The 57458-nt window shown below is 69.7% G+C and carries 47 protein-coding genes and 3 pseudogenes (1 of these 50 only partly in view); 22 read left to right on the forward strand and 28 right to left on the reverse strand.

The annotated features are described in order from the left end of the window. Positions 1-15 precede the first annotated feature (15 nt). Positions 16-144 (reverse strand): hypothetical protein, encoded by a 129-nt coding sequence (locus ACO1BR_RS20470; RefSeq protein WP_426796513.1) that lies wholly within the window; start codon positions 142-144, stop codon positions 16-18. Between the two features lie 316 nt (positions 145-460). Next, positions 461-1006 carry a MarR family winged helix-turn-helix transcriptional regulator gene (locus ACO1BR_RS20475; protein WP_426796514.1) on the reverse strand — a complete coding sequence of 182 codons (546 nt, stop codon included), beginning with the start codon at positions 1004-1006 and terminating at the stop codon, positions 461-463. A gap of 67 nt (positions 1007-1073) precedes the next feature. On the opposite strand from ACO1BR_RS20475, the gene ACO1BR_RS20480 reads away from it, so the two are divergent. From ACO1BR_RS20480 to ACO1BR_RS20495, 4 genes and pseudogenes are all read left to right on the forward strand, one after another. Then, positions 1074-1790 (forward strand): SDR family NAD(P)-dependent oxidoreductase, encoded by a 717-nt coding sequence (locus ACO1BR_RS20480; protein WP_426796515.1) that lies wholly within the window; start codon positions 1074-1076, stop codon positions 1788-1790. 131 nt (positions 1791-1921) lie between these two features. After that, positions 1922-2184: pseudogene (locus tag ACO1BR_RS20485) on the forward strand (transposase); the annotation flags it as partial. Positions 2185-2408: 224 nt separating this feature from the next. Further along, positions 2409-2714, forward strand: coding sequence for a hypothetical protein (locus ACO1BR_RS20490; protein WP_426796516.1), 306 nt, complete (start codon positions 2409-2411; stop codon positions 2712-2714). Between the two features lie 350 nt (positions 2715-3064). After that, positions 3065-3622, forward strand: coding sequence for a hypothetical protein (locus ACO1BR_RS20495; RefSeq protein ID WP_426796517.1), 558 nt, complete (start codon positions 3065-3067; stop codon positions 3620-3622). Between the two features lie 367 nt (positions 3623-3989). On the opposite strand, the gene ACO1BR_RS20500 is transcribed toward ACO1BR_RS20495, so the two are convergent. Then, positions 3990-4781, reverse strand: coding sequence for a Pr6Pr family membrane protein (locus ACO1BR_RS20500; protein WP_426796518.1), 792 nt, complete (start codon positions 4779-4781; stop codon positions 3990-3992). A 692-nt stretch (positions 4782-5473) separates the two neighbouring features. On the opposite strand from ACO1BR_RS20500, the gene ACO1BR_RS20505 reads away from it, so the two are divergent. Beyond that, positions 5474-5908 (forward strand): hypothetical protein, encoded by a 435-nt coding sequence (locus ACO1BR_RS20505; protein ID WP_426796519.1) that lies wholly within the window; start codon positions 5474-5476, stop codon positions 5906-5908. On the opposite strand, the gene ACO1BR_RS20510 is transcribed toward ACO1BR_RS20505, so the two are convergent. The 8 genes and pseudogenes from ACO1BR_RS20510 to ACO1BR_RS20545 all read right to left on the reverse strand — a co-directional run bounded on the left by ACO1BR_RS20510 (position 5896) and on the right by ACO1BR_RS20545 (position 21587). After that, on the reverse strand, positions 5896-6789 hold the full coding sequence (locus tag ACO1BR_RS20510) for an SDR family oxidoreductase (RefSeq protein ID WP_426796520.1): 894 nt from the start codon (positions 6787-6789) through the stop codon (positions 5896-5898). The two genes, ACO1BR_RS20505 and ACO1BR_RS20510, sit on opposite strands and share 13 nt — an antisense overlap. A 43-nt stretch (positions 6790-6832) precedes the next feature. Further along, on the reverse strand, positions 6833-9394 hold the full coding sequence (locus ACO1BR_RS20515; RefSeq protein WP_426796521.1) for an FAD-dependent monooxygenase: 2562 nt from the start codon (positions 9392-9394) through the stop codon (positions 6833-6835). A 4-nt stretch (positions 9395-9398) separates the two neighbouring features. After that, positions 9399-16646, reverse strand: coding sequence for an amino acid adenylation domain-containing protein (locus ACO1BR_RS20520; protein ID WP_426796522.1), 7248 nt, complete (start codon positions 16644-16646; stop codon positions 9399-9401). A gap of 455 nt (positions 16647-17101) precedes the next feature. Then, a complete protein-coding gene (locus tag ACO1BR_RS20525) occupies positions 17102-17998 on the reverse strand; it encodes a hypothetical protein (RefSeq protein ID WP_426796523.1) in 897 nt (298 codons plus the stop codon). 340 nt (positions 17999-18338) lie between these two features. Then, a complete protein-coding gene (locus tag ACO1BR_RS20530) occupies positions 18339-19460 on the reverse strand; it encodes a lipid II:glycine glycyltransferase FemX (RefSeq protein WP_426796524.1) in 1122 nt (373 codons plus the stop codon). A gap of 75 nt (positions 19461-19535) precedes the next feature. Continuing rightward, positions 19536-19851: pseudogene (locus ACO1BR_RS20535) on the reverse strand (hypothetical protein); the annotation flags it as partial. 89 nt (positions 19852-19940) lie between these two features. After that, positions 19941-20720 (reverse strand): phosphotransferase, encoded by a 780-nt coding sequence (locus tag ACO1BR_RS20540; protein ID WP_426796525.1) that lies wholly within the window; start codon positions 20718-20720, stop codon positions 19941-19943. A gap of 285 nt (positions 20721-21005) precedes the next feature. Next, positions 21006-21587, reverse strand: a complete 582-nt coding sequence (locus ACO1BR_RS20545) for a TetR/AcrR family transcriptional regulator (protein WP_426796526.1) — start codon at positions 21585-21587, stop codon at positions 21006-21008. 85 nt (positions 21588-21672) lie between these two features. Here ACO1BR_RS20545 and ACO1BR_RS20550 point away from each other — a divergent pair, with 85 nt between their 5' ends. Further along, positions 21673-22428 carry a class I SAM-dependent methyltransferase gene (locus tag ACO1BR_RS20550; protein WP_426796527.1) on the forward strand — a complete coding sequence of 252 codons (756 nt, stop codon included), beginning with the start codon at positions 21673-21675 and terminating at the stop codon, positions 22426-22428. A 177-nt stretch (positions 22429-22605) separates the two neighbouring features. Here the strand turns inward: ACO1BR_RS20550 and ACO1BR_RS20555 are convergent, their stop codons facing one another. From ACO1BR_RS20555 to ACO1BR_RS20570, 4 genes are all read right to left on the reverse strand, one after another. After that, on the reverse strand, positions 22606-24387 hold the full coding sequence (locus tag ACO1BR_RS20555; protein WP_426796528.1) for an ABC transporter ATP-binding protein: 1782 nt from the start codon (positions 24385-24387) through the stop codon (positions 22606-22608). 34 nt (positions 24388-24421) lie between these two features. Beyond that, positions 24422-24682, reverse strand: coding sequence for a lasso peptide biosynthesis PqqD family chaperone (locus ACO1BR_RS20560; protein WP_426796529.1), 261 nt, complete (start codon positions 24680-24682; stop codon positions 24422-24424). A 61-nt stretch (positions 24683-24743) separates the two neighbouring features. Continuing rightward, entirely contained in the window at positions 24744-25181 is a 438-nt protein-coding gene (locus ACO1BR_RS20565; RefSeq protein WP_426796530.1) for a lasso peptide biosynthesis B2 protein, read from the reverse strand. Then, positions 25178-27145 (reverse strand): asparagine synthase-related protein, encoded by a 1968-nt coding sequence (locus ACO1BR_RS20570; RefSeq protein WP_426796531.1) that lies wholly within the window; start codon positions 27143-27145, stop codon positions 25178-25180. The genes ACO1BR_RS20565 and ACO1BR_RS20570 overlap by 4 nt, the downstream gene beginning before the upstream one ends. 329 nt (positions 27146-27474) lie before the next feature. On the opposite strand from ACO1BR_RS20570, the gene ACO1BR_RS20575 reads away from it, so the two are divergent. Together ACO1BR_RS20575 and ACO1BR_RS20580 are read left to right on the forward strand one after the other, a co-directional pair. Beyond that, on the forward strand, positions 27475-27612 hold the full coding sequence (locus ACO1BR_RS20575; RefSeq protein ID WP_426796532.1) for a hypothetical protein: 138 nt from the start codon (positions 27475-27477) through the stop codon (positions 27610-27612). Positions 27613-29412: 1800 nt separating this feature from the next. Next, a complete protein-coding gene (locus ACO1BR_RS20580; RefSeq protein WP_426796533.1) occupies positions 29413-29688 on the forward strand; it encodes a hypothetical protein in 276 nt (91 codons plus the stop codon). Between the two features lie 605 nt (positions 29689-30293). On the opposite strand, the gene ACO1BR_RS20585 is transcribed toward ACO1BR_RS20580, so the two are convergent. Beyond that, positions 30294-31193 (reverse strand): TauD/TfdA family dioxygenase, encoded by a 900-nt coding sequence (locus ACO1BR_RS20585; RefSeq protein ID WP_426796534.1) that lies wholly within the window; start codon positions 31191-31193, stop codon positions 30294-30296. Between the two features lie 89 nt (positions 31194-31282). On the opposite strand from ACO1BR_RS20585, the gene ACO1BR_RS20590 reads away from it, so the two are divergent. Further along, positions 31283-32257: an aldo/keto reductase gene (locus ACO1BR_RS20590; RefSeq protein WP_426796535.1), complete on the forward strand. Its 975-nt coding sequence runs from the start codon at positions 31283-31285 to the stop codon at positions 32255-32257. A 150-nt stretch (positions 32258-32407) separates the two neighbouring features. On the opposite strand, the gene ACO1BR_RS20595 is transcribed toward ACO1BR_RS20590, so the two are convergent. Next, on the reverse strand, positions 32408-33580 hold the full coding sequence (locus ACO1BR_RS20595; protein ID WP_426796637.1) for an oxygenase MpaB family protein: 1173 nt from the start codon (positions 33578-33580) through the stop codon (positions 32408-32410). A gap of 368 nt (positions 33581-33948) precedes the next feature. On the opposite strand from ACO1BR_RS20595, the gene ACO1BR_RS20600 reads away from it, so the two are divergent. Further along, positions 33949-34551, forward strand: a complete 603-nt coding sequence (locus tag ACO1BR_RS20600; protein ID WP_426796536.1) for a hypothetical protein — start codon at positions 33949-33951, stop codon at positions 34549-34551. A 368-nt stretch (positions 34552-34919) separates the two neighbouring features. On the opposite strand, the gene ACO1BR_RS20605 is transcribed toward ACO1BR_RS20600, so the two are convergent. Then, positions 34920-35336: a GNAT family N-acetyltransferase gene (locus ACO1BR_RS20605; RefSeq protein ID WP_426796537.1), complete on the reverse strand. Its 417-nt coding sequence runs from the start codon at positions 35334-35336 to the stop codon at positions 34920-34922. Positions 35337-35720: 384 nt separating this feature from the next. Between ACO1BR_RS20605 and ACO1BR_RS20610 the strand changes: the two genes are divergently transcribed. Then, entirely contained in the window at positions 35721-36257 is a 537-nt protein-coding gene (locus ACO1BR_RS20610) for a hypothetical protein (protein ID WP_426796538.1), read from the forward strand. A 165-nt stretch (positions 36258-36422) separates the two neighbouring features. On the opposite strand, the gene ACO1BR_RS20615 is transcribed toward ACO1BR_RS20610, so the two are convergent. Beyond that, positions 36423-36848 carry a hypothetical protein gene (locus tag ACO1BR_RS20615; protein WP_426796539.1) on the reverse strand — a complete coding sequence of 142 codons (426 nt, stop codon included), beginning with the start codon at positions 36846-36848 and terminating at the stop codon, positions 36423-36425. A 58-nt stretch (positions 36849-36906) separates the two neighbouring features. Here ACO1BR_RS20615 and ACO1BR_RS20620 point away from each other — a divergent pair, with 58 nt between their 5' ends. Further along, positions 36907-37566: a GOLPH3/VPS74 family protein gene (locus ACO1BR_RS20620; protein WP_426796540.1), complete on the forward strand. Its 660-nt coding sequence runs from the start codon at positions 36907-36909 to the stop codon at positions 37564-37566. A gap of 365 nt (positions 37567-37931) precedes the next feature. Here the strand turns inward: ACO1BR_RS20620 and ACO1BR_RS20625 are convergent, their stop codons facing one another. Beyond that, positions 37932-38870, reverse strand: a complete 939-nt coding sequence (locus ACO1BR_RS20625) for an ATP-grasp domain-containing protein (protein ID WP_426796541.1) — start codon at positions 38868-38870, stop codon at positions 37932-37934. Between the two features lie 632 nt (positions 38871-39502). Between ACO1BR_RS20625 and ACO1BR_RS20630 the strand changes: the two genes are divergently transcribed. Further along, positions 39503-40015: a DUF4142 domain-containing protein gene (locus tag ACO1BR_RS20630; protein WP_426796542.1), complete on the forward strand. Its 513-nt coding sequence runs from the start codon at positions 39503-39505 to the stop codon at positions 40013-40015. Positions 40016-40381: 366 nt separating this feature from the next. Here the strand turns inward: ACO1BR_RS20630 and ACO1BR_RS20635 are convergent, their stop codons facing one another. From ACO1BR_RS20635 to ACO1BR_RS20645, 3 genes are all read right to left on the reverse strand, one after another. Next, entirely contained in the window at positions 40382-40561 is a 180-nt protein-coding gene (locus tag ACO1BR_RS20635; RefSeq protein ID WP_426796543.1) for a hypothetical protein, read from the reverse strand. Positions 40562-40568: 7 nt separating this feature from the next. Further along, positions 40569-41837 (reverse strand): PP2C family protein-serine/threonine phosphatase, encoded by a 1269-nt coding sequence (locus ACO1BR_RS20640; RefSeq protein WP_426796638.1) that lies wholly within the window; start codon positions 41835-41837, stop codon positions 40569-40571. 92 nt (positions 41838-41929) lie between these two features. Continuing rightward, complete coding sequence (locus tag ACO1BR_RS20645) at positions 41930-42166, reverse strand: hypothetical protein (RefSeq protein ID WP_426796544.1); 237 nt, start codon at positions 42164-42166, stop codon at positions 41930-41932. 567 nt (positions 42167-42733) lie between these two features. On the opposite strand from ACO1BR_RS20645, the gene ACO1BR_RS20650 reads away from it, so the two are divergent. Continuing rightward, entirely contained in the window at positions 42734-44020 is a 1287-nt protein-coding gene (locus ACO1BR_RS20650) for an MFS transporter (RefSeq protein WP_426796545.1), read from the forward strand. A 333-nt stretch (positions 44021-44353) separates the two neighbouring features. Next, entirely contained in the window at positions 44354-44905 is a 552-nt protein-coding gene (locus ACO1BR_RS20655) for a GNAT family N-acetyltransferase (protein ID WP_426796546.1), read from the forward strand. 371 nt (positions 44906-45276) lie between these two features. Here ACO1BR_RS20655 and ACO1BR_RS20660 read toward each other — a convergent pair whose 3' ends face one another. The 3 genes from ACO1BR_RS20660 to ACO1BR_RS20670 all read right to left on the reverse strand — a co-directional run bounded on the left by ACO1BR_RS20660 (position 45277) and on the right by ACO1BR_RS20670 (position 49560). Further along, on the reverse strand, positions 45277-46512 hold the full coding sequence (locus ACO1BR_RS20660; protein ID WP_426796547.1) for an epoxide hydrolase family protein: 1236 nt from the start codon (positions 46510-46512) through the stop codon (positions 45277-45279). 191 nt (positions 46513-46703) lie between these two features. Then, positions 46704-48131 (reverse strand): amino acid permease, encoded by a 1428-nt coding sequence (locus tag ACO1BR_RS20665; RefSeq protein ID WP_426796548.1) that lies wholly within the window; start codon positions 48129-48131, stop codon positions 46704-46706. A 154-nt stretch (positions 48132-48285) separates the two neighbouring features. Next, on the reverse strand, positions 48286-49560 hold the full coding sequence (locus ACO1BR_RS20670; protein ID WP_426796549.1) for an ArgE/DapE family deacylase: 1275 nt from the start codon (positions 49558-49560) through the stop codon (positions 48286-48288). 172 nt (positions 49561-49732) lie between these two features. Between ACO1BR_RS20670 and ACO1BR_RS20675 the strand changes: the two genes are divergently transcribed. The 6 genes and pseudogenes from ACO1BR_RS20675 (at position 49733) to ACO1BR_RS20700 (ending at position 55436) form a co-directional block, all read left to right on the forward strand. Then, entirely contained in the window at positions 49733-50170 is a 438-nt protein-coding gene (locus ACO1BR_RS20675; protein WP_159506229.1) for an Lrp/AsnC family transcriptional regulator, read from the forward strand. Between the two features lie 64 nt (positions 50171-50234). Then, positions 50235-50549, forward strand: a pseudogene (locus ACO1BR_RS20680) (hypothetical protein); the annotation flags it as partial. A gap of 196 nt (positions 50550-50745) precedes the next feature. Next, entirely contained in the window at positions 50746-50910 is a 165-nt protein-coding gene (locus ACO1BR_RS20685; RefSeq protein WP_426796550.1) for a hypothetical protein, read from the forward strand. Further along, positions 50910-52241 (forward strand): PP2C family protein-serine/threonine phosphatase, encoded by a 1332-nt coding sequence (locus tag ACO1BR_RS20690; RefSeq protein ID WP_426796551.1) that lies wholly within the window; start codon positions 50910-50912, stop codon positions 52239-52241. Before ACO1BR_RS20685 ends, ACO1BR_RS20690 begins: the two co-directional genes overlap by 1 nt. 901 nt (positions 52242-53142) lie before the next feature. Beyond that, on the forward strand, positions 53143-54903 hold the full coding sequence (locus tag ACO1BR_RS20695; protein WP_426796552.1) for a thiamine pyrophosphate-binding protein: 1761 nt from the start codon (positions 53143-53145) through the stop codon (positions 54901-54903). Further along, positions 54900-55436: a hypothetical protein gene (locus ACO1BR_RS20700; RefSeq protein ID WP_426796553.1), complete on the forward strand. Its 537-nt coding sequence runs from the start codon at positions 54900-54902 to the stop codon at positions 55434-55436. Before ACO1BR_RS20695 ends, ACO1BR_RS20700 begins: the two co-directional genes overlap by 4 nt. Positions 55437-55461: 25 nt before the next feature. Here ACO1BR_RS20700 and ACO1BR_RS20705 read toward each other — a convergent pair whose 3' ends face one another. Continuing rightward, positions 55462-55986: a VOC family protein gene (locus ACO1BR_RS20705; RefSeq protein ID WP_426796554.1), complete on the reverse strand. Its 525-nt coding sequence runs from the start codon at positions 55984-55986 to the stop codon at positions 55462-55464. Positions 55987-56104: 118 nt separating this feature from the next. Here ACO1BR_RS20705 and ACO1BR_RS20710 point away from each other — a divergent pair, with 118 nt between their 5' ends. Further along, positions 56105-57112 (forward strand): helix-turn-helix transcriptional regulator, encoded by a 1008-nt coding sequence (locus ACO1BR_RS20710; protein WP_426796555.1) that lies wholly within the window; start codon positions 56105-56107, stop codon positions 57110-57112. Positions 57113-57150: 38 nt separating this feature from the next. On the opposite strand, the gene ACO1BR_RS20715 is transcribed toward ACO1BR_RS20710, so the two are convergent. After that, positions 57151-57458 carry the 3' portion of a Gfo/Idh/MocA family protein gene (locus ACO1BR_RS20715; RefSeq protein WP_426796556.1) on the reverse strand. 40 nt of this gene lie beyond the right edge of the window, so 308 of the gene's 348 nt are visible here — the last part of the coding sequence; the start codon falls outside the window, past its right edge; the stop codon is at positions 57151-57153.

The following is a 57458-nucleotide window of genomic DNA, read 5'->3' on the forward strand; positions in this document are numbered from 1 at the left end:
GGCGGGGGCTCAACCTCAGCGGCGCAGGATCAGCCACCCCACCCCGCTGCCGCCTACACTCGCGACGAGAGTGCCGAGCCAGATGGTGGCCCTGCGGGAGAGGCGCAAGGCCACCGTCAAGGTGAGGTCGATGTGGTTGGACACCTGAACCTCGATCCGGATGAGCTTCCTGCCCTTGTCGGGCAGAGGGACCTCAGGCCCAGTCTCTGCGGCCCATGACTCCTCCTCGGCTCGGTCGTATGCGAGAACAGCACCACCGTGCCACCCATCCGCAGCACCTGGCGAGGCACGTTAGGCCGGACGGGTGACACGTAGGAGTCTCCATCCGGTCACCGGAGCGGTTCTGGCAGCCCTGCCGAGCGCACTGCGAGCGCAGGCGGGCAGCGGATGAGAAGCCGGGCTCCGAAACAGCTTCTGATCTTGTTCTTTATGGTCTGCCCTGTAGAGAGAGCCGGGATGATCAGCTCTCTTCACGGGCGGTGCGTTGTCGGACGTCGGCCATCAGTTTGTCCAGGAGCGCGGTCAGCACCCGGCGTTCGTGCTCGGAGAGGCCATTGACGAGTGCGGCCTCGCGGCCAAGGACGGTGTCAACGGATCGCTCGATGAGTGCGTGGCCTCCGGCTGTCAGCTCCACCAGGACGGTGCGGCTGCCCATGGGCCCGGGGGTTCGTCGGACGAGGCCGTCTCGTTCCGCACGGGCAACGCGCTGCGAGATCGCGCCGGCAGTCACCAGCGTCCGCCGGGCGATCTCGCGGGTACTGAGGGTGTAGGGCGGGCCGGAGCGGCGGATGACGGACAGCAGATCGAGGGTGGCCGCATCGATCCCGGCCTCTCGAAGGGCGCGATTTCGGTCGTCAGCGAAGAGCTTTCCCAGCCACCAGATAGGCGTGACGATCTCGATTGATTCTGTTGGGGTTCCCGGTCGTTCCCGCTGCCAGGCGGTGGCGATGTCGGTGGCGGAAGGGCGGGACTCGGGGTCCTCCGACCCTGTCTCGATGTTGGCCATGGTGTGGGTCCCTGTCCTCATCATCAGCTACGTTTAGATCTAAACATAGTAGTGAGCAGGAGGACTCTTGACCCGCACCGTGCTCGTCACCGGTGGCACCAGCGGCATCGGCCGCGCGATTGCCCAACGGTTCGCCGCCGACCAGGCAGAGGTCTTCATCACCGGACGAAACCCCAACACCGTCGAACAGACCGCCAAAGAGATAAAGGCTCACGGCGTCGTCTGTGATGCCACCTCAACCGAGCAGGTTGGGGCGCTCGCCGCCCGGCTGGACGCAGTGGACGTCCTGGTCAACGCCGCGGGCGGGCTGCCTGAGCCCGCATCGGGTGACCTGTCGACACTGGAAGGGCAACTGGCCCAGTGGCAGAGCAGTTTGGCCCAGAATCTTCTCACCGCGGTGCTGACCACCGTCGCGGTCCAGGACAAGCTCACCAGCAGCAGCTGCGTCATCAGCATCGGCTCGATCGGTGCCGAACGCCGTGGCGGCTCGTACGGTGCAGCAAAAGCCGCACTGGCTGCCTGGAACGCGTCCCTGTCTGCCGAACTTGCACCCAAGGGCGTCACCTGCAACGTGATCTCAGCGGGCTTCGTCGCCGACACCAATTTCTTCGGGGGCCAGCTGCCCGAAGAACGCCACCGGGCGCTCGTGGAAGAGACCCACAACAAGCGTCCGGGAGCAGTCGACGACATCGCCCGGACGGCCTGTTTCCTCGCCTCTCCTGGAGCCCGGCACATCACAGGCCAGACCATCCATGTCAACGGAGGCGCCTTCACCACGCGGTGAACCTTGCCGCACCTCGAACGGCGCCCGGAACGGGTTCACTCACCAGGTAGTTCGAGGTACGCCGACGGCGGTCTTGGCGTGGTCCTGATGTGCAGACCAGAGCGCGAGTTTCACCAACCCAAGACCGCCCGCTCGGTCCCGAGCACGACGTCGCCGAGGTCACTGCCCGCCACGTCCGCCGCGTCGTCGAGGACCTCGCAATGGGCGGGCAATGGAAGGACGGCGACGCCGACACCTTCGTCTGCTTCGACGCCGGCTACAACGCCCCGCGCCTGCCCATCTGTTGGCCGACCTGCCCGTCGAGATCCGGTGCCGGACGCGGTCGGACCGGGTGATGCGACGGCCGACTCCGCCACGGGTCCACGACCCCAAGGGCGGCAGGCCGCGCAAAAACCCCTGGGAGAGGCCAGCCCCGTCCGAGCGGCTCGCCCCAGCCCGGGCCCGTCCGTCCACCGGGCTCGAACCACCGACGGCCGGCCAGCCGCCACGACGTTTGCGGAGCCCTCGTCGTGGCGGCTGGCCCTACCAGCGTCCCGCCCACCACAAGGTGGGCACCAAGCCACGACGCCTCGACCGAGATCCCCTGGGGTGTCAAGGGTTGTCGTGAGAGGGTGCACCGTGCCCTATCACCTGCGGTTTTTCTTCGAAGCCGGCGTCGCGGACACCCCACTGTGGCCTCACGACGTGGACAGTCCGTACGGCTACCCCTGCGAGCTGGAACGACTGCCGATCAGCCCAACCACCCGGACCGAACTGACAAGGCTGTGCGAGCGGTACCAGTCGTCCATCGACTGGGAGTACCCACCCGGCCCGTCTCCGTGGACCAAGGAGCAGGAGAGGCTGTTCCACCAGCAGGCAGACGCAGCGCTGGAATCGCTGCGGCGGGAACTCGGCAACGGCTGGACAGTCGACGACCGACGCTGACCGTCATGCCGCCCCACGCAGGCGCTACCACTCCGACTGCCTGTCGCGTCCCCCGGCGTACGAGGCCCACGGCGAGGCACTGCTCGCACTCGACGGCACATGGGAACTGACCGTCGGCTGTGTCGAGGTCACGGTGGGTCCGGGCGAGATGTACGAGGTGTCGGCAGGCGCCTGCCTCGCCCTGGGCACGGGCAGCCACGCGGGACCCCGGTGCTCGTCGAAGTACCGACGGAACAGGGCCGGCAGGCGGGTGCCGCCGCTGCGATTGGCTCGCGCACGGTCCCCTGGTGTAGAACTCTGCCGATCCATCATGATCACGTCATTCTTCACTTCACGGGGGACCTTTCGACATGAAGCCAACTCAGCGGTTCATCGGCACACTTGCTCTCGTCGCCGCCCTCGGCGGCAGCCTCACCGCCTGCGGCCCGGAGGGCGACCCCTACGGCAACAGCTCCGGCGGCTCCAGCGCCTCGGCCCGGCCCTCGAACAAGCCGGCCCCCTCGGCCCCAAGTGGAAAGGCCACGAACCAAGCCGAAGGCCCCGGTGACTGCGGGACGCCGCCCAAGCTGCCGGCCGGGCACAAGATGGTCGAGCCCGCCGTGCCCCCGACGAAGGGCTCCTTGTCGGCGAAGGACGCCAAGCCGGCCTGCACGCCCAACGACTGGATCTACCACGGACAGGGCAAGGCCAAGTACTACCTCTTCGCCCGGGACGTCAAGGCGGCACTGGCCACCGGGTCCGGCAACACGAAGTCGGTTCCGGTCGGCGAGCTGTGGGTGCATGCCGGTGACTGCATGACGAACTCCAGCGCCGTGAAGGCGCCCTACAGCTGCTCCGGGAACATCTACGACATCACCCTGGACTCCGAGGGCAAAATCAACGGCATCAAGGAGATCTGGCACCCCTGAGCCGGGCGAGTCAGACCGTACGGACGCCGGCGGATCCCGACCCACGGGGCGGGTCCGTCGGCGACGTCGGACGTCCTCGGCACATGCCTGGACACTCACGCCAACGTTGCGCCAACCTCTTGGCGACCGCGCCTCGCCACCATCCCGGCGGAACCGTCATGCCGAGCGGTGGCCGTCCGTACCCGCCCGAGCGTCCCCTCCAGACGCCGGCCTTCGCACTCCGCTCCGGCCGCCCGGGGTGCGCGCACCCTGAAGTCCCAAGTCGACCGAGGGGCAGCCGACTCGGGATCGCGCCTCAAGGGAACTGCTGACGTCTCACTCCTCGTGCTCCCCCGCTCATGACATGTGTGATGCCACCTCCTTGGCGTCAGGTATCCAGCGGACCTGAGCCCGTGGACGAATTTTGGTTCCGGGGGCCGCGAAGGCGGGTGCGTATGCGGTCGAGGAGTACGAGGGCGAGGGCCAGGACGTAGAAGGCCAGGCCGAAGACGAGGGCGTTGGTGGCGATGCCGGCATAGCCGTGGAGGTCGACGTCGAGGAAGGGGTACGGGTAACGGCCGTTGGTGCCGGGGACAAGGAGGGCGCCGCGGATGAGGGCGAAGGGAAGATAGAGGACGGGGTAGGCGAGCCACTGCCAGGCGTAGCGGAGCAGGAAGGCGCCGGGAGCAGTGAGGACGAGCCAGTCGAGCACGGCGGCGAGGGGTGTCGCGGTGTGGAGGAGTTGGCTGGCGGCCGTTTCGAGGGGGGTTCGGTGGCTGGTCATGGAGAAGCCACTGGAGTCGTTCGACAGTACGAAGTGGAAAACGAGCCCTGTGATGCAGATGTAGAGCAGCGCTGCGCCGGTGATCCGCGGGGAGAGGGCGGGACGCCCGGTCCAGGCGCGGTGGGTGGACCAGGCGAAGACGACGGCCAGCAGGATGTTGGACTGGATGGTGAAGTAACTGAAGAGCCGGCCCGGGTCGTGGGAGGCGATCGTGTCCAGGACGATGCCGGTGACCGCGGTCAGGGCGGCGAGCGCGCGGAAGGCCGCCGCGACGGGGCGGCGCCCTCCGGAGGAAGGTGCGAGAGTGGCCGCTGCGGCAGGCGGGCCGCACGGTGTCGTGGACTCCGTGGAAGCCGCGAAGGCCGTGGAGTTGGTGGGGGGTGTCGGATCAAGCATTCGTCCACCGTACGGCCCGGCTCTGAGGCAAGCTCCCCGGAATGCCTGATCTGTCGCAGGGCACGAGGGTGCGGAGCATGGCCTGGGGTGGGCACTCCGTCATCCGGCATGGTCGTCACCGCGGCCATCCGCACGCACACCGCCACCGGCCACACGGTAGGTCCAGCACCTCGGCGGCAACGTCCACACCGCCGCGTTCGGCGGCTGTGCGCGCGATGCCGCCCACGGCGAGACCGGAGTCGCTGTACACGTGCGCATTCACGGCTACCGTCAACATCCGGACCGACACTTCTCCGTTGACCGTGCCGAAGCAGGTCGCCGCATAGACCATGCCGGACGCCTCGCGGAGCGACGATGCCGGCGCTCAGGCGGAAGCCAGCTCCTCGAAGACCTTCCCGTCGATGTCCCCGAGCTTCCCGCCAGCCGCTCTGCCACGGTTGCCCGGACCTCCTCCGCGCTTTCCACGGTCAAGCTCCGCACCAAGGTCGCCCCCCGCGCCGACAGCCCCGCGGCGGCGCCGGCAAGACCACGCTGGCCGACGAACTCGCCATCGTCCTGCGTGCGCACGGCCGCGAAGTCATCCGCGCGACGATCGAGGACTTCCTCACCCCCGGTCACAACGCTATCGGCGCGGCAGGCACTCCGCCGAAGGCCGCTGTCACGACAGCTTCGACTTCGACGCGCTGCACCGGGTGCTGCTCGATCCGCTGGGCCCGGGCGGAGAGGGAGGGTTCCAACAGGCGGTCTACGACAAAGGCACGGGTACCGCACTGTCCCAGCCGGTCACGACCGCACCCGCCGACGCCGTGCTGCTCTTCGACGGCGTGTTCCTCCTGCGCCCGGAGCTGATCGACCGGTGGGACCTGCGCATCTTCGTGTCCGCCGCGTTCGAGAAGACGCTGCACCGCGCCCGGACCCGGGACCTGGCGGTGTACGGCTCCGTCACCGAAGTCGAGCGACGCTTCCACAACCGCTACCGCGCCTCCCAACGGTTATCCTTCGCTACGGTCCGCCCGACCGATCAGGCCGACATCGTCGTGCACAACGACGAGCCCCAGCGGCCGACATGGGAAGCCACGGGCCGCTCCGGCCCGTCCCCGCATCCGTGTCAGACCTACCTCCGCTGATCGCCGGTGGCCGCGCCGAGGCCGCGGTCCAGGACGGTGTCCGGGAGCAGCCTCGACAGCACGGCGGCCGCCCTCGCGTCCGGCCCGACGCAGTAGCGGGTCTGCGGGCGGTGGGCGGTCAGCGCCCGGAAGACGGCGCGTGCGAAGTCCTCCGGGCGCGTGGTGCTGGACCGCGCCCGTTCCTCGTTCCGCCGCAGGAACCGTTCGAAGGACGCCCGGTACCGGCCGGCGATATCCGCGGCGGCCCCGTCGAGGACCTCCTCACCGGCCTCCCGCACCTTGTCCCAGATCGGCGTCGCGATCGCGCCCGGCTTCACGACGGAGACGGAGACGCCGAAGGGCCGCAGCTCGCGGCGGAGCGCGTCGCTGATCCCCTCCTTCGCGAACTGCCCTGCCGCATAGGCGCCGAGGTAGGGGACCGCCAGGCTGCCGAGGCCCGAGGAGACGGTGACAATCCGCCCCCGGCTTCGGCGTAACTGCGGCAGGAATGCCTGGGTGGTGGCTACCGCTCCGACGACGTTGGTGTCCAGCTGCTGCCGGAGCCGCTCCGGCGGCACGCACTCCAGCGGCGCCGCGAGACAGGTACCGGCGTTGTTGAGCAGCCCCCATACGCCCTGCTCGCCCATGATGCCGGCGACCTCGTTGGCCGCGGCCCGGAGGGAGTCTTCGTCGGTCACGTCCATCAGGACCGGCCGCAGCCGCGCGGAGGGAGCCACGGCGCGCAGCCGCTCACCGTCCGCCGCCGTGCGCACTCCGGCGAAGACGCGGAAGCCGCGCCGGGCCAGTTGGAGCGCGCATTCCTCTCCGAGTCCGGTGGAGGCGCCGGTGATGACGACGGCACGTCCGGCAGGTGGCAGGGGTGCGGGTCGGCGGTTGAACAAGGAGGAGCTCCTTTGGGTGGTGGGTATGGGGGGCGGCGGCTGGTCAGCCGGTGGCCGGGGAGGTGTCGGAAGCGGCCGAGACGGCGGCCAGCAGGGTGCGTACGGACGCGTCGGCGAGGTGGCGGGCGCGTGGGGTCGGCACGATGCCCTCGACGTAGCTGAAGTTCCAGGCGAGGTGGCCGTGGCTGGTGAGGGCGGTGGCCACGACCGCGCCGGTTACCGAGATGCCCGCGACGAGCTGGGTACCGGAAAGGCGCCAGGGGCCTATCCGGTCGGGGACGTCGGAACGGCCGAGGTTGGAGAGGCACAGGTTGAGCGGCCCCTGTTCGTCCAGGTGGCGCATGAACGTGCCGGCGTCGGCGGGCGTGGTGGGCCCTGCTCGGTCCAGCAGGTTGACCAGGGACAGGTGTTCCCCGCGCGCCCGGCGGTGTCCCAGGTCCTGGCTGATGGCACGGGCCATGGGCCACAGCGGTGCGCCGGGCTGGTATAGGACGCGGGAGGGGAGGGTGGCCGCGTAGGTGCCGGCCTCGTCGGAGGAGACGGCGGGGTCCAGTTCGGCGCGGAAGTCGAGCGGGGAGCCGATCGCGAAGTGGGCGGGTTCCGACGTCCCCGCCTCCTGGGCGACGGCGGTCACCATGGCGGCGGCGAGGGCTCCGTGCACCGTGGCCCCGTGCCGGGTGCAGGCACCGACGAGCAGCTCCACCTCCCCGGCGGTCAGGGACCTGTGCACCATCCGGGTACGCCGCTGGTGGAAGGGGACCGGACTGCTCGGGAGGAGACGGCGCGGCCGCAGCCGGGCGGCTTCCTCCTCGTCACGCGCCAGCAGGGCGGTCAGACCGGCAGCACCCGCCTCGCCCCGGTGCTCGTGCGGGAGCAGGTCCTCCGCCGCGGGCAGCGCCCTGCGCGAGGTACGTGACGGCTGCTCACCGCGGCTGAGTTCGGCGGCGATGTCGATCCACTGCCGGAGCAGGGTCAGTCCCGTCCTGCCGTCGGCTATGCAGTGCGTCGCGGTGAGCAGCAGGTCGTGGACGTCCTGTTCGCGATCGGCGCCCTCCCGTGTGATCACCACGGCTCGTAGCAGCGGCCCGGTGCGCCCGTCGATGCCCTCGGCGAGTTCGTGCTCGTCGACCTCGCGCTCCCATCGCGTGTCGGCCTCGGGGTCGGTGGCCGGCACCCGGACGTGCCGCAGCGGGATCGGCCGCCCGCCCACCGGGCGGAACCTGGGGGCGGCTCCGTCCTCGTCGCTGCTGATCGCGGTGCGCAGCAAGGGGTGCCGGGACTGGAGGACGTCCAGGGCTTGGCGCAGCAGCGGCATGTCCAGGCGGCCGTGGAGACGGGTGCGGATGACGCCGTTGAGCGGTGTGGTGCGGTCCGCGATCCAGTACCAGCGTTCCAGGGGGCTGAGGTTGCGCCGGATCCGGGGCTGGGGTTCGGGGACGCCCGGGAAGGTGAGGGCTTGTGCGTTCTGGCGGGCGAGTTCCTGTCGGGGCGTCAGCCGGAAGTGGTCGTCGCGGGCCTGTATTCGTTCGGGGGTGTCGGCCTGTTCGAGGTCGCTCATGGACCGGGATGCGGCGACCATGGTCCGGGTCCGGTCACGGCGCCGGTCCTCGTATGTCCGCAGGGCGAGTGGCAGGTCGTCGCGCGCCCCTGGCTCGGCCAGGGTGTGCGCCAGGACCACGGCGTCCTCGATGGCCATGGCCGAGCCCTGGCCCAGGGTGGTCAGCATGGGGTGCGCGGCGTCGCCGAGCAGGGTGACCGGTCCTTCTCCCCACCGTTCCAGGAAGGCGCGGTCGCGGGAGGGCACGGCGAGGATGTCCGCGGGCGGGGTGGCGTCGATCACTGCCCGCACCTCGTCGGCCCAGCCTGCGTAGGCCCGGGCGATCTCGTCCTTGGTGCCGTCCCAGGCGTGCGAGCGGGCGGCCGGCATGTTCTTGGTGCCCCACCAGTAGAAGCGGCCGTGGCCGATGTCGACGAGGCCGAAACGCTGCCCGCTGCCCCAGTAGTGGCGCACGCTCCCGGGGGCGATGCCGGGGAGGCGGATCGGGACGATGCCGAGCCAGCAGATGTATCCGCTGTCGGCGGAGTCCTCCGGCCCGACGAGTCGGCTGCGCACGGCCGAGTGGAACCCGTCGGCACCGATCAGCAGGTCGCCGTGTGCCGAACGTCCGTCCTCGAAGCGGACGTGGACACCGGTGGCGTCGGTGGCGAAGTCGGTCGCGGTGGCGCCCAGGTGGATCGGGCAGTCCGCGACGGCGTCCAGCAGGGCCTCTTGGAGGTCGGCGCGGCTCAGGCAGACGCTTGGCGCGCCGAGTTGCCGGCAGACTTCCTTGAAGGGCAGGTCCCTGATCTGTCGGCCGCGGTGGTCCTTGATCGTGAAGGACTCCACGACCTGGCCGCGCTTTCCCAGGCCGAGGTCGATGTCCAGGGTGGCGAGTGCGGTGATGGCGTTGGTCATGACCGACAGGCCGGAGCCTGCGGCCCGCAGCTCGGTGGCGCGCTCGTACACCGTCACGTCGATGCCGACCTTGCGGAGGGCGAGGGCGCAGGTCAGTCCGCCGATTCCGGCTCCGACGACGATGGCTTTCAGGGGTCGATTGTTTGACATGTCGTCAGTTCTCCTCGGGGGTTCCGGCCGGGCCGGCGCCGATGAGGTCGGCGACGGTCTGGGCGACGTGCTCCACGTACGGTTCTTCCATGATCGAGAGGTGGTCGCCGGGCACCGGGACGACCTGGAGCGGGCCGTCGGTCATGTCGCTCCAGCCGTTGGTCCGGTCCGCGTGGCGGCTTCCGGCCGCGCCGTGCATCGCGGCGAGGACGTCCGGCAGTGGTTCCTCGGCGCGGATCAGGGTGAGGCCCAGGTCCCCGGCTTCGGGCCGGTAGTCCAGTGCGGCCTGCCAGTTCGCCCGGTAGACGCGGAAGAGCCGGCGTATCAGGGCCCCTGAGCTGCCGGCGGGCAGCACGCCCGCTTCGGTGGCGAGTCGGGCGATGTAGTCGAACTTCTCCTCCAGTGAGGTCAGTTCGTCCGGCATGCACTCCGTCGGCGCGTCGCCGCCGCGTTCCAGCCAGAGCAGTTCCCAGAAGAACCATCCCAACAGCGCGTCGTCGTCGTGGCGGTGGCGCTGCCCCTGGCTGAGCGCGGTGGTGTCCAGGAGCAGCGGATGGGCCACTTCCTCGCCCGACGCCCGCAGCCGGCGGGCCATCTCGAAGGCGACGAAGCCGCCGAAGGACCACCCGCCGAGGGTGTACGGACCGTGCGGTTGCACTGTCCGCAGCGCGGCGAGGTAGCTGTCCGCGAGCTCCTCGACGGTGCGCAGCGGCGTGGTGCCCGGGTCCGCCCCGGCCGCCTGGAGCGCGTACAGCGGCTGGCCGTCGGGGAGGTGCCGGGCGAAGCGCACGTAGCACAGCACGTTGCCGCCCATGGGATGGACCATGAACAGCGGCGGACGGGTGCCTTCCGGGCGGATCGGCACCAGCGGGTCGTACGCGGCGACCGCGCCGCCCGCGCGCAGTCGCGCCGCGAGCCCTGCCGCCGTGGGGGCCGCGATGAACGCGGACAGCGGGATGTGCACCCCGTAGCGCTGCTCTATCCGGACCACCAGCCGCATGGCGGTGAGCGAGGTACCGCCCAGGTCGAAGAGGCCGTCGTGCACGCCGACTTCGGGGAGGTGCAGGAGGTCCGCCAGCATCTCGGACAGTGCGCGTTCGTAGCCGTCGCGCGGTGCGGCACCGGTGGCTGCGGCGGTGGCGACGAGCGGTGCCCGGCGCAGGGCGGCGTCGTCGCGCTTCCCGCTGGGCGTCAGCGGCAGCTGCGTCACCCACTGCAGGTGGGACGGCACCATGTGGTCGGGCAGCGCGGTGCGCAACCGCTCGCGGATGCCGGCCAGGTCGGCGCCGGTGCCCTCGCCCAGGAGGAAGGCCGCGAGGAAGCGGTCGCCGTGCTCGTCGTCCCGGGCCACCACCGCGGCGTCGCGCAGGCCGAGGTAGTGCCCGGAGAGGGTGGTGACGGCCAGCTCCACCTCAGCGAGTTCGATGCGGAAACCGCGCACCTTGACCTGGGTGTCGGCCCGGCCGGCGTACGCGATGGTCCCGTCGGGCAGCACCAGGCCTAGGTCCCCGGTGTCGTAGAGCGTGCGCTCCCCGCCCGCGAAGGGGTGCGGGACGAACCGCTCCTTGGTGAGGTCGGGGCGGCCCTCGTAACCGTCGGCCAGGCAGCCGCCGCCGAGGTGGATGGTGCCGCGCACGCCTACGGGTACCGGGCGCATCCGGTCGTCCAGCACATGGGCCTCGGCGCCGTCGATGGGCCGTCCGATCGGTGGCAGCGTGGGGAACGTGGCCGGGTCCCCGGTCATGGTGAAGGCGGTGGCGACGTGGGTCTCGGTCGGCCCGTACTGGTTCTCCAGGACGGCCCCCGGCAGCGCGGCGCACAGCCCGCGGATCTCCTGGGTGACGCGCAGCTGTTCGCCGGAGGAGACCAGCACCCGCAGGGCGCGGGGGACGATGCCCAACGACCCGGCAGCCTCCGCCAGTTGCTGGAGCGCCACGTACGGGAGGAAGACCCTTTCGATGCCCTCACGGTCGATCATCCGCAGCAGCTCCGGGATGTCGCACCGCTCCGAGTCGCCCACCAGGTGCAGCGTGCCGCCGGAGCACAGCGTGGAGAAGATCTCCTGGAAGGAGACGTCGAAGCTCAGTGGCGCGTACTGCAGGGTGGCACCGCCCGGTGCGCCGCTGGTGGCGCGCGTCTGCCAGGCGACCAGGCCGGCCAGCGAACGGTGCGGCATGGCCACGCCCTTGGGGCGGCCGGTGGAGCCGGAGGTGAACAGCACGTAGGCGGTGCTGTCGGCGGGGATCTCCGCCGGCGGCACCGCTCCGGGCCCGGTGGTCGGTTCGGTCACCGACGCGGCGGGCAGCACGAGAGCGGGGTCGCCGACGAGGTGGGCGTGGGCGGCGTGGGCGATGACCCGGAAGGGACGGGCCTGCTCCAGCATCGTGGCGAGCCGCTGGGCGGGGTAGCCGACGTCCAGCGGCAGCACCGCACACCCGGCCTGCAGGACGCCGAGGAGCACGGCGATGGTCTGCGGTGAGCGGTCCATGGCGATCCCGACCCGGGCCCCCGGCGGGGCGCCGAGGGCACACAGCCTCCGGGCCACCCGGTCGGCGGTGGCGGCCAGCCGCGCGTAGCTCCACCGCTCCTCCCCCTGCACCAGGGCCGTCGCCTCCGGGGTATGGGCGGCCTGGCACGCGAAGCGCTCGACGACGGTGGGACCGGGCGTGACGTCGGCGAGGGTCGGCCGGTCGGCGAGGAAGGCGAAGTCGGGCTCCGCGTACGGGTCCTGCACCATCCTTCGCAGGATCTCCTGGTACGCGTGGGCGAAGAGGCGGGCCTGGTCGGCACCGAATCCGTCGCCGTCGTGGTCGATCCGCAGCCAGACGCGTCCGCCGTCCGGTTCGGTGACCGCGTTCACCAGGAGCCGGAAGTCCGTCTCCTCCCAGGTGCGGAAGTCCCGCAGCCGTATGCCCGGCAGGTGCAGGACCTCGTTGAGCTGGTGGAAGTGCACGTAGTTGAAGGCGGTGTCCAGGACCGGGCCGCCGTGGTCCTCCTGGATGGCGCTCAGCGGGTAGCGGCGGTGGGGGTGGCAGTCCTGCTCCCGCCGGAAGGCCGCGCGCACCACGTCCACCCAGGCGGCCTGCGCCGTGGCCAGGCGCAGCGGCACGGTGTTCAGGAAGAGCCCGGCGGTGTGTTCGGCGCCGCCGAGCTCGGGCCGGCCGTGGGTGACCAGTCCGGTGGTCACGTCATCGGTGCCGGCGAACATCCCCAGCGTGAGGCAGTGCGCCGCGAAGAGCACGGACTTGACGGGCAGGCGGTGCTCGGAGGCGAACCGCCGTACCTGGGCGACCAGATCGTCCGGCAGGTCGGCGCGGTGCGTGGCCGGCTCGTGACCGGTGCCGAGCAGGTGCGACCGGAAGCCCGGGATCTGCAGGGGTGCGCAGTCGGCCAGCTGCTCCTTCCAGTACTGCCGCGCCTCCGCGGAATCCAGGGCGGCCCGCTCCTCGCGCACGCCGGACGCCGCCGAGGGCCGCTGCACGCCGCCGACCGGACTGGTGCCCAGCCCCAGGCGGTGCGCGTAGTCCTGGAGGAGGTCCCGCAGGAGGTTCGCCACGCTGCCGCCGTCGAGCAGCGCGTGGTGGAAGCTGAGGACCAGGTCGAGGGTGCCGGGCCGGATGTGTGCCCGGAAGAGGTGGAGCGGCGCCCGTGCGACGTCGTAGGCGTGCCAACGGCGTTCCTCGACGTGCGCGCGGACCTCGGCGTCGGCCGCGGCGTCGTCGAGCCCGCGCAGATCGACGACCTCCAGTCCGCCGGGCGCCTGCGGGCGGACGATCTGCAGCGGCTCGGAGAAGCCGGCCAGGTCGAAGGCGGAGCGCAGCACCGGGTGGCGCGCCACGAGCCCGTCGAACGACCGGCGGAACGCCTCCTCGTCCCAGGGCAGTTCGAGGGTGTACTGGAAGACGTCCTTGTAGGTGGCGGAGTCCTCGTGCCGGCGGCTGTGGTAGAGCAGGCCGAGCTGGAGCCGGGTGAGCGGCCAGGCGTCCTCGGCGCCTGCCAGCCCGGCCCGGTCCACAGCGGACACCAGGGCGAACGGGGTGGGGGCACCGTCGCTCGCGGGCGCCGTCAGGGGTTCGACGCAGGTGGCCAGCCCGGCGACCGTCGGGTTGCGGAGCAGGTCGGTGAGGGAGAACCGCAGACCTCGGGCCTCGGCTTCGGCGCGCACCGTGAGCATGAGGATCGAGTCGCCGCCGAGCGTGAAGTAGTCATCGTGGACGCCGACGGTCTCCCGGCCCAGCACCCTGGCCCAGATCTCGGCCAGGACGGACTCGGTGCGGCTGCGCGGCCGTTGGCCGGGGGCCCGGTCCGCGGTGTCCTGGAGCGGGGGCAGTGCGCGGCGGTCGGCCTTCCCGTTGGGGGTCAGCGGAACGGCGTCGATCCGTTGGAAGTGGGCCGGGACCATGAAGGCCGGCAGCGTCCGGGCGAGCAGTTCGCGCAGTCGCGCGGGGTCGACGGCCGCATCGGCGACGTAGTAGCCGACGAGCTGGGTGCCGCGGGCGCCGGTGGTGTGGTCGATGACCAGGGCGTCCCGGACGCCGGGGACCGCGCGCAGGGCGCCGGCCACCTCGCCGAGCTCCACGCGGTTGCCGCGGATCTTGACCTGGCCGTCGATCCGCCCGAGGTACTCCAGGGTGCCGTCCGCCAGCCACCGGGCGAGGTCACCGGTGCGGTAGAGCCGGCCGCCCGGTACGAAGGGGTCGGGGACGAACTTCTCGGCGGTCAGTTCCGGGCGGTCCAGATAGCCGCGGGCGACACCGACACCGCCGATGCACAACTCACCGGCGACGCCCACCGGTTGCGGAAGGTCATGGGGGCCGAGAACGTACAGCCGGGTGTTGTCGATCGGCCGGCCGATCGGGACCCGTGCGACGCTCCGGGTGGGGTCGCCCGGGCAGTCGTGGTACGAGACGTCGACGGTGGCCTCGGTCGGCCCGTAGAGGTTCACCAGTCGCACGGGGGGCGTGGCACCGGATGCGCCGAAGACCTGGTTGAACTGCTCGACCCGCGCCGGCGGCAGGGCCTCGCCGCTGCAGAAGAGGTACCGCAGGGAGCGTAAGTCCTCCCGGCCCTCGGGGGACGCCTGGAGCAGGTCGAGGAAGGGGCCGAGCATCGAGGGCACGAAGTGCACGACGCTGACCCGCCGTTCCCGGACAATCCGCAGGATCTCCCGCGGATCCTGCTGGCCGCCGGGCGGCAGCAGGGCCACCGCGGCGCCCTCGACGGCCCACCAGAACAGCTCCCACACCGAGACGTCGAAGGAGACCGGCGTCTTCTGCAGCAGGATGTCGCTGTCGCCGAGCGGATAGCGGCGCTGCATCCAGGCGAGGCGGTTGACCACGCTGTGGTGCTCCACCATTACGCCCTTGGGCCGGCCGGTGGAGCCGGAGGTGTAGATGACGTAGGCCAGATCGCGGGAGCCGGCACTTGGAGGGAGCGGTGCGCCGCTGTGGTGCAGCAGCTCCTCAACGTGCCGCACCGTCGTCCCTTCGGCCACCCCGGGCGGTGGGCCGTCGCCGTCGACGATCACCACCCTGGCACGGCTGTCCGCCAGCAGGAACCGCACGCGTTCGGCGGGGTAGCCACGGTCCACCGGCACATAGGCGCCACCGGACTTCAGGGTGCCGAGGAGCGCCACCAACAGCTGCGGGCTTCGCTCCATCATCACCGCGACCCGGTCGTCCGGGCCGACGCCGTGCGCGCGCAGCGCCCGGGCGACCCGGTTGGCCCGCTCGTCCAGTTCGGCGTAGCTCAGGGTCTCGCCGGTGGCGCCGACGACGGCGGTTCGGCCGGGATGGCGAGCCGCCTGTTCCTCGAACAGGCCGTGGAGTGTGGCCCGGTCCGCGTAGGGCACCCGCGGACCGTGGCCGCGCACGGCGGTGAGGTCCTCGTGCTCGGCGGGCGGCAGCATCGGGACGGTCGACGCGGGCCGGTCCAGCGCGTCCACGCCGTGTGAGATCAGCGTCCTCAGGTGGCCGGCGACCGCGGTGATGGGCAGGTCCTCGTCGAAGACGTCGAGGGCGTAGTCCAGGTCGACGCGGAGGTCGGCGGTGTCGTCGAAGGCGGACACCACCACGCCCAGGGCGTCCTGTTCGTGTGAGGGGGCCGCCATGGCCGTCCGCAGTTCGACTCCCGGTATCGGTATCGGCCGCGACCAGTGCAGGTAGGACAGTGTCACGTCGAAGAGTTGGCGGGGACCCTCGGCCGGTGCGGGCAGTTCGCGCAGGACGTCGCCCAGCGACAGCCGCTCGTGGCGCTGCAGCGCACGGGTCGCCGCCTGGGTCTCGGCGACCAACTCCCGCACGGTCCGCCCGCCCGGTGCGGCGACCCGCAGAGGCAGGGTGTTGGCGAACTGGCCGAGGACGTCGCGGTGGTGTTCCTCGGGCCGGTTGAGGAACGGGACGCCGAGCACCACCTCCTCACTGCGGTGCAGCCGCGTCAGCCAGGTGCCGAACATGGCGGCGAGGTAGGCGAACGGCGAGAGGCCGGCGGCGCGCACGCGGTCGGCGACCCGGCGGTCGACGGCGAACGAGTGCCGGCCACGCCCGCTGCCGCCCACTGTGCGCGTGAAGAGCGCGGGTGCCACGCCGGCGAGGGCCTCCCGGTGGAAAGCCCGGTCGGCCTCGCCCGCGGCACCGGCTCGGTAGGCGGCCTCCTCGTCGACGAACGCCAGGTAGGACGGCGGCTCGTGACGGCCGCCGGGCTGCGGGTCGGCGGCCACGGCCCGCGCGTAGTCCTCAAGGATCTCGTGGCTCAACCGGTTGATGGTCCAGCCGTCGGCGACGATGTGGTGTGCCTTGATGTGCAGGTGCGCGGTGTCCGGCCCCTCCCGCAGCAGCGTCGCTTCGACCAGGGCGCCACCGTCCGTCAGCGACAGCGCGGTCTCCATCGAGCGCCGCATCCACGCGGCACAGGCTCCGTTCGGTACGGGCTGCCCGGCCAGGTCGACCCTGCCGACCCGGATGCCCTCACCCGCCACCCACTGGAAAGGTGTCCCCGCGTCGTCCTCGCCGAAGCGCAGCCGGAAGGTCTCGTGGCGGTGCAGTGCGCCCGCGACGCGGTCGGCGAGCGCATCGAGGTCGACATCGCCCCTCAGCCGTTCGTGGAGGACGCAGTTGAACTGCGGTGACTCCGGAGCTTGAGCCGCGGCCGCCCAGATGTCCTGTTGATAGGCCGTCAGCGGGCGCGGTGCGCCGTCGTCCACCTGTACCTGGGTTTCACGGGTGGCTGCTCCGGCAGCCGCGGTCCTCGTCATGATCAACATCATGCATACCCGCGAGTAGGCCCCTACGGCGGCAGGCGAAGTCAGACGAAATCGCGCCAAGACCGCACCCATCCATCCCTCGCACATACCAGAGCCGGGAATGCGGCGGTCCGCAGGAGTGATCCCTTCCACCCGCCGGTTGAGAACGGCCCACTCGGCCCGCTGGCAGCATCGGCCGGAAGTTGTCCGAATCCGAGGGGGAAGCACACAGACCGGTGACATGGTGGAAAAGGCACCCTGCCACCGACACTGCCGCACCTCCCCACACGAGCCCCACCTCGGGCGACGATGCGTGGCCAGCCGGCTACCGCGCCTCGTCTGCCACGGACCGGTCCCCAGCGGATCCGAACCAGCTCACCACCGGCTCCCGATCCCCGCGCTTCGGCACCTGAGCAGCCATCGAACGGCCAGTGGCGTGATGGAGCCGTCCGGGCTCGGGCATGCCCTCATTGGGTGAAGTACAGAGCCCGGTGCCGCGGGTCGGCGGAGCAGACGTGGATCCCGGCGTCCGCGACATCGTCGACACGGAAACCGGTTGCCTCCCGGGCGAGCGTGCACTCCTCCGTCCCCCACACCAGATGCCGTCCTGTCACGGTGCACAGGTACGTATGCGGGTTCTCCGACACGAGCGGCAGGTCCTCGTAGGAGTCCACCTGGAGCAGGAGGACGAGAGGCGCGCTGCACTCGGGGCAGTCCAGGCTCTCGGGCATGTCGCTGGAGGCCCAGGACTTGCTGCCGCCGACCTTCCAGCCGCCCGTGAGGCTCTCCTGCCAGTAGAGGTCGTTGAGCTCCTCCGAGTTCTCCAGCTGCTTCCGGAGCCCGGCCGGCAGTTCCTCCCGCCAGGGGTACTCGACGACCCGCTCGGGATGCACGGTGCACGGCCGGGGGACCTCGTCCCACTCCGCGTCCCAGTCCTCCCAGGGGTCAGGCTGCACCCCCGGCCCGTGCACGACCTCGCCGGAGCGCCGCCAGAAGACCCGGCAGTGCTTGCCCGTGAACTGCGGTGCTGGCAGGGCGTGCGTGTCGGGACACCACACGATCTGCACCAGGTCGGCGTCCTCGGGGAAGGCGATCTCAGGGACGTCGGTGGCGTACAACTGGGCCACGGACACCATCGGCGCCGATCCTCCGCTCCCGTGGTCCGCGTCCGCGCAGTGCGGCCAGGGCTCGTCCAACGGCCAGAGCATCGGCCCGCCGACATGGCTGTCCCGGATGCCCGGCTCGCCGCGGCGCGGGCGGAGCCCGACGACCGTGCGGGCGAGCGCGGCCAGTCCAGGAATGGCGGCCAGAAGACGGGCCAGGTCGTCCTCGCCCTCGTCGGAAGTCTGCATGGTGCCGGTCACGCCTGCATTCTTGCAGGCACCTCTGACATCGATACGGCTCAGGCCCATATGAGCCCGCAGCCCAGGAGTCGATACTCACGACCGTGTGACACGGACACGGCGCCGAATGGGATCGGGCGCCACCTCCCGCCTCCCCCGGCGGCGTTGAGCCGGACATGGAACTGCCTGCCCAGGCCGCCCTCGCCGTCGAGGCGCTCGCCCGTGGTGCAGCCCGTGCCCCACGGCGCGAAAACGGTCCCGCATGACGGACCCGTCAACTCTCCGGCCTGCCTGCAATGGGCAATGGGCGTTCCACACGCACCACATCGGCGTCGACGATCAGTACGAGGCGACCGCGGCCTCAGCGCCGTGACATGCAGAGGCCGAGGGCCTTGTGGAGGATCTTGTTGAGCGGGTAGTCCCACTCGCCGAGGTATTCGGCGGCCTGACCGCCGGTGCCGGCCTTGAACCGGAGCAGTCCCAGCAGGTGATTGTTCTCCTCCAAGGTGTCGGTGATGCCGCGCAAATCGTAGACGCGCGCCCCGAGTTGGTGGGCGTCGGTCATCATCCGCCACTGGATGGCGTTGTTCGGCTGGACCTCGCGCTTGCGGCTGGTCGAGGCGCCGTAGGAGTACCAGACGTGGTCGCCGACGGTCAGCATCGTGGCTGCCGCGAGCACCTCGCCCTCGTGGTGGGCGAGATAGAGGCGCATGCGATCCGGGTCCTCGGCCCTCAGCGCGGTCCACATCCGCTGGAAGTAGGCCAGCGGGCGCGCAATGAACCGGTCCCGCTCAGCGGTCTCGACATAGATCTCGTAGAAGTCGGGCAAGTCCTGGTAGCCGCCCTGGACGACCCTGACGCCGGCCTTTTCGGCCTTCTTGATGTTGCGCCGCCACTGCTGGTTGAAACCCCGCTGGACCTCTTCCAACGACCTCCCGGCGAAGGGAACCTGGAACACATGGCGTGGCTGCCCCGCAGCGAAACCCTCCTCGGCGCCCGGCCCGGTCTGCTGCCAGCCCATCCGGCACAGCCGGTCGGCGATGTCGAAGGCCCCCGGCTCGTGCGCGGTGGCCTCCACATCCCGCAGTCGCCTGGCCTGTGGGTCGGCGATCGCGGCCTTGACCGCCTCGGCACTCCAGCGGCGGGCGACGACGGGCGGTCCCATCTTCACCGAGAACGCGCCCCGCTCCTTGAGGTACGCGAGCATGGGCTTCAACCAGCGGTCCAGATCCGGGGCGTCCCAGTCGATGAGGGGTCCCTCAGGCAGATAGGCGAGATACCGCTTCAGCTTCGGTAATGGCCGCAGCAACACCAGGCCGGCCCCGACGAGGCGGCCGTCCTCATCGAACCAGCCCAAGCTCTCCGCCCGCCAGTCCGGCTTCACATCCCCCCACGACGGAACCTGCATGTGACTCACCGAGGGCCGGGTGCTGACGAAGGCCAGATGTTCCTCGCGGGTGATCGCCTTCAGGCGATAACTCATATGCGGAGCTCCTTTGTTCGACGCGCAAGCCTACTCATGCGTACCGAGGTCCAGGCTCTTGGTGCACACGCTGTCGCGCGGTTGGAGCGCGAGCAGGGGCGCGAGGTGGTCGGTGAAGCCATGCGCTGCCGATTTCGACGCTCCTAACAGCGGGGCGTGCTGGCATATCGTCAAGTTGGTGCACCTGTACGCCGCGACCAGCAAGGCCCGGTCCGCCAAAGGATGCTCCATGGCCGGCCTTGCGGGGCGCCTCCGCGCTCGCGTCGCGGCAGGGTCACCAACTTCCTGGAACAGCGCGGGCCCAACCCGGTGAACGGGCTGTCCAGGACGACTCCGACGCCTTGATCTCCCCAGCCCCATCGAAATCATCTCGCCGGTGAACAGCGGGCACGAGATTCCCCTTCAACACGGCCCGGACGCCGAGACGACGACAACCACTGCCGGATCGTTCCAGCAGGGGGCAGCCGGGACGGGCCGTGCTCAGCCGCCCGAACCTCCGAGGAGAACCGTGCGTTCCGATCGGAGCCAGGATCGCTCGGCCACCATCTCGGCCACATCGCCGCGGGCGAGAAACGTTGCCCAGGGCTCGTGGCCTCGCCGACCGAGCCGTTCGATGCGTTCAGCCTCGCGGGACTGGACGGCATCCAGCGCATCGAGAACTGCTACCGGGCGTGCCCCGTAGGCGGCGCAGAGGGCGTTGAGGCGGCTCCGCAGGGTGTGCTGCCCGGCGATCGGTGCTCTTCGCTGCTGCTCGATGGGACGCAGCGGCACGGCGTACCAGGCGAGTTGCGCGAGGTCGTCGAGGGCATGGCCGGGCGCTGCGAAGTCCCAGTCGATGAAGCCGGCCAGTCGGTCGCCGTTCCAGATGGCGTTCCACGGGCCGAGGTCGCCGTGCCGAATGACCATGCCGGGTCTCCACTCGCTCTCCTGGCCCTGCCATCGGGCGTCGGCCGGCGGCTGGAAGTCGCGGACAGCGTCGTGGTAGTCGCGGAGCCAGGTCCCCAGTTCGCTGATTCCGACGGTCGACCGCAGAGTCGACGGCCAGGGTGTGAACGCCGGTTCGCCGTGCAGCAGCGACAGCACCTCATCGGTGCCGTCGGAGCCAAGGACTCGCGGTGCCCGAGTGAAGCCCACCGATTCCAGGTGGGTCAACAAGGCGTGCACCGCAGGTGTCCACTCGCCGACCGGCCGGCGGATCGTCTCGCCGATCCGCCGCACCGTGGTAACGCTGCCTTTGTCAGTGGCGCCGTCCTCGATCACCGGGTCAGCGTAGCCCTGCCCCGACGTCAGTGTCCCCGATAACAGCTCCAGAACGGTCGGCGCAACGCGCCCAACGTAATCACCAACCAGACCTTCTGGGCTGTGATCTCACCGTGGATGCTGCCAGTCACGGAGCAGCCTTCGGCAGGGATTCCTTCAACCCGGGCGAGTTCATGGCGCCGGGTTGTCCGAGCTGTGACGAGTCCGGCCAAAGGAACGCACGTGCATCCATGACCGTCCCCCGGCACCGAAATCACACGGGAGGGAGCAGGTACCGCCTTCCCGTCACATGGCCGTCCGGCGGAGCACGGTGTCGATGATGAGGTCGATCTCCCGGGGGCTCGGCGGCTCGCCGGTGAGCAGAAAGGTCTGCAGTATCAGAGCGGGACCGGTGCGGGCGGCCAGTGGGTGCACCGCCTCGGGGCCGAACTCGCCGCTGTGCACGCCCGCGCGCAGGATGGCTTCGATGCGCTCCAGGCGTGGCGTGACGATCCTTTCGGCGAACATGGCACGCAGTTCCGGCTCGTGCAGCATGTCGACGATGAACTCGATGCCTGGCACGAGAGTTCGGCCCGACAACACGTCGTTGAAGGCGCCCAGCGCGCCGGCGAGGTTGTCCCGGGCGGTGCGATCCGGGTTCGGCTCGGGCAGCGGGGGCAGGGCGTAGTGCAGGGCGTCCAGAACCAGGGGTTGCTTGCCGGGCCAGCGCCGGTAGAGCGCGGCCTTGCCCGTACCGGCGCGGGTGGCGATGCCGTCCATGGTGAGTCGGCCGTAGCCGTTCGCGGCCAGCTCGTCGAGCGTCGCGACGTATATCGCGTGCTCCAGTTCCGTACCCCGGCGGCGGCCGGGTGTCGCACTCTCTGCCATGGGTTCGACAGTAGACGCTGGCGTTCCCTTCTGCCTACACTCGCTTTAGTGAACAACCTCGTCTACTAGAAGAGGTGAGGGTTGGATGACCGATCCGCGCACCGCGCATGACCACCAAGGCGGCCATGAGCCGGCATTGGACTTCGAGGCGATGTACCAGGGGCGTGAGGTCGCCTTCGGAACGGACGATCGCCGCACGGACCTGATCCCGTGGCAACTGGACGCCCCCCAGCCGCTGGTCGTCGAGCTGGAGGCGGCGGGCGAGATCACCGGGCCGGTTCTGGAATGCGGCTGCGGTCTTGGGGACAACGCCTTGTACTTGGCCGGCCGCGGCCATGAGGTGACCGCCTTCGACGCCGCCCCCTCCGCGATCGAGCGCAGCCGGGCCAAGGCGGTCGCCGCCGGCAGTCCGGTGACCTTCATGGTCGCCGACGCGACGGAACTGCACGCCAGTGGTGTCCCTGGTGGCTTCCGCACGGTTGTCGACAGTGCCATGCTGCACTGCCTGGATGCCGATCAGCGGCGGGCGTACCTGGCTGGACTGCGTCAGGTGTGTGCACCCGGCGCAAGGCTTCATGTCCTCTGCTTCCGCGGTGAGTTGGCCGCTCGCCTGCAGATGCCGGCCGCCACGGACGAGCGCAGCCTGCGCGAGGCCCTCCGCGACGACTGGACGATCCTGCGCATGGAGCCCCGCCACTACATCACCGGTTTGACCCACCAGGAATGGCAGAAGTTGGCGCCCGCCGTCTCGGGCGCCGCGGCGCAGGACGACCTCGTGGCCGTCGACGAGAACGGCAGGGTTCTCCTGCCGTTCTGGCAGATCACCGCAGAACTGACGTGAGCGACCACAGCCAGGCTCAGGGGGCTTTCTCGGTATGCCCGAGGAAGCCCCCGGGGGCGGGGCTCCGCGGCGCCGGCGGTATCCGGGTCGGTTGCCGGTGGACGACCGGGCCACCCCGCGTGGGATCGTTCACGTGCTGTGCAAGGGCGTGAGGGCAGCCGTCGCGGAGGGCGCCTCTCAGGCGGAAGGGTCGGTGACAACTACCGCTTCCTGGCTTGGGGTTGGGGATGCGTACGACCGTGCGGCGACGTGCCGTTGGAACCCCGAGTCGGTGCGGAGGAGTTCGGCGTACGTTCCGGTGGCGTGAGCCGTTCCGTTGTCGAGCATGACCACGCAGTCCGCCGCCTCGATGGTGGTCATCCGATGGGCGATGACGAGCAGGGCACATTCCTTCCGCAGGTTGTGCAGGGTGACCGTCAGGGCGGCCTCGTTGGCGGGGTCGAGGTGGGCGGTGGGCTCGTCCATCAGCAGCAGTCGGGGCCGGGCCAGGATCGCCCGGCCGATCGCGAGCCTCTGCCGTTCACCGCTCGACAGGTGCGCGCCCCGCTCGCCGACCTCGGTGTCCAGCCCGGCCGGGAGGCTGCGGACCTTCTGGGTGAGGTTGACGAGGTCGAGGATCCGCCACAGGCTGTCGTCGCCGGCGTCCGGGGCTGCGTAGCGGAGGTTCTCCCGCAACGTGCCGTGCAGCATCGGGCAGTCCTGCTCGACCCAGCCGATGTGCGAACGCCATGCGTCGAGGCCCAGATCCGTGGTGGAGCGCCCGTCGATGCGGATGCTGCCGCTCCACGGCTCGTAGAAACGGTTGACCAACGCGAAGGCGGTGGACTTGCCGGCCCCGGACGGGCCGACCAGGGCGACCAGCGCGTGGGGAGGGACGGTCAGCGACAGTCCCCGGAGCACCGGGGTGTCGGGAACGTACCCGAACCACAGATCACGGACCTCCAGCGCCGCATTCGCCGCCCCGCGACGCACCGGTCGCCGTCGCGGTGTGCCGCGGCCCGGCGAGGCGGTGGTGCGCTCTTCGGTGGGGAGGGAGTAGACCTCCTGGATGCGTTCGGTGGCACCCTTGGCCCTGCTCATCGAGGCGAGGCCCTCGATCAACTCGGTGATGGGCCCGCCGAGTTGATTGGCGTAGAGCAGAACGGCCACCAAGGCGCCGAGCGACAGCGCCCCCTGGTGCACGCGGACCGCACCGACCAGCAGGACCAGGACGAAGGCGGCGTTGATGGCCATCTGGGCCACGGGGGCGATCGTCGCGGTGAGCCTGGCACTGCGCACCGCGGCCTCGTAGGCGCGGTGGGCCAGCGTGGTGAGGAGGTCGAACTCTCGTTGTTCGGCACGGTTGGCACGGACGGTGCGCAAGCCCGACAGGGCGCGCTCCAGCCCTGCCGAGATCGCTCCGACGGCGGTCTGCAGCCGCATCGACACGCGACCGATCCGCTCCGACAGGACCTTGATCACGACACTGCCGACGAGCAGCACGCTCAGGATGAGCAGCATCAGGACCGGGTCGATCACGAACATGGCACTGACACTGCCCAGCGCGATGCACAGGTTGGTGGCGAGCTGGACGGAGACATGCGTCAGCGCTTCGCGCAGGACGGCCACGTCCGTTGAGGCACGCGCCATGAGGTCGCCCACGCGCAGGCGGTCGAAGGCGTGCATCTGGATCCGCAACAGGTGCGAGAACAGCCCGGTGCGCGTGTCCAGCACGAACCGTTCGCCCGCGCGCTCCAGCAGGAAGGCGGCGCAGGAACCGATCAGTGCCTGGGTCAGCAGCAGCAGGACCAGGGCCGCCACGGGCAGGAACAACGGCCGGCGCGCGGTGAGGGCGTCGACCACCTCCTTGGCGGCCAGGGGCTGGGCGACCCCGAAAGCAGCCGCGATCAAGGTGAGGAGCAGGGCGGCGCTCAAGGAGCGGCGCTGCCCCCGGGTCAACGTCCACAGCTGTCGAAGCATCGCGTACGCCGCTCCCTCTCCGGCCCGACCGGTCTCAGCACGCCTCCACCAGTCCGGATGCCCGGAGTTGGTCGGTCATCGCCGTGAGGTCCTCGCGCGCCTGGTCCAATGCGATGCCGAACCGCTCCGCGAACTCCTTGGCCACCTGGTCCGTGGTGCGGCCGGCGAGCAGTCGCTGCAGCGCGTAGGCGCCGGTCGCATTGAGCTGCCAGTAGTGCCCGGTGCGCTGGCTCAGCAGTACCGCACCGTCGTCGGTGTCGGTGGTGAGCGTGTGGGCGGTCAGGCTGAGCTTCATGGGGTTCCTCCGGGCGTGGATGCGGCGCGGGGCGGCTGGGACCTGTCCGATGGGTCAGGCCCTAGCAGGCCGCCTGCTTGGGTGGTACGGGGGCGACGGTGAGCAGCGGCCGGTAGTAGCCGTCGGGATACGGCTCGTCGATCACCTGACCGTCGGCCTCGATCCAGGCATGGGCGGCGAACGGAGTGGTGCGCACGCCGGTCTGCCAGGTGGGCCACGTCCCCTTGAGCCGGCACACCACGGCCGCGGCGACCGACCGCTGCAGGCAGTTGTGCACGGCACAGCGCAGACTCACCGCGACCACCGCGGTCCGGGCCGCGGAAGCCTGCGCGGCGGTACTCGGACGGGCCCCGACGCGCAGCGCCTGGAGTACGGCACGCAGATACCGGGGCGGCAGCGCGGCCAGTGGCCGGGCAAGAGCCACTGCGGCCAGCGGCACCACGCGCCGGTGCAGGGGCAGCCGGACGCGCGGCGGCAGGGCACACGGGGGACTGCTCACAGGGCCTCCTCGGGGTCGGGCATGTGGTGTGGGTGGGCGGCGGCGAGGCCGGCGGATGCGGTCGACGGGCCGCTGGGGCGGGCAGCGATCTCCCGCAACCACAGCTCGGCGCCCAGCGTCGCCTCCAGCTGCGCGGACCAGACGTCCGCGCTGCGCGGCGGCGTGCGCAAGGTGGTCCGCAACTTCGCCACGTCGATCAGGCCGCGGTGCGCCAGCAGCGAGTCCTCGAACAGCTCCAGCAGGTCCGGAACGTGCTGCTGCAAGGCACGGTCGACGGACTCCTCGCAGTCACCCTTGGTGGACCGGTCGAGGATCACATCGGGCACCCGACCACGCATCGCCGCGGCCAGCACCGGCTTGTACCGCCAAGGGGTGCAGCGCTCGTGGGGATGGATCGCCAGCACCGCCTCCACCACACGGTCGTCCAGGTAGGGCAACTCCAGGCGCAGCCCCTCGACCGCGAACTCACGACGGAGCAACCGCAACACGGGTCCTGCGCTGCGCAGTGCGGTGAGAGTCTCGTGCTGCCCGCGGTCCGGTGCCAGGGGGGCGATCCCATCCGCCAGGCTGTGGAAGAGCCGCTGCGTGGTCCGCACCGCCTCCCCGGTGGCCCACGGCGTCGCGGGCAGCAGCGCCCCCCAGCCCAGGGCGGGGGCCGGGCCGGCCGGCGCGGGACGGACGAGTCCGTCGGCGCACCGTCGCCACCAGGTGCCGAGGTCTTCCCCACGCAACAGCTCCGACAGGCTGGCCGCCAACGGCCAGCGGGACAGTGCCCGGTGGGCCTGCAGCTCACGCAGGGCGGTCACCGGGCGACGACGTACCAGCGTGTGCAGATAGGCGGCGCTGCCGGTGAACAACTCGTCGGCCCCGTGCCCGGCCAGGTGCCACGTGGCACCGTGTTCGACCAGCAGCCGGATACCGGTGCGGATCGCATTCATCCCGCGGGTGGTGGCCCGCGGGGCTTCCGTGTCGGAGGCCCAGTACGGTGGGGAGAACACCGGCGGCGCGCTGCTCTCCGGCACGGTCAGATGCTCGGCGCGCTCCAGCGACCGCGCGGCCTGTTCCGCGTACTGCGGATCGTCGTTGATGACGCTGCCGCCGGTCCACCGAAAGGTCAACAGGTCGGGGCGGTGCTCGGCAGCCAGGAAGCACAGCGAGGTGGAGTCCATGCCGCCCGACAGGTCCGCCGACAGCCTGCCCTGGCGGGGCTGCCGCAGGGCCACGGCCTCCCGCAGTCTCTCGCCCACCTGGCCCGCCCCCTGCGCCACAGAAAGGTGCGGCTCCGGCGGCAGCCACCAACGCACCATGCACGCCGCACCGTTGCCGGGGAGGACCGCGTAGGAGTCCGCGGGCACCTGCTGCACGCCGCGCCACCAACTGCGTTCGCTCAACGGCGCGAAGAACATGCCGGACGTCACACTCGCCGCGAGCAGCTCCTCGTCCACCTCCGCACCGGTGATCCCGGCCAGTACGTCGGCCCTGTCGCCGGCGATCGGCACATCGTCCACGCATGCGGTGAACACGCAACGGGTTCCGGTGACGGTGCCCTGGAACCGCACCTGGCCATGGGCCGACGCCAGCACATGCGCACTGCCGGGAAGCCGGCGGACCAGCCGATCCAGGTCCGGCAGGGCGCGCACCGTGGGAACCAGCGCTGACAGACGTTCCGATGTGAGGGAGACCGAGCCATAGACCGCGACGCGCACGGGCCCGGCGTCGGCCACCACCAGATCCTCCGGATCCCACGAGCCGGCCAGCCACGGCCGACCGGAAGCGTGCGGCACCATCTGCGGTGCCATTGCCGCGACTTGGCGGTGGACCCGAGCGCCGCCCGGGGAGTCCGGGAAGACCAAGAGGTTGTCGTCGTTCAGGAACTGCAATGCCTCACCACCAGATATCAGGGCGACATCCGCGCCGTTGGCACGGCCCGCAGAACCGTCCATCACCGGGGGAAGTTCGCGCAACTGCACACAGTTGATATCGCGCCACCACCGCACGAAAGAGCGAATCGCCGGACGTCGGCTCGATACCCACGCAAAGTCCCGTCGGCGGTAACAACGCACACTTACAAGTCAAGTCCGCACCACACCTAGGGATTTGCCGATCCCGCCTTCGACCGCGATCCACGCCCACACGAACGGGTCACCCGCGACCCCCGGTTGATCCTTACCGCAGGTAAGGAAGCAGCCTGATTTGGCTGGAGTTGCCATACCCGAGTAGACATCCCGGATCGGAACCCGATTACATGAATCGGCGCCACTTCAGCTTCCACCGAGATGGACAGGAGAAGGCCATGCCCAAGACCAAGCAGCTTCCCGAGCGCTACATGCCGCCGACCGCCGCCAAGGTCGGCCACTTCAACAAGGACACCGACGGCACCATCCACACCAAGAAGGACGCCACGACCATCGGCTTCAAGAAGGCCCGGTAGTCCCGACAGTTTCCATCGGCTGACGACGGAGGAAAAGCCATACCCGTCCCTGCGCCAGACCGTTCTCTCGCATTCTTGTGCGACAGCACAGGACATCCGAACCTTCCGGCGCAGGACCGGGGATCGCTCGGCAACTCCTTCCCCCTGATTCCCATGGGGCGGAAGCAAAGGCGGCCTTCAACTCCCGGACATGGACGGCACGGGTGACGACCCGAGCCGCGGCCGGGAGTCGGAGGCCGCCCTTCATGTGCGCGGACACCGCGAGTCCCGTACGCGACCGCCCGCCCCCAAACCCGAGACCCGGCCCACGTCACCACCCAACCGTGACCCAAAACGGCACCGCCAGCGCCGGCTCAGGTCCAGAGCGCACCAGCCCCGAGTCATGGACCCATCCGGCCGCCCTACGGCGCGTTACCCGGCTCGCCGCGCCCGCTCTCCCCGTCGCCACGATCCATGCACATCACGACTCCGCCCCCACTGCCTCACCGCCGACTGTCAACTGCCGGCCGCAACGAGAGAGCCTCGTCAACGGGAGCCCGCCGCACACCGAACTCCTGGGCCGTTTCGACTTCCAGGCTCCCCGTATCGGTTGGCCATTCTCCCGGCCCTACGTCAACTTTCGCGACTGCACTCGCGGTTCGACCTCCGGGCCCAAATACTGTCACCGAAGCGCCACCTGAACCGACAGGTCGGATTTCTTTCCAATGCTCCATCCACCCCTCGATCAAGGGCAGTGGGCTGCTCCTCAAACAGACACAGAATTCACCGAAGCGCAACGATCTCGTGGGCCAAGGGTCACTTGGGCAACCTCATGGACATCCAGTGAACCCCTCAACGTTGCTCAGCGGCGCCCACATCAAAAGGACCGAATCTGGCCGAGAGTTCACCCAGACGTGGCACGGCGCAACACCAAATTCCCCTGACGCCCGGCCGCCATCGCACCCTTCGGATCGCACGCAAGCGCGAACGCTCGCTTCGGAACGGAATATTACCGCTCGGTCGTTCGCTTAAATCGTTCCGGTGGCGAGGATTTACCGGCCCGGCCACATTACCGCGCCCGTTTTCGACGCGCTCGAACGGTTGGACGTCGCAGCGGATACCGTGCTCACTGGGAAGTTCGAGACGCCCGCCGTCCCCGGTCCCCTGGACCGAGATACTGCGAGCCTTCCAGCCCCAGCCGGCAGGCTTCACCACCGTCACTTGGAAGCCCCGCTCCGCCAGTTGCAGGGTAGCGGTCAGTCCAGCCCCCTCCACCAGCACCGCGACCGTCCTGCCGAAACCCTGGAAGCCAATACGTCCCTCCGTACCCTCGCTTCGGTCGACCAAGCAGGCCTCAAAGCCACATGACCACAGGGAGGGCTGAGATGCACGCAACGGAGGGAGAGGCAGAGTCCACGCCCAATGTCGTGAAGCGCTAGACCCAACGGGAGACCGATGCCATAAGGGCATCATAGGTACGGCTGTTGGCACTGCGGTTGCCCTTGCTGGTTGTGGGGCCTGCGAGTTCGGGTAAAGCCGGGCCCAGAGCCGGTGACGAAGGTCGGCTTCCTCCGCCATCACCAAGTCATCCGGATGCGGACTCGGCGTGGGGGTGCCGTCGGCTTCCTGGAGGTCGACGTCGACGAGCCGGGCTGCTAATCGTTCGGGGCGTGTGGGTCGGTGGAGGCGTGCCGCTCCGCCGATGGAGTGAAGGAAGGTGCCGCAAGCTGTGGGGAGGGGATTTTTCGAGGGGTGGTCGGCCAAGCTTGACGGAGCTTCACTGAACACCCTTTGCACACGGGGACTTTGGAAGGTGGGACGATGTACTCCAAGACCATTGCCGCCACGCTGCTGGCCGGTACTGCCGTGCTGGGCACAGCAGGTGTGGCCGCTGCTGACTCGCCACTCGGCAGGGCCACGGAGACGGTTGCCGGCGAAGTGGGGAGCCTTCCTCTGGAAGCCGTGGGGAGAGGACTTCCGACAGGTGGTCCCGAATCCTTGGCCGTGGGTCAGAACGTGCTGAGGTCTGGCCTGGCCGCCGCGCCCACGACAGTCGACGCGACCCTCGCCGCCATGGCTGCTGGTGGCGAGGGCTAGGGCGCTGGCCTGCTCGGCGGGCTGCAGGTGGCGGGCGATGCCGCCAAGGGCCTGCCCGCAGACGCCGTAAGCAGACGCCGTAACGGGCACCGTATCTGGCGATCTCCCTGGCTTCGGCCGGCCATTTCCAACAAGCCGAGCGACGGTGCCCAGCTCCAGCCGAGACCTCTGGCCTCCTGGCGCCATGGCGTCAGGAGGCCAGTCCGGCGCGTCAGGAGATGACGTCAGCGGCAGCCCGCGGCCATGGCCGGTCGGCGCTGTCGCAGGGGCCCGCGACCGGCTCGGGGTCTTTCCGGGGCCTTCCGTCCATTGCACGTCCACTGCGGATCCACTCGCGCCTATCCGCGCGCACCGTAGCCACGGCACCTTCGGCCGTCCGCGCAGGCCGGAGTCTTCGAGCGTCAGAGGAGATGAACTCCGGCGCAGCGGAGCGCCCTACCGGCGAAACAGGCTCCCGCCCCCTGTACCCGAGGGCAGGAGTCGCGCGACATCCTCGCTGATCAGCGCCCGAACGCAGGGTAGCTCAGCTCACCCGATCCGATCACGGAACCCGGTGTCGTTCCCCATGGTGGGGCGCTGGCCGACGGTGGCAGTAGGTCAGGCTCTCAGGAGGCCGGGCCCGTCGATACGCACCGCAGCATGACACGTACGAGGCAGCGTCGGTGGGCGGTGTCGGGGTGGTCCTCATAGGACGTACGGCCGTGGAGGACCCGCCGGTCGTCGATGACGAGGCAGTCGCCCTCCTCCAGTGGGATGGTGACCTTCAGCTCCGGGCGGGCCAGCACCTGGCGCAGGGATTCGAGGGCCGCGCGCTGCTCGGCCGGTATGGGCTCGCCGGTCAGTTCGGCGGCGGTCTCGATGCGCTTGAGGTTGCATCGGACCTGGAGACGGCCGTCGGCCTGCTCGAACACCGGCGCTCGCACCACCGGGTTTTCGCCCTGGGGCGTGACGTGGCGGCGGTCCACGGGGCACGGGGTGCTGAGGACGTCCAGTGCGTGAGGCGACGACTCGCGCAGGACGCGGTGGACCGTCCAGCCGTCCATCAGGACGGAGGCGCCGCCCCGCAGGGCCTTGCGGTGTGTGAGAAGGGCGATGCAGTCGGGCTCCTGACCGAAGGGCTTCACTGCCCGGTCGTTGTGCAGGTGCAGGTAGCCGCATGACTTGGAGGTGTAGGCGTTCTCGTGGAAGCGGCGGTCGTCGGTGTGTGCCGAGGCACCCTCGTCCCGGACCAGCCATGCCAGGGCGGTGTCCTCCGGGCCCCGGCCCTGCGGCAGGGGTTCGCCGAGGTGGCGGAGCATCGACGTGGCGAACTCCTGGGCAGCTTGGGCAGTCATGGTGCCGGCGGGCGTGCCCGTCACCACGGCGAAACCGCGGCCGTCGAGCACCTCGGCGCGTAATCGGCGAGCCAGGAGGGCGTGGTCGGGGCTGTAGGAGAGACGGAAGTCGATGGGGGAGGCGAAGGTCTGTCGTGTCCAGCCGTCCTCGTCCGTGGTGTTCCCGGTCATCGGCATCTTCCTTCCGCATGCGTAACCGTGCCTCCTCTTGAGGGTAGGAGTCAGGGTGAACGCAGAGAAGGCCGCACGAGGAGGTTGGGATGCTGCGCAAGCGGCTGGGGCATGGCGGCCCCCTGGTGTCCGCAATGGGGCTGGGCTGCATGGGCATGTCCGACTTCTACGGCCCCGCCCAGGAGTCGGAGTCGATCGCGACGATCCACCGGGCGCTCGGCCTGGGCCTCACCTTCCTCGACACGGCCGACATGTACGGCCCGTACACCAACGAAGAGTTGGTGGGACGGGCCGTCGCGGGACGCCGCGACGAGGTGTTCCTGGCGTCCAAGTTCGGCGTCGTACGGTCCCGCGACCGCCGGGCGCGACGGGTCGACTCGACGCCCGCCTACGCCAAGAGAGCCTGTACCGCGTCGCTACGCCGGCTCGGGGTGGACCACCTCGACCTCTACTACCTGCACCGTCGTAACCCGGCCGTCCCCATCGAGGATACCGTCGGCGCCATGAGCGAGCTGGTGACAGAGGGCAAGGTGCGCCACATCGGCCTGTCGGAGGTGAGTGCCGACACACTGCGCCGGGCGTGCGCGACAGCCCCCATCGCCGCGCTGCAAAGCGAGTATTCGCTGTGGACACGTGGCCTGGAGCGGGAGATCCTGCCCACGGCCCGGGAACTCGGCGTCGCGCTGGTGGCGTACGCGCCGCTCGGCCGCGGTCTCCTCACAGGAACGCTCACCGGCGTACATACCCTGGCCGCCGACGACATACGCCGAGATCACCCCCGGTTCCGCAGGGAGAGCCTGCCGGCCAACCTGCGCCTGGTTGAGCACCTACGGACGTTGGCCGGGGATCTCGGCTGTACTCCCGCGCAACTGGCACTGGCCTGGGTTCTGGCGCAGCCGGACGGTGTGATCCCCCTGCCGGGCATGCGTCGCCGCACACACCTTGACGAGAACTCCGGGGCGCTTGCGATCACGCTTACGTCCGAGCTGTTGCGGTTGATCACCGACGCGATACCGGAAGCCGCCGGCGACCGCGCCCCGGACATGTCCCGGTTGGAAATGTAGATCGAGGCGGCGGGCTGTCGCGTACTGGGCTCACTGGGCCGCACGACCCATCGGACACGCCCTGGACCGGACCTCGTTGGGCCCGCTGCGCTCGGCAGCGAGCCCACCGCACAGCGGCCGAGTGGCACCCCACCCGACGTGAGAGTTCCGTCAGCGGTTGTCGTGGAGTTCCTGGTGCATCTGCGGCTGGTCGTCCTGGTCGTGGGTGAGGGCGTAGCGTTCGATGTCGTTGAACGCCTTGGACGCCACCCCGAGGATCTCCTTGTAGGGGTTGACGCCGATGGTGTCCTTGGCGGCGCCTCCGAGGAGGCCACTGCCGATGCCGCTGATGACTTCGTGGCCGGCGGCGAGCGGCTTACCGGCCAGGTCCAGGACACTGCGCGGGATGCCTGCCATGACGGCGTACTTGTCGGTGAGTGCCACGCGGACCATGGCCATGTAGGCGTCGTGCGCGCCCGGTGGCAGGAACTTCCGGTAGAAGTCGACGGCCTGCTTGGTCATGAAGACTCCGTCGTCGGTCTTCTGCCATTCGGTGTCCCGCTGGGAGTTCCACAGGCGCTCGACCTCGTCGGCGTCCTTGGGCATCAGCCATTTCTCCGGGGTACCGAGGTAGTGGTTGACGTAGTGCCAGGCGCAGATGAAGCCGTGAGCGTCGTCGCGGGAGACGTCGATGCCGAGGTGCTTCATTGCCTGGAGGATCTGGGTGCTGAAGACGAAGGAGGCGCCGGTGGTGTATTTCTGCGAGACCGGTTCGCCCCACTTCTCGTAGTTCCACTCGCCGCTCTTTTTGTGCAGTTGCCGGACCGAGGCGTGGACCAGGCGGACCTTGGTCACGGTCGCGGCCAGCGACCCGTCCCGAAGCGCGTTCTTGTTGCCCATGTCCAGGAAGAGGCGGGAGGACTGCGACAGTCGCCGACCGGGGCCTTCGACGCCGCCCAGGCGGCCGGTCGAGCGGAGGGTGAAGGCGCCGGTGGGGGAAAGGTAGGTGCCGATGAGCCCGACGGTGCCCTGGAGCATGGACGCCTCGCCGTGGTGGTGGGCGAAGAAACCCTCTGCGGCCTTGACGTCTTGCTGGCTCCAGCCTGTCTCGTCGACAACCAGCACGCCGTCGTCGGCGCCGAGGTGCTCAAGGACGTAGGCGCGGATGTCGTCGCGTACCGCGTCGGCGTCCCAGCGGGCGCTTCGCAGCAGCCGCTGCATCGGCCCGGGGCGGGCGTGGCTGGCCTGTTCGGCCAGCCGCGAGCAGTTCTTCCGCCCGACGCCGGACAGCAGGCCGAGGACGAAGGCACGGGCCCTGGCACGCGGCTCCACCCGTCGGACCAGGAGCGCGTGCCCCTCGCTCGCCTCTACGGCCGCTACTCAGGCACGGTCAGAGCGCACAGATCACAAAGTCGCACTGGAGTACCAGGGCGTGTCCGATGGGATGGGCGCAATACCGATGTGGTCCAAGCTTCGTGGCATCACGCGACGCAGATCCCAGACACTCCGGCGGGCCCCTGAACGAGGTGGAGCAGGCCCTACATCGGGTCTTCACGGCACGCGGTGAAGACCCGGAGCTCCCGGCGGGTTGAGCGCGCGGGTGCCGAGAGCGGAATGAACCGTTTCTTGACCTCCCGTTCCCTATTCGCCTGTTCGCTCGCCTGCCAGGGTTCTCGTGCAAACCACTGCGGTACGAGGAGAGAGGACTCTCGGTGAACTTAAAGGTGAGATCGGCACTGCTGGCCGGCATGCTGGCGGCTGCGGCAGTGGTGGGAACAGCGGGCACCGCCCAAGCGAACACCTACCAGTACAACGTGATGCTCCAGGACTACGCCACCGGCTACTGCCTGGACTCCAACGGCCGCGATGTCTACACCAATCCGTGCCAGCCCGGTAATCCGTGGCAGCGGTGGAACGTCGTGTCCTACGACGGCAACGTCGGTGGCTATTACGACCGGGTGCAGATCGTCCATCGCAAGGAGGGCAACTGCCTGCGAGTCCAGTGGTCGCATGCCATCTCGGATCCCAGTGGCTGGTTCGCAACCCGCGCGGCCGGGTGCAATTCGAGCGACTACCACGACCAGTGGAACATGACCTGGGTCGGCAACAGCTCCGGCAACCCTCGCAACAGCTGGCAGTTCGCCAACTACCAGGCGGACTCCAACCTCAACGAGGTGCTCTGCCTTGATCGCGGGCAGGACGGACACTACAACCAGCTGCTGTGGGACCAGGGCCACCCGCAGGGCGCCCCGGTCGCCAAGACCACCTGCTACAACCACACCAACCGGTACCAGATGTGGAACATGGTCCATTGAGCGTGTCCGAGGGGCCGGGTGACGGACCCGTCGGCAGATCGTTCCGTCAGTTGTGGGACGGGGCGATCTGTGTGACACCGCGTGGGCTCGATGGAGCCGCAGCTTCCGCTGAACGGGGACCCCACTTCCGGCCCGCACTCCCCCAAGCTCTCCAAACAGGGAGTACCCCGGAGCACGCATCGGACGCCGCTCCTTGACGGGCAAACGTTGCCTGCCACGGCACGAGTAGTGCTTGGTCAGGTTGGTATCGGTGTTGGTATCGGTGTTGGTCTGTCGCGGTGGCCGGTGGGGGCGGCGCGGGTCCCGGCTGCGAGGAGGACTCTGGGGCGCCAACTGCCCAGTGCGAGAAGCGGTTCGGTTGCATCGGTCTACGGCTGATCGAAGGTCCAGTTGAGCACCACCTGTCCCGCTTCCCGGACGCCACCAGCGCGGCTGTACGTCGCCAATGCCGCGGTGTTGTCCTCGTCCGTGATCGTCCACACGCCGTAACAGCCCCGCTCGCGCGTCAGGTCCGCAAGCGCCGACACCAGAGCCCGGCCGATGCCACGCCCGCGGAACGACTCGTCCACGCCCAGCTCGTACAGGAACATCTCGGTCCCCTTGTCCGGATGTGTCATCTCGACACCAGTGACCATCCCCGCCGGGACGTCATCCACGTAGGCGATCAGGAGGTGATGGCGCTCATCCCCCAGGAACCGTTCAGTCGCCTCCTGCCCTGGGGCGGTGTCAAAGAGGTGCCCGGCGGCGTTGACGGCCTCGACCTGAGTGATGCGACGGATCTCCATTCGGGGATCCTGACAGGATTTCGGCATCGGGAGCCGGCCGTTTCGTCACCGGAGCGTTCCCGACACAGAATCCAGCCCCACGCCCAGCTCCACGGTCTTCGGAGCCACCCCCTGCCGCCCCGACCTCTGCCGGTCCGCCAACAGGGCGGACGTTGTCAGATGCGGCACTGATTCCCTTGTGAGCGGTCCGCCGGTCCGCAGGCTCGACTCCGGCCGCACGCACGATGGACTGTTGTAGACGAGCGGCGCACAGGGTTCGTGGCGCGCCCGGCATTGAGCCGGTGCACTCCTCTGGTGTGTGGCCGGGATCTGGCCAACTGGCCGAGAGCGGTGCCCTAATGGTCTCACCGTACGCCACTCCTTTCGGAAGCCCCTGGAGGCACCGTGTTCGCTGGCATACGCTCTCGGACACTCAGCACCATCGCAGCACTCGCGCTCGCGTGCGGCACTCTCCTCGCACCCGCCGCAGCACACGCCGACACCTCGCTTCTGTCGTGCACCGGCACCCAGACCGTCACCTACGATCCGGCGCTCACCAACACCGCCAAGTCGACCGAGGTGACCATCACCGAGGTCTACACGTCCTGCAAGGACACGGCCGGCATCACGTCCGGCAAGGGAACGTTCCAACTCACCGAGACCGCGTCCTGTACCTCCCTCAACAACCCACTCGGCACCCAGGACAACCCCACCTACCAGTGGAACAACGACAAGAAATCAACTGTGCTCTTCAAGGTGACCTCCGTGGTCCGACTGGGGAACGGCACATCCCAGATCACGGCCGTCGGCACGGTGACCGACGGATTCGGGAAGGGCAGCGCCGCCACGCGTACGGTCACGCTGCCCAATCTGAGCGTCACCGCGTGTATGGGCAAGGGAGTCCCCAGCCAGACCGGCCCGGCGACGCTGACCTTCGCCTAGCAGCCGCACGACACACAGTGGCGTCGGACTGCCGCCGCCCGCACAGAGTGCCCTGCCTCGGTCGGCGGGGCGGGGCACTCGCGCCATACGGCCGTCAGCACTCCGGGTACCACCGCGGCGCCCAGCCCCCGTGAACCCAACCGGGAACAGACCCGGGTAAGGCTTCTACTCTTCATCGTCATCGTCGCTGTCGAGGCGGCAGGAGGCACCATCGAGGCTGATCCAGGTGGCTTTCACGCTGCCGCCGTCTTGGACTCGCAAGGTCACATAGCCCTTGGGGTCGATGCCGAGATGGAGTTCACGGCGCGCTGCATCAGAAGCGACCGGGACAGTGCGGGGGACGGCGGCCCGGTAGCCCTCCGGCGGCAGGACGATGACGGCTTCGTCCGCGGCCCAGCCGTCCAGCAGGACGCCCCGGCCGCTGAACTCCAGCGTGTTCCATGGGTTGGCGCGGATCGGCGACGGCTGCGCGGCATCGGGAACCGCCGTGGCTCCGGTCAGCGGAAGGTGACGCCACCGCGGGTAGGGAGCACGCCGGGCCCGCTCCAAGGCAGTGACCCTCTGCTCCAGACCGGCCAGCCAGGCCAACACCTCTGAGAAGGTGGCCTCCGCCGATTGAGGGAAGCCCCAGATGGGGAGGGAACCAGTCGTGCAGGGAGACGATCGGCCGACTCGCACCATCCCCATCGAGCTGCTACTGCTGTGCGCGGATCCACTCACCGGACGCTTCCGCTTCCCATCTGGCCTCCACCGGGCCTTCGCGGGCGGCATCCTGGGCGAGCTCCTGCTCGCCGGAGCGATCACGGTCGACGACCGGCGCCTGCTCGGCATCCAGCCGCTCCTACCCACCGACCCCGTCCTTGCGGGCGTGCTGAGCCGGCTCGGCGGAATCAAGAAGCTCCCCACCAAGCTGGAGTACGCGGTCCGCCTGGCGACCACCTCAGACCTGCATGCGTTCCGCTGTCACCTCCTCGCCCAGGAGCTGATGCGGAAGGAGACACACCGTGCCCTCGGCTTCCTCCCCTACCTGAAGTTCTTCGCGACCGACCTCGGCATCGCCCCCGAGATCGCCACGCGAGTACGGTCCTCACTGGCCGCAGCGTCCACCGCCCCCGACCACAGCCGACCGCCAGAGCTCGAACGCGACTGCCAACTCGCAGCCCTGATGGCCACCATCAGCCTGGACAGCCGCCACTTCCCCGGGCCCGAGGGCCGGCCAGCCCGCACCACCGCTCGCAAGCTCGCCACGACGCAACCGATTGCGCAAGCGGTCCGTCGGGTCATCACGTCGGACAAGAACGCCGACTGACGTATCACCAGCGGCGCTTTGCCGTCACGCTGCCCTCGGACCGGTCCGAGACTGCCGGTTCAGCGACCACCGTTATCGACCCACTTTCACCTTCGCCGGTGATCGCAGTGGAGGCTTGGAGGGCATCTACTCCTCGTCGTCGCTGTCGAGGCGGCAGGAGGCACTGTCGAGACTGAGCCAGGTGGCCTTCACGGTCCCGCCGTCTTGGATTCGCAAGGTCACGTGGCTCTTGGGGTCGATGTCGAGGTGGAGTGCACGGCGCGCTGCATCGGAAGCGACGGGGAATGGGCTCGGCTGGGGCGATGCACTATCCCGCCCGATTGGCCTGGGGCGATACGGAGCATCCCCCGCAGATCCTCAGGAGCCTAACGAAAACGCAATTTCCTGATCTCTTGGACGATCAAGTGGAAGAGTTCGCTTCCGAAATCCTTGCCGACGGCATGGAACAGGTCCGGGTAAAGGCCGGGGAAGGTGTTCTCGTCGACAATGATCGGCCTCCCGTCGTGGAGAATCATGTCGAACCCGATGATGCTGGCACCCAATGCCTTCTGTGCCAGGAGGGCCTGCTCGGCGTGGAGGGCCGGGACTTGGCATAGTTCGACCTCGCCGCCGGCCGCGGAGGCGTCGTAGATCTTGGCGGCGCCACCGCCCATCGCTGCCCATCGTGTCGGCTTCTTGCGATATCCGTACATCAGCGAGCCGTTGACGAGTGTCGTCGACAGCCAGTCAGCGATGTCGTTTTCATAGAAGCGTTCGAGCAGGAGCGTGGTGTCCGGGATCCCAGGGGCGGTGCTCGCCACGTAGCCTGCGGTGTCACGCAGGGACGGGTAGTCCTCGACGAGGAGCACTCCCTGGCCGAAGTAGCCGTAACGCGGCTTGAGGACGGCGCGGCCCCATTCAGCCAGCACAGGTTCGGCTGCGGCCACGTTCCCCTGGTGGACCAGCATCGTGTCGGGCACACACGCCCCGGCTCGCCTCAGGGCGAGGTGGGAGCGGTACTTGTCGACGCCGGCAGCGAAACCCTCCGGGTCGATGACGACCCGGGTATCGCGGGCGAGAGTGCGCAACGCCTCGATGTGGTAGCTGTACGGGCCCCGGTCGATCTGGGCGTACCAGACGTAAAGATCGAGGTCATTGAGGCAGAATCCGTCCACATAAACTCGCCCGTTATGGATGTGGGCCCGGTCGATGTTCAGGTCGTGGACGAAGTCCACACCGTTAACCCCACCCAGCAGTTCCAGGCACCGAGCCCGGTCCGCCGCGGGGACGGCACCGCCCGGCAGCCGGCGCAGCGCCTCGGACATGCCGATCGCCTCTGCCGACAAAAACGTCCCCACCCGTAACCGTCTGCTCTCCACAGATCTCCCCACTCACCTGTTGCCAACGGACCCACTCAAACCACGAGAGGCTTCCCGGCCTGACTCGAAACGATGCGTTGTGGATTGCTCAGTCACACGACCCATCGGACAAGCCCTTAATGCAGAACCTCTGCCGGGCCCGGGGCGCCTTCACGGCTCGCCAACGTCGGTGGGGGGCTGTGTGGGGCAAGGCGATCTGTCGGATCGGGAGTGGGCTCGTGTTGAGCCATACCTGCCGAAGAACACGGGGCGGGGCGGGCGGCGGCAGCGGCGTGGGGCGGTGGCCTGAGGGTGGGGGCGGCTCCCGTTTCACCCGTTCGGGCGTACCTGGTCGTGCGGCCGCGCACGGTCTCGTTGCTCAGGCCACGCCCGGATTCCCCGGAAGACGGGTCACTTCCGTCGGGTGGCTCGGAGAGCGAGCGGGTGGCGAAGGCAGTCAGCATGGCCCAGGAGACGGCGGGTCCGGCGCGTCCGGTGCACGGGGCGCCCGGCCCATCGGCCGGCTCGTCATCCGGTTCCACGGACACGTGGAGGACACCATGCGAATGAACCGCCCGTGCGGCACAGCCGTCGCAACCATGGCACTCGCCATGGCCGGACTCACCGTTCCGGCCACGGCGGCAGCCCCGGTCACCGGACCCGACGCCACCTTCCTCAAGACGATCCACCAGGGCAATCTCGCCGAGATCGCCACCGCCAAGGACGCCCAGAAGCACACCACCAGCACCTGTGTGAAGCAGGTGGCGGACATGTTCGTGCGCGACCACACCAAGTTCGATGCGCAGGTCGTTGCGCTGGCCCGCAGCAAGGGCGTCACCCTGTCTTCCACGGGGGGCACCGCCCAGCAGAAGCAGCTCACCACGCTGAAGTCCCTGCACGGCAAGCGGGACTACAACCGGGTGTGGTTGCAGAGCCAGGACACGAGCCACCGGCAGGCCCTCGCACTGATCGACAAGGAAGTGTCCTCCGGCAAGAACGCCAAGACCCGCGCGCTCGCCCGGGGCGCCCGGCCCACAGTGGCGAAGCACCTCCAAGCGGTCAGTGGCGGAATCTGCCACACAGGCAAGGGACGGACAGGCACCCGATCCTGACCGCCGGCACCGCAGGCAGCAGTCGGAGAGCGGCGGCAGCATCGCGTGCCGCCGCTCTCAGACCAAGCAGTCAGACCCAGCGAGAACGTACGACTTCCGGTGCGACAGGACGACACGCCCGCTCACCACGTTGGAGTTCCCACAGGACCGCAGTCGAACATATGAACGTTTTGCGTGGTGGCCTTGATACCGAATTCGGTGACCCGACCCGCTTCCCGCACGGCCGGTTCGCCGCCGAGCCCGCCCCGGGCGAGTTGGGGCAGTTCCTCCGCCCGGACGCCCGGGGCCGAGGGCTCGCGCTCGCCAAACGGCGTGCTGCGACCCGGCTGGGCGGTGCGAGGCGGGGGTGGGGTGCGGTGGGGGACCTTACGGATGCTCGCTCGGCGCGTTCCGGGTGGGCGAACCGGGCGGGGTGCCGGCGTCGACGGGCGCGTTCGTCACCGAGCAGCTCGGGGTCGCCCCGGAGGTGCCGACCGGGTACCTGACCCGGCCGAAGACGGCGTACGAGCCGGAGACGGCGTACGAGCAGAAGGAGGCTCGGGGCAATACCGCGTCACCGGTACTGCGGGCGCCATTCGAAGAGCAGGATGGTCGCGTCGTCCCGCAGCTGGTTGCGTTGATAATCGAGGATGGCGTGGATGAGCAGCCGCAGCACCTCGGCCGGGAGCTGGCCGGCGGCGGAGGAGCGGATGATGAAGTCGGTGAACCGGTCGAGGCCGAACTCCGCACCGTCTGCGTCGCGTGCCTCCACGACACCGTCGGTGTAGAGCAGGACACAGTCACCCGGTTCCAGTGTTGTCTCGTGGACCTGCCGGGCTGCCGGGGCGAGTTGGCCGACCAGGCCGATCGGCGGCTGTGGGGGGCTGTCCAGCACGCCGTCGAGCACTCGCTCGGCACGGATCAGCAGCGGCGGCGGGTGACCGCAGTTGACCCATTGCAGCACCCCGGTGACCGCGTCGAGCCGGCACAGCACGCCGGTGCAGAAGTGGTCGGGCAGCCACTGGGCGAGCGCCTGGTCGACGGAGCCGACGACGTCGGTCAGTTCGCCACCGCCACGGCGGGCGTTCCGGGCCGCCGCCATGGCGACCGAGGTGGTCAGGCCGGAGGTCAGATCGTGACCCATGGAGTCGAGGATCATGGTGTGCAGCACGTCCTTGACCACCGAATGGTCGTAGGCGTCGCCGGCGACGTCGTACGCCGGTTCCAGGACCGCGGTCGACACGCACCTGCTGCTGCCGACGCTGTGGGGTGGCAGGAAGGCCCGCAGCATCTCGGTGGGCAACCGCATGGTGGCGGTGCGGGTGAGGCCGGCGAGCCAGTCGCTGTAGGCGCGCTTGGAGGTGAGCAGCATGGCGAACAGATAGGCCAGCATCCGGCTGCGGCGCATCCGCGCACCGTCGAGCGAGGCGGTCCGCACCGCCAGCACCCCCAGCCGCTCCGCGCCGTCGACCAACGGCAGCCAGACGATCACGCCCCCGTCGGCCTCGGCCACCCGCGGGGAGAGCGTGCGGTACGCCCAGCCGGCCGTCGAGCGGTCCACCCGCAGGAGCTCCGATACCACGTCGAGCGGGATGAGCACCCGTTGTTGCAGGTCGACGAGGTAGATCAGCGCGGCGTCCAGGCCGAGGGCCACGGCGCACCGGTTCGCCAGGGCGGGCAGTTCGAACGGCAGGGCCGTCTGTGCCTCGATGATCAGCTCGTCCAGCCGATTCTCATCGATGGCAGTACCGCGACCGGCGGACGCGTGCGGTGGGTCCGACACGGGGATCACCCCTTCCGTGCCCAGTCTCACACCGATCCCAACCTCTCTCACGTCAGGCATGATCGCGCCGGGTGCGGCCGCGGCGAGGGCGAGAGCGGCGGTCAGGGCGGTGAGCCGAGCTCGACGGGGCACACCTCGTGCGCCGGCCACCCTCAGTCGGTCCTCATCGGCCCCTGGGGACCGGCCTCGATTTCGGCGGTAGCGCTCAGCCGCTTCGCCACCCGGTCCGGCTCGGCACCGACGACGCCCAGCGCGAGGACGGCGAGGTCCGCGTCCATCTCGGCGCCCCGCCCCGCCCCCGGTCCCCCGCTCCCCCAGGACGGCGACTCGTAGTGCTTCGTCAGGTCGGTGCCTCGGCGCGGACGACGCTGGGTCGGTGTCTGCCTCATCGGGTGGGTAGGGGACGTCCGCAGGTGGCACAGGTTCCGGTCCAGCGTCGTAGGAGGTCCGGGATGGTGTCGAGGACGTGGTCCTGCTCAGCAGGGGGATCTGACTGACACCGAGTGGGCTCTGCTGGAGCCAGTGCTGCCGGTAAGCAGCAACCGATGCGGCCGCTGGCGGGATCACCGGTAGGTGGTCAACGGGATCATTCCCCGGCTCGGCACCGGCGTAGCCGGCGCCCCTCATCTGCCTCCTCTCATGACCGGAGTCCATGAGAGGGAAGCACCACTATCGACAACCGGTTGCGCGATGCGCGGATTCCCGGTTTCGCTGTGACATTCTCCCAACACCAGACGCCTTCTCATCGTGGCTGTCACCTGGGCATACTCCACGCCTGCCGCTTCGCAAACCTGGCTGGTGCAGGGGTAGTTGAGAAGAGCGTCCGTGATCGCCCGGTCTCTCAACGAGCGGCTCGCCTCCCCCGTGACCTTCGCGGTGGAGCCGTGCGGCACACCCGCTTCACCTGCCCGCCCCCGATTTCGACACAACACGCTGAACAGACATGGGAGTACAGGGTGAGTCAAGCCCCCACCACGTCAACCGACAGCAACACCGGGAAGATCGGCGACGCGAAACGATCCTGGCCGGTACGGCGGGGACTGCTGTTGGAGCCCGGTCCCCAACGGAAGTTGGCCCTCGCCGGCTTCGTCAACCAGCTCGGCACCGCGGCCTTCCTGGCGACCGTGCCGCTGTACGCCCTGCGGGTGATCCACCTGTCCATCGGGCAGGTCGGCCTCGGCCTCAGCATCGCGGCCGTGGTCGGACTGATCGCCGGTATCCCGGTAGGGCATCTCGCCGACCGCCGCGGGCCGCGGGACATCTTTCTGGTCACGCTGCTGATCCAGACGCTGTCCATGACGTCGCTGCTGTTCGCCCACTCGTTGTGGCCGTTCGTCCTGGCTGTGACCGTGACCGACCTCGCCGGGTCGTCCGGCGGTGCGGCCCGTGGCCCGATGATCCGCCGCTTCGGCGGCGACGAGGTACCGAAGTTCCGCTCGTACCTGCGGTCGGTGGCCATGCTCGCCAGCACCTTCGGCGCGCTGGCGGCCGGTGCGGCGGTGCAGATCGATACGGACTCCGCATACCGCGCCCTCATCCTCGGCAACGCACTGACGTTCCTCGGCAGTGCCGCCGTCCTGGTCAAGCTGCCCAAGCTCGAACCCCTGCCGTCCCCGCACGAGGCAGGCCGGTGGCTCGCGCTCAGGGACAAGCCGTACGTGATGTTCGTCGTGCTCGACGGCATCATGTGGATCCAGAGCGAGGTGCTGTCCTTCGCCCTGCCGCTGTGGGTGGTCCTGCGCACGGAAGCGCCACGCTGGTTCGTCGGCCTGGCGATCGCCGTCAACACCGTGATGGTGGTGTTCCTGCAGATACGTACGGGTCGCGGGATCAAGGGCGGCACGATCGCCGGCCGGAGCATCCGCCGTGCCGGTCTCGCGTTCCTGGTCGGCATGTCCGTCATCGCGACGGCCTCCGCAGTGCCCGGCTGGGCCGCCGTGACGATCATGATGGCCGGCGTCGCCCTTCACACGGTGGGCTCGCTGTGGCATGCGGCCGGGTCGCTGGAGCTCCGGTTCCGGCTGGCTCCCGCGCATGCCCAGGGACAGTACTCCGGGGTGTTCGGCATGGGCATGGGCCTGTGCTACGTGGTCGCACCGAGCCTGCTCGGTCTGCTCTGCGTGACCTGGGGGACGCCCGGCTGGCTCGTCATGGGCGGCATTTTCGTCGCTTCCGGTATCGCCATGCCGTACGTGATCCAGTGGGCAGGCCGCAGTCGGGAGACGGCGGACGGCGTCGACTGAACTGCCGTACAGGTCCCGTGAATTCGATTCCCCGATTCGATCGAGCACCTGGGCACTGACGCCGAGCCGCACATCGCGGGTGGGGACCAGCGACTCGGCCGTGTAGTGAGGGGCGCGGGGCTGATGGTCAAAGGGCTCCCCGTCCAGGCCAGTTGACGGAGGGTCCTCCCCGGGGCGATTCGAGTGCAGGGCGGCGGCGCGCCGTGACCACGTCCCCGCTCCCGCCAACTACCCCTACTCCAGTCGTAGATCGGTGTGTGCGTTGGGCTTGGGGCTGTCTGCCGCAGGTGGAAACGACGTGGCCTCGGCGGACCGTCTGGCTAGGGTTGGACGATGCCCGAGCTGACGCGGCTGCATGCCGGCCATGCCCCGGCGGTCTTGGCCTTCGAGCTGGCGAATCGCGCCTACTTCGCTGCCTCGGTCTCCGACCGCGGTGACGAATTCTTCGCCCAGTTCACCGACAGGTACAACGCCTTGCTGGCTGAGCAGGAGGCAGGCATCTGCGCCTTCCACATCCTCGTCGCCGAGGACGGCTCGGTACTCGGCAGGTTCAACCTGGTCGACATCGAGGACCGCACTGCGGAACTCGGCTACCGGGTCGCGCGGCACGTCGCCGGCCGCGGCGTGGCGACCGCGACCGTCCGGGAACTGTGCCAACTGGCGGCGGCCCAGCACGGCCTGCGCGCACTGCGAGCGGCCACCGCCCGCCAGAATCTCGCGTCCCAGAAGGTGCTGGCCAAAGCCGGGTTCGTCCCCGTCGGCCCGGCCGATCCGGCCCACCTCGGCGGTAAGCCTGGCACTTGGTACCAGCGAGACCTTGTGCTCCAGCCGCATAGCCCGATGGTGCCGAGGGAGCGGCCGCGGGAAGACCGCGGCCACCGCTGATCATCGGTGTGTATCGACCAGGTAAGTCCGCAGTCCATCCCCGCCCCCGGAAGAATTCCAGCCCCTGGGGCCATCGGCCGCACCCGCACGCGGGCCGGTCGCCCCCGCCCCGCCGTCGCTGCCGCTGCCGCTCGGCCGACTCGTCCGGGGCGGTCACCCCTACACATCGCTCTCCGGTACGAGGCGCCCCCGTACGGGCGCCTCTCCGTACAGCTGCCTGTCCGTACTGCCTGAGGCCCGCCATGCCCCGGTGTGACACCACCCGGGCCGCGCGGACCAAGGTCGCGGCACGGCACACTTCCAGGTGACGGGCTCGGCTTCATGGATATCGGGGGTGCCGGGCTCATCGACAGACGAGCCCGCAGGGTGGTTCAGGGCCTGCGGCCGTGGAAGGTGCGGCGCAGGTCGCTCACCCAGGCGTCGGGGTTCTCCCAGGGGATGAAGTGGCCACCGTGCTCGTGGGCGTTGACGTTGACGTGGTGGAACCAATCGGCCTGCGGGCCGGTCTTGAACGCCCGGACGCGCTCGTTGGCGGTGTGGATACCGGGCGGGTTCCCGTAGGTGACGAAGGTGAGGCCGACCGGGGCCTGCACGACCGGGGTGCGGTCGTGGGCGGGGGTCCAGGGGTAGCGGTGGGCATTGGCGTAGTAACGCATCGACGTGGCGATGGAGTTGTTCACCCAGTAGATCGTGGCGTGGGTGAGCAGGTCGTCCTTGGTGAAGACGGACTCGACGTCACCGCCGTTGTCGCTCCAGGCGTTCCAGCGCTCCAGGAGCCAGGCGAGCAGTCCGGCGGGTGAGTCGCTCAGCCCGTGGGCCAGGGTGGCGCCGTCGAGCATGTGCACGGCGAGGTGGGACGCCCAGCGGTGGTCCAGCTCGATGATGCGGGCGCGGACGTCGGCGGGCTGGTCCTCGGTGAGGGGCCGGTTCCGGGCGAAGTCCCAGGCGCGGGGGCCGGTGAAGAAGTCGAGCGGCAGCCCGGAGCCGATGTGGATGCCGTACAGCTCGTCGGCGTACTTGTGGCCGAGCTGGCTGGAGACGAGCCCGCCGATGTCGCAGCCCCCTGCGGCGTACTTCTCGTATCCCAGGGTCTCGGTCATCAGGGTGTGCCAGAGGTCGGAGACCTTCCAGAAGTTGACGTCCGGAAAGCCGGTGAGCGGGCCGGGGAAACCGAAGCCGGGCAGGGACGGCACGATCACGTCGAAGGCGTCGGCGGGGTCACCGCCGAACGCGGCCGGGTCGGCGAGCGGGTCGATCACCTTCGACCAGTGCCAGAACGTCCACGGCCAGCCGTGGGTGAGGATCAACGGGATCGGGCGGGGGCCACGGCCGGGCTTGCGCATGAAGTGCACCGGGACACCGGCGACGCTCACCTGGTAGTGCTCGTAGGCGTTGATCGCGGCCTCGGTCTTGCGCCAGTCGTAGCCGTCCCGCCAGTAGGCGACCAGCTCACGGAGATAGCTCTCCGGGACGCCGTATGACCAGTCCCCGTTCCCCTCGTCCAACGGCGGACGGGTCAGTGCGAGACGGGCACGCAGGTCATCGAGGACCTCGTCGGGCACATGGATCGGGGTGGGCTCCAGGGGGAAGGCGTACGGGGTGGTCATGGCGTGGTTCCTTAACTGGGGAGGGGAAGCGGTGTCGTCGCCCTGACGGGTGGTTGGGCGGCGAGCCGGGCCGTTTCGAAGAGTGCGGGCGCAGCATGAGGCCGGCCTGCGTCCCGCCCGAGGTGGTGGCAGGCGGCGATGCACGCACATGCGCCAACAGCACATCACACCACCCCTGAGCCGAACGGCCCTTATCGGCGGGCCAGCGCCGGCCGCCTGGCGCGACGCTTGGTGGCCCGGTAGCCGATCGTGAGTATCGCGCACCACACGGCCCATACGTAGAGGCCGAGGCGGGTGTCGCTGGAGGCGGCCATCAGCACGACCACGAAGACGAGCGCGGCGAGGGCGATCCAGTTGGTGACCGGGGCGCCGGGCATCCGGAAGTCGACGGCGGGCAGGAGCCCGGCGCGTGCCTTGGACCGGTAGCGCAGATGCGCGATGAGGATCACGGCCCAGGTCCACAGGCCGGCGCAGGCGCTGACCGAGGTGACGTAGACGAACGCCTTGTCCGGGGAGACGACGTTGACGACGACGCCGATGCCCATGACCAAGGTGGACAGCACGAGTGCGGGCAGCGGGAGGTGACGGTTGGTGAGGTTCCTCATGGACCTCGGGGCCTCGCCGTTGACGGCCAGTCCGCGGACCATCCGACTGGCGGAGTAGATACCGGAGTTGCAGGAGGACAGGGCGGCGCTGAGGACGACGAAGTTCATGATCCCGGCGGCTCCGGGGATGCCGACCTGGGCGAGGACCTGGACGAAGGGGCTGACTCCGGGGGTGTACCGGGTCCAGCTGAGGACGGAGAGCAGGATGACCAGCGCGCCGATGTAGAAGACGGCGATACGGACCGGAAGGGTGTTGATCGCCTTGCGGAGCGTCTGCTTGGGGTTCTCCGCCTCGCCGGCGGTGAGGCCGATGAGCTCGATGCCCAGGTAGGCGAAGACGACGCCCTGCATGGCGGCCATGGTCTTCCAGGCACCGTGCGGCGCGAAGCCGCCGTCGGCCCACAGATGTCGGATCGAGGCGTCCTGCCCGAGGGAGGAGAAGCCGAAGGTCAGTACGCCGACGCCGATCACGATCAGGGCGGAGATCGCCACGACCTTGATGGTGGCGAACCAGAACTCCAGCTCGCCGAAGAGCGCGACGGAGACCAGGTTCGCGACGAAGAGCACGATCAGGGCCGCTGCTGCCGTTGCCCAGACCGGGACGGCGGGCCACCAGTAGGCGACGTAGTGGCCGGCCGCGGTCACCTCGGCCATGCACGCGGCGACCCATGCGGCCCAGTACGACCAGCCGGTGACGAAGCCCGCGAACGGGCCGCAGAACTCGCGCGCGTAGTCCGCGAAACTGCCGGACGTGGGGCGGTAGGTGAGGAGTTCCCCCAGCGCCCGCATGACGAAGAAGATGACGATGCCCGCCGCGGCGTAACACGCCAGCAGGCTCGGCCCGACCTCGGCGATACCGGTGCTGGAACCGTAGAAGAGCCCGGTGCCGATCGCGCCTCCGATGGCCATCATCTGGATCTGGCGGGCGCTGAGTCCGCGCCGGTAGCCCTCGTCGGGTGTTTCCGTGCCGGCGTCGCCGCCGAGACGAGGTGGTGCAGTCTTCGCTGAGGTCATGGTGGTGCCCTTTCGCTCCACGGCTCGATGCTCCACGTGCTGTCCTGCTCGGTCCCGCTCGGTGTGGCCGACTCGTCCGGCCCCTCTGGAGGCCACCCGTCCCGCCCGAGGTGGATGGCCCCAACGCCCGCTCAGGGCAGGCGACTTGTGCGTGCTATGCGGTGCCGACGGTGCGCAGGACCGCGAGTACGAGGGTGCGGGTCACCGCGACGATCTCGGGGAGGGAGACCTGCTCCCGGGGGCTGTGCGCCAGGCGCACGTCGCCGGGCCCGAACTGCAGCGTGGGGATGCCCGCGGCGGCGTACAGCCGCAGGTCGCTGCCGTAGGGCGCGCCGCGCTCGCGCAGCCGCGGCCCGCCCACCGCGTCGGCGTGTGCGTCCCGGACCAGGGCCCCGAGCGGATGGCCGCTCGGCAGCCGGCCGCTCGCGAACCGGCCGCCGGGCCAGCTCACGGTCGCCGGGTGAGTGCGCAGCCACGGATCGTCCGCGCACGCCTCGGCCACGCAGCTCTCGAAGTCGGCCACCGCCTCGGCCGGATCCTCGCCGAGCCGGACGCCCAGCCTGCCCTCGGCGACGAGGTGGTCCGGCACGCTGCTCGCCCAGTCACCCGCGCGGAGCGTGCCGACGGAGAGTGCGTACGGGATGCGTGACTCCGCCATCAGCGGGTCGGCTTCCGCGTTGCGCCGGACTTCCAGTCGGGCCAGCGCCCGGTGGAGGGGCAGGTAGGCGTCGATGGCGCTGACGCCGGCGTCGCGGGTGCTCGCGTGCGTGGCCAGGCCCGGGACCTCGATACGGAAGGTCAGCGCGCCGGCGTTCGCGGTCACCAGCGTGCCGCCGGTGGGTTCGGTGATGAGGCAGGCGTCACCGGTGTGTCCGCGCTGGAGGGTGGCGAAGGCGCCGAGTCCGCCGTCCTCTTCACCGACCACGCAGTGCGCGGCCACCCGGCCGCGCAGCCTGGCCCCGCTCGCGCGGATCGCCGCCAGGGCGGCGAGGTTGGCGACCAGCCCGGCTTTCATGTCGCAGGCGCCACGGGCATGGACGACGTTCCCGGCCACGCGCGGGACGAACGGGTCGCCGTCCCACTGGCGACGGTCGCCGGGCGGAACGACGTCGACATGCCCCTGAAGGATCATGGCCGGTCCGTCACCGCCGTCCGGCGTGGTCGCCACCAGCCCCCACGCTTCGTCGCGCGGTGCCTCGGTCCCGGGAAAGCCGGGCTGGGCACGCAGCATGGGCAGGTCCATGGACCACAGGTCGACGTCGAGACCGAGCCGGTCCAGATGTCCCGCCAAGCGGTGCTGCATGTCCGACTCGGCGGCGCTCCCGGTCACGCTGGGGATCGCGAGCAGCTCCAGGAGCGTCCGGGCGATGGCTCCTTCATCGATCTCCGCCAGAGCGGCGGACTCCTCGGCACTGAGCGCTGCGGTCAATGGTCACTCCCGTCACATCGCGGCTGAGCGGATGGGTCCGGATGCTATGTTCGGGCGATTGACGCAATCAATTGCCATATCTTGTCTCTTGAACTCGATTTCTTGCTTAATTTGGGCTGCTGTGGAGTTTTCTTGCGCACGCAGTGTGTGCCCCTCCACCGGAGGTAACGGCGTGGACGCCATCGACGAAGAGATCATCCGCTGCGTTCTGCGGAACGCCCGGAGTACCTATGCCGAGATCGGTGAGGCGGCGGGGCTCTCCGCGCCGGCCGCCAAGCGGCGGCTCGACCGCCTCGTTGCCACGGGGGCGATCCGCGGGTTCACCGCGCTCGTCGACACCCAGGCACTGGGCTGGCGGACCGAGGCGTTCGTCGAGGTGTACTGCAAGGGCAATCCCACCCCCGCCGAACTGCACCGGGCCCTGGAGGAGATCCCGGAGGTCGTCGAGGCGTGCACCGTCTCCGGTGCCGCGGACGCGATGCTCCACATGCTGGCCCGGGATATCGCGCACCTGGAGCAGGCCATCCAGCGGGTCCGCGAGGCTCCGGTCATCGACCGCACCGAGAGCGTGATCGTGCTGTCCCGTCTGCTCAACAGGCCCCGGCTGTAAGCGGTTTCGGCCTTGCCCGGGGACCCACGCGTCCGGGCACAGGGCCAGGTCCTCGGCCTGTGGTGGGCGCTCGGAGCGGCTCGCGCAGAGCGCCGGCATCGTCATCCGCAGCGCGCACAAACGGGCCGGCAGCATCACCCAGTCCGCGATGCTGCACCTCGGCGAGGGACCGTTCGCCGGCACCCTGGAGCCGCTGGTCCAGCGGGTCTTCCACCTGACCCAGTCGACCAGCGCCAGCGCGCTGCTGCCGACCTCCCTCGACCTGGCCCGCCAGACCCTCGTGACCGGCAGGGACCGGATCGGTGCCTCGCTGGACGCGGCGGCCGAGATGCGCGCGGGACGGCGACGGGGGGACCGCGGAGGGATCGCCCCCGCCTGACCTGTACATCTGCCAGACAGCTAGGTCGACGCCACAACGGCCGTCACGCGTCGAACCGGATCTTCGGGGCCGCGGGATGGTGGGCGCTGCTCCCCCGGCGGTGGGACTGGGCGCCACCCGGGTCTGTTCGGGTATGGCATATCGCTTTCGGCACGACGGGCGGGGTCGGGCTGTGGGGCCGTGCCATGCTGTGGGCGTGGCCTTCGACGCTCTGTTCAGCGAGTGGAACAAGAGCTTCACCGGCCCCCGGCTCCGCGCGGCGTTCGCCGACCGACCCACAGGCACCCTCATCCAGACCGGCTCCGGCTCCTACCGGCCGAAGGCCACCCGGAACGAGGGCCGATCCACGAGGGGTTCATGATGGCCAGGCACGAAGAAGAACCGCGACGGCCGCCCGTCCCCGATCCGGGGCGACTGCAGGAGGCCGATCCGGGCGAGATCGCCGAGCGACTGCGGGAGCTGGCCGCTGCCAAGGACCGGCTGCACGGTCTGCTGGACGCGGTGCTGGCCATCAGCCGGGAGCTGGACCTGCCGTCCGTACTGCACCGCGTCGTCACCACCGCCATGGACCTGGTCGGCGCCCGCTACGGCGCCCTGGGGGTCTTGCACGAGTCCGGCGAGTACCTGGAAGAGTTCATCGCCGCCGGGCTGACAGAGCAGGAGCGGGACAATCTGGCCGGGGTGGCGTTCCCCCACGGCCGCGGCATGCTCGGACACCTGATCCGCCACCCCGAACCCCTGCGGGTCGACGACATCCACTCCCACCCGGCCTCGGCCGGATTCCCTCCCGGCCACCCCCACCTGCGCACCCTCCTAGGGGTGGCCGTCAGCGTCCGCGGCGAGATCTACGGCGACCTCTACCTCTCCGAACGCCACGACGGACGCCCCTTCGACGAAGCCGACGAGGAAGTCGTCGTCGCCCTTGCCGGCGCCGCCGGCATCGCGATCGAAAACGCCCGGCTGTTCTGCCAGATCCGCGACAGTGCCGAGACCTTCCAACGCCTGCTCCTGCCGACCCTCCCAGACTTGCGGCCCTTCACCGCTGCCGCGATCTACCGGCCCGCCGCTGAACCCAACCGATTAGGCGGGGACTGGTACGACGCCGTCGTCCTGCCCGACGGAGCCGTCGGTGTCGTGATCGGAGACGTCGTCGGCCACGACCTCCACGCCGCCGCCGCAATGGCTCAGACCCGCAGCATGCTCCGAGCCCTGCTCTACGACCACCGCACTCCCCCCAACAACATCCTCACCCAACTCGACCACACCCTGCACGCCACCACCCCCAACCCCATCACCACCGCACTGCTGGCTCGCATCGAACCCCGGGACGACGGCTGGTCGCTGCACTGGAGCACCGCCGGACACCTCCCCCCACTGCTGATCACCCCCGATCGGCAGGCCGAATACCTCCGCGCCGACCCCGGCGTCCCACTCGGAATCAACACCGCCCACAGCCGCCCCGACCACAACCGCCCGCTCCCCGCAGGCGCAACGCTGATCTTCTTCACCGACGGACTCATCGAACACCCCGCCCACGCCATCGACGAGGGGCTGGACGCCCTGGCCGCACTCGCCACCACGCATGCGGACCAGCCACTGCAGGACTTGGTACGGACCCTCGCCGACCACCACCCCAGCAACGGCCAGGACGACATGGCCATCCTCGCCCTACGCACCCCACCCGCCACCTGACCTCCCCCCAGTTGGCCGGCTCCCGCTCGCATGCGGCCGCCCCGCCGGCTTCGGGGTGGCGTGAACGAGGGGCGGGAAAGCTGTCGTAGGAGGGTGTGCCCGCGCCAGCGGCTCACGGTGCACACCGGCGCTCACGTCCTCTCAAGCGCTCCAGCGCGAGCCCGGGGTAGACGTCGCCCGTACGCCGCGCGGCGTACGGAAGCGTCGTCGGCGTGCGCCTACATGCGGCATGCTCCTGTCATATGCAGGATGGCTTGACTGTGCCGTGTCGACTCTGTGCGCCCTGGGCCGGGAGTTGCCGGCGCGGGCTGCGGCGAGTGTTGTAGACGGCGGAACTACCAGCTGGCCTGAATGACCCGTTGCCGATTCGGCAACGTACGGCACCTGCGGCGGGCACGCACCGAACGGTGCGGACTCCCAAGCGGCGCCGGGGCCTGCCTGGTTGCTGTACCGGTGCCGTGGTGCTCAGGTCGGGCCACTGCGGCCCGGCGTCGGTGGGGTGCGTTGGCTGGGTGGAGGGAGGCTGCCGTGCCCACGTCCATGCTTGCCGTGCCGGACCGGGCTGCCGTGCGTTGTCGGCCCGGGCCCGGGGTGTGGTCACCGCTGTCATGGGTGCGTCGGCGGGTATGGCGCGGTGCGTCCGGTGTGCCGGCCCTGGGCGTGCGACCTCAAGGGAAGTCCGCGGAAGCAAAGCAGCGACAACGGAGTGCCAAGTGACGTCGACTGAAACGGTCCGGGATCTGCGCGCTGCGCATCAGGCTCGGGCGGACATAGGGAATCTGAAGGCTCGTGGGCTGGCCCAGAGGAGGTTTCCGGGAAGCTGCCCGAAGACCTGCGGGCCCGGTTCGCGCAAGCCCCAGCGATTGAAGGATGTGCCTGCGACGGAGTGGTGTGTTACATCATGAGTGAGTCCGGTGTGTCCTTCGAGCCGCGGGAGCCGTTGTCGGTCTCCGGCTGGCTGGTGAACGCATTGCGCGCCCAGGGAGTGGAGTACGTATTCGCTGTCCCCGGTGGGCCGCTGCTGTCGCTGTACGAGGAGCTTGCGAACTTCCCGGGGGTGAGGCTGGTCCTGACCCGGCATGAGGAAGCCGCGGCCTTCATGGCGGACGGGTACGCGCAGGCCAGCGGGCGGTTGGCGGTCGTGTGTGCGACGACAGGGCCGGGCGCGATGCACACCCTCACCGGTGTCGCCAGCGCGACAAGCGACTCGATGCCGCTGGTGGTGATCACCGCGCAGACCGCGGCTTCGGCGTTCGGCCGTAGCGGACTGCAGGACAGCAGCGGCGGGAACTGGTCGGTCGACACCGTGGAGATGTTGCGGACGGCGACCAAGCTGTCGACACGGCTCGCCCATCCCGGCCAGTTGCCCTGGCTGTTCTGCCACATGATGCGGACCATCTGGAGCGGGCGTCCCGGCGCGGTCCATCTGAGCCTGAGTTCCGACATGATGAACAGCCCCGTGCCCGACGTATCCATACCCTCGCCCTGCCACGCGGCGTCCACCGTGCCTGATGCGGCTGCGGTGGCGTTGCTCGCGCAGGAACTTCGACGGTCGCGGCGGCCGGTGATCCTTGCCGGGCAGGGTGCGAAGCTGTCCGGCGCGGCCGGCTCGCTCCAACAGCTCGCCCGGACTGCGGGCGTACCGGTCGCGACCACACTGAAGGGCAAGGGCGTCTTCCCTGAAGACCACGCCTGGGCGCTGGGGGTGTTCGGGCTCGGCGGCACGCCTGCCGCGTTCGACTATCTGCTCTCCCCCGAAGTCGACCTGCTGCTCATCATCGGCAGCGGGCTGGGCGAGGCGGCCGCCAACGCCTTCGACTCCCGCCTGGTGACGGGACGTCAGGTGATCCAGATCGACCTCGACCCGCTGCGTCTGGGTGCCGGCTGCGATCTCGACCTGGCCATCGCAGGTGACGCCGACACCGTGCTGCGCGCACTGCTTGCCGAACTGGAGGATGCGCCCGCCGCACCGTGTGTCCCGGATGCCGTGCTCGGCGCGGCACAGGACCAGCTCCTGGTGCGCGTTCCGGCGGCCGCCATACAGAAGGACCACAAGGTCCTGTCCGCGTCGGCCGTGGTGAGCAGGATGAGCGAGCGGCTGCCTGAGGACACCATCCTCTACGTCGACAACGGCAACTGCCTGAGCTGGGTCGGCCAGCACTACCGGTCCCGGCCCGACGGGCAGATCCACTTCTCCTTCAACGTCGCGTCCATGGGGTACAGCACCGGGGCCGCCATCGGCGGCCAGCTCGCCCACCCGGGCCGTACCGTCGTAGCGGTCACCGGCGATGCCGCTTTCGCGATGAGCGGGATGGAACTGCACACTGCCGCCGAACTCGGACTTCCCGTCATCTGGGTCGTGCTCAACAACGGCGGCAACGCCATGGTCCTCAACATCCAGGAGAACATCTTCGGCCACGGATCCCGCTCGATGTACGACCGCCCCATCGACGCAGCGGCCATCGCCCGGGGACTCGGCGCCCAAGCCCAAACCGCAGCGGACCTGGACTCTTTCAGCCAAGCCCTCAGCGAGGCTCTGGAGGCCGACGGCCCCTTCCTCATCGACGTTCACGTGGACCCCTCCGAGGTCCCCTGGGCCCTCAGCACCCGCGTCACCAGCCTGCGGTCGGCCTTCACCGACCGCCGCGCAGGCAGGTGGTGACCGCGGTGCGCCTGCCCTACCCACGCCCCGAGGACCACCCCGAGCCGCTGAAGGCGGTGCCGCCGCTCAATCTGTTCCGCGCCTTCGGCAATGCTCCCGCCTATACCGGCGGCCTCATCGACCTCGGCCTTGTCGGCCTCGGCAAGCTCGTCCTCACCCCTCGGCAACGTGAACTGCTGATCCTCGATACCGCCACCAGCACCGGATCCGCCTACGTGACCCAGGCTCATGTCCCGTTCGGGCAAGCCGTGGGCATCACCGGCGAGCAGGCATCCTTCATTCGGCAGCGGGAACCACTGCCGGGCCCCTTCCTCCCAGAAGAAGCCGCGCTCCTGACCGTAGGCCGTGAACTCCTCCAGAACGCCACCTGCACCGGCGAGACCATCCAGCGTGCCCACCTGCTCTGCGGCGCCCGAGCAGTCACCGAGACCCTCATCCTGGTCGGCTACTACCGTCTTGTCTGCGGCTTCGCCAACGCCCTGGACGTGGAACCAGACGGCCAGTCCAGCCACATGCTCCCCTACGCCTCCTGACCCCACGTAGGTCTGCTCACGGGCATCACAGCCCGGGGACACCGCTCGTCCCCGTACGCCGGGGGCCCGTCAGGAGGGCGGGCCGGCTCCGTCGCCGGCGCCCTGGGGGGAGATAGCAGTTGGTCTCCCAGATGACGCCGTACCTGTCGCGCACGGCGCCGTAGGCAGCCCCCCAGAACCGGTTCTCCAGGTCTTCCAGCACCGTGCCGTCGCCGGCGAGTTTGTCGAAGGCTGTGCGCTGCTCGGCGGGGTCCTCGTAGGCCAGGCCGATGTGGATGTTGTTGCCGATGATGTGCTCGCCGTCGGCCTTGGTGTCGGCGGCGAGTTCGGCAACGCCCAGTGCGCTGCCGTCGGTGAACTGCAGCTTGGAGTAGACGACCACGCGGTCCGCGCCCGGGGTCCTGTCCATACCGGGCACCTGCGACAACAGCATGGTGCGCTCGGTGAGTTCCTCGACGCCGAAGACGTCGGTGTAGAACGCGATGGCCTCCAGGCTGTTGTGCACGTACAGCAGGGGCACGAAGCGCTGGAAGATCTCCTTGGTGGCCACGGCGGGGCTCCTCTCGGGTGAGTCAAATGGGGGGTAAGCGGGTGTTTCGCCCGACGTCTCCGACGGTAGAGGTCCAATAGGTCACCCCATGTCCTAGAGCTCGGTGAGGGTGGGCGGCATGACCATCGACCCTGGAGCCCCGCGCGGCACCCGAGACCCCGCCGCCCGCCTGCTCCAGCTCCTGTCGCTGCTCCAGGCGCCCCATGACTGGACCGGCGCGGAACTGGCGGAGCGCCTGGGGGTCACGCCCCGCACCATCCGCCGTGACATCGAGCACCTGCGCGAGCTGGGCTATCCCGTGCAGGCGACCCAGGGCAACGTCGGCGGTTACCGGCTGGTCGCCGGGACCGCCATGCCGCCCCTTCTCCTGGACGACGACGAGGCCGTGGCCATCGCGATCGGCCTGCGCACCGCGGCCACCGCGGCCGTCAGCGGCATCGAGGACACCTCGCTGCGGGCCCTGGCCAAGCTGGAACAGGTGCTGCCCTCGCGGCTGCGGCGCCGGGTTTCCCACCTCGCCGAGGCCGCCACCTTCCTCCCCCAGCCCGTCCAGGGCCCCGACGCCGAGCTGCTGGCCGTCCTCGCCGCCGCCTGCGTCGCCCACGAGAAGATCCGCTTCGGCTACGCACCGGCCCGCGGCGAGCCATCGCGGCGGATGGCCGAGCCGGCGCGGCTGGTGGCCGCGGGACGACGCTGGTACCTGGTCGCCTACGACCTCGACCGCGCCGACTGGCGCACCTTCCGCGTCGACCGCATCGACGCACTGCACCGCACCGGCAGCCGCGTACCGGAACGCGCGCTGCCCGACGGGCAGGACGCCGCGGCCTACGTGGCCGACGTCCTCTCCGCCGGTCCGGGCAACTGCCGCGCCGAACTGATCGTGCATGCCCCGATCGAGCGGGCCGCCGAGGGGGTACCGGCCTCCCTCGGCGTCCTGGAGCAGCTCGACGAGCACCGCTGCCGACTGCGCACCGCCGTGGACTCCCCCGAATTCCTCGCCTTCCGCATCGCCGCACTGCGCCTGGACTACACCCTGATCGGCCCGCCTGAACTCGTCCCGCATCTGCGAAACATCGCCGAACGGGCCCTGGCCGCCATCGAGGCGGCCCAGGGCCCTGACCGGTGAAGCGCCGTGCTATGCCCGCTCGTTGATCCGCCGGCGGATCAACGAGGGTGAGCTGGAGGCCGTCCAGCGCGCTCTCGGGCACGGCGCGCGTCCTCCACCGAGGCGGCCAGCGGCAGCTCGCACAGCACATCCTTGCCGGCCTCCATCGCCCGTACCGCATGCTCGGCGTGGAGCGGGGTGGGCAGGCAGACGTCGACGAGGCCGATATCGGGATCACCGTAGATCTCATCGGGATCGGTGGTGGCCTCGCACTCGAACTCCTCGGCCAACGGCCGGAGTTCGGCCGGGGTGCGGCCGAAGACGACGACCTTCTCGACGTCGGCGCGGGCGGCGTAGACGGCGGCGT

This window comes from Streptomyces sp. YGL11-2, from assembly GCF_050054615.1.
Lineage (GTDB): Bacteria > Actinomycetota > Actinomycetes > Streptomycetales > Streptomycetaceae > Streptomyces.

What these genes read in the sequence shown, in the direction of transcription:
- ACO1BR_RS20475 (WP_426796514.1), bottom strand. Translation starts at nt 1,006, where the DNA reads ATGGCCAACATCGAGACAGGGTCGGAGGACCCCGAGTCCCGCCCTTCC.
- ACO1BR_RS20495 (WP_426796517.1), top strand. Translation starts at nt 3,065, where the DNA reads ATGAAGCCAACTCAGCGGTTCATCGGCACACTTGCTCTCGTCGCCGCC.
- ACO1BR_RS20500 (WP_426796518.1), bottom strand. Translation starts at nt 4,781, where the DNA reads ATGCTTGATCCGACACCCCCCACCAACTCCACGGCCTTCGCGGCTTCC.
- ACO1BR_RS20515 (WP_426796521.1), bottom strand. Translation starts at nt 9,394, where the DNA reads ATGTCAAACAATCGACCCCTGAAAGCCATCGTCGTCGGAGCCGGAATC.
- ACO1BR_RS20520 (WP_426796522.1), bottom strand. Translation starts at nt 16,646, where the DNA reads ATGACGAGGACCGCGGCTGCCGGAGCAGCCACCCGTGAAACCCAGGTA.
- ACO1BR_RS20530 (WP_426796524.1), bottom strand. Translation starts at nt 19,460, where the DNA reads ATGAGTTATCGCCTGAAGGCGATCACCCGCGAGGAACATCTGGCCTTC.
- ACO1BR_RS20545 (WP_426796526.1), bottom strand. Translation starts at nt 21,587, where the DNA reads ATGGCAGAGAGTGCGACACCCGGCCGCCGCCGGGGTACGGAACTGGAG.
- ACO1BR_RS20550 (WP_426796527.1), top strand. Translation starts at nt 21,673, where the DNA reads ATGACCGATCCGCGCACCGCGCATGACCACCAAGGCGGCCATGAGCCG.
- ACO1BR_RS20555 (WP_426796528.1), bottom strand. Translation starts at nt 24,387, where the DNA reads ATGCTTCGACAGCTGTGGACGTTGACCCGGGGGCAGCGCCGCTCCTTG.
- ACO1BR_RS20560 (WP_426796529.1), bottom strand. Translation starts at nt 24,682, where the DNA reads ATGAAGCTCAGCCTGACCGCCCACACGCTCACCACCGACACCGACGAC.
- ACO1BR_RS20575 (WP_426796532.1), top strand. Translation starts at nt 27,475, where the DNA reads ATGCCCAAGACCAAGCAGCTTCCCGAGCGCTACATGCCGCCGACCGCC.
- ACO1BR_RS20580 (WP_426796533.1), top strand. Translation starts at nt 29,413, where the DNA reads ATGTACTCCAAGACCATTGCCGCCACGCTGCTGGCCGGTACTGCCGTG.
- ACO1BR_RS20585 (WP_426796534.1), bottom strand. Translation starts at nt 31,193, where the DNA reads ATGACCGGGAACACCACGGACGAGGACGGCTGGACACGACAGACCTTC.
- ACO1BR_RS20590 (WP_426796535.1), top strand. Translation starts at nt 31,283, where the DNA reads ATGCTGCGCAAGCGGCTGGGGCATGGCGGCCCCCTGGTGTCCGCAATG.
- ACO1BR_RS20605 (WP_426796537.1), bottom strand. Translation starts at nt 35,336, where the DNA reads ATGGAGATCCGTCGCATCACTCAGGTCGAGGCCGTCAACGCCGCCGGG.
- ACO1BR_RS20625 (WP_426796541.1), bottom strand. Translation starts at nt 38,870, where the DNA reads ATGTCCGAGGCGCTGCGCCGGCTGCCGGGCGGTGCCGTCCCCGCGGCG.
- ACO1BR_RS20630 (WP_426796542.1), top strand. Translation starts at nt 39,503, where the DNA reads ATGGCACTCGCCATGGCCGGACTCACCGTTCCGGCCACGGCGGCAGCC.
- ACO1BR_RS20640 (WP_426796638.1), bottom strand. Translation starts at nt 41,837, where the DNA reads ATGCCTGACGTGAGAGAGGTTGGGATCGGTGTGAGACTGGGCACGGAA.
- ACO1BR_RS20645 (WP_426796544.1), bottom strand. Translation starts at nt 42,166, where the DNA reads ATGAGGCAGACACCGACCCAGCGTCGTCCGCGCCGAGGCACCGACCTG.
- ACO1BR_RS20655 (WP_426796546.1), top strand. Translation starts at nt 44,354, where the DNA reads ATGCCCGAGCTGACGCGGCTGCATGCCGGCCATGCCCCGGCGGTCTTG.
- ACO1BR_RS20660 (WP_426796547.1), bottom strand. Translation starts at nt 46,512, where the DNA reads ATGACCACCCCGTACGCCTTCCCCCTGGAGCCCACCCCGATCCATGTG.
- ACO1BR_RS20665 (WP_426796548.1), bottom strand. Translation starts at nt 48,131, where the DNA reads ATGACCTCAGCGAAGACTGCACCACCTCGTCTCGGCGGCGACGCCGGC.
- ACO1BR_RS20690 (WP_426796551.1), top strand. Translation starts at nt 50,910, where the DNA reads ATGGCCAGGCACGAAGAAGAACCGCGACGGCCGCCCGTCCCCGATCCG.
- ACO1BR_RS20695 (WP_426796552.1), top strand. Translation starts at nt 53,143, where the DNA reads ATGAGTGAGTCCGGTGTGTCCTTCGAGCCGCGGGAGCCGTTGTCGGTC.
- ACO1BR_RS20710 (WP_426796555.1), top strand. Translation starts at nt 56,105, where the DNA reads ATGACCATCGACCCTGGAGCCCCGCGCGGCACCCGAGACCCCGCCGCC.